The organism is Bradyrhizobium glycinis (genome assembly GCF_016031655.1).
GTDB classification, from domain to species: Bacteria; Pseudomonadota; Alphaproteobacteria; order Rhizobiales; family Xanthobacteraceae; genus Bradyrhizobium; species Bradyrhizobium glycinis.
The window spans coordinates 1-54,823 of the sequence record NZ_JACCHQ010000022.1; the positions used below are offsets into that span (position 1 = coordinate 1).

Here is a 54,823-nt window from a genome sequence, read left to right on the forward strand (position 1 = left end):
CGCCGCTGGCCGCGCCGCAAGCAGGGGATTTCGAGACGGAGTAAGTTTCTCCTCCGTCATTGCGAGGAGCTCGCGACAAAATTGCGTAGCAATTTTGCGCTGATGCGACGAAGCAATCCAGACTGTCACCACGGATGCAGTCTGGATTGCTTCGCGGAGCCTGTCATCGGGTCGCGCGCCGCGCGGACCCGTTGGCTCGCAATGACGGAGTTTGCGGCGATCACCCCTTCAACGCCCCCATCAGCTTCGCCGCGTGTTTTTGCAGCACCTTGTCGTCTTCCTTGCGGCTCGCCGGCGGCAGCATAGCGACACCGTCGTGGCGCGGCATCACGTGCATGTGCAGGTGAAACACCACCTGTCCGCCGGCGGGCTCGTTGAATTGCTGCACGGTGATGCCGTCCGCGTCGAACGCCTTCATTGCGGCGGCCGCGATCTTGTGCGCGCCGCGGGCGACATGGGCGTAGTCGTCGGGCTTGATGTCCAGAATGTTGCGGGCAGGGGCCTTCGGGATCACCAGCGTGTGACCGGGCACGCGCGGCATAATGTCGAGGAAGGCGAAGACGTGCTCGTCCTCGTACACTTTGTAGCAGGGCAGTTCGCCGCGCAGGATTTTTGCGAAGATGTTGTTGCTGTCGTAGGCGGTCATGGCGGCGGCTCCTCGAACGATTTCCGCTTACTGTCACCAGCGGTGGCGAGGCGTCAAGGCGCCTCGTCGGCCCCTTTGCGGAACGGGCCGAGCTCGGCAAGCTCTCGTCCCGCTTCCGCAACATAGGCGCGCTCGCGCTTGAGGTAATCGTCGATGGCGCGGCGCAGGCCGGGATCGGCAATGAAGTGCGCGGAATGCGTGGTGCGCGGCAGGTAGCCGCGCGCGATCTTGTGCTCGCCCTGCGCGCCGGCTTCGACGTGCTTCAGGCCGTGCTTGATCGCGAAATCGATCGCCTGGTAGTAGCAGACCTCGAAATGCAGGAACGGGTGATGCTCGACCGCGCCCCAGTTGCGGCCGAACAGCGTGTCCGAACCGATGAAGTTGATCGCGCCCGCAATCCAGCGATTGTTGCGGCGGGCCAATACCAGCAGCACGTCCTCGCTCATGGTCTCGCCGATCAGTGAGAAGAACTCGCGCGTCAGATACGGCCGTCCCCATTTGCGCGAGCCGGTCTCCATGTAGAATGCGAAGAAGGCGTCCCAGGCATCCTCCGTGATGTCCTTGCCGGTGAGCCAGTGGATTGTGATGCCGGCCGCGAGCGCATCGCGCCGCTCGCGTTTGATCGATTTGCGATGGCGCGAGTTCAGCGTCGCCAGGAAATCGTCGAAGCTCGCAAAGCCCTCATTGTGCCAGTGGAACTGCTGGTCGGTGCGCTGGAGGAAGCCGTGCTCGGCGAGCAGCTTCCATTCGTCCTCTCGCGCGAACGTGACGTGGACGGAAGAGGCCTTGCTGACGCCGCACAGCGCAATGAGGCCACTCGCCAGCGCCTCCCTGATCCGTGCGCGGTCGACGCCGTCGCGCACCAGCAGCCGCGGTCCTGTCGCCGGCGTGAAGGGAACCGAAACCTGGAGCTTCGGGTAGTAGTGCCCGCCGGCGCGCTCATAGGCATCGGCCCAACCGCGGTCGAAGACGTATTCGCCTTGGCTGTGCGATTTCAGGTAGCAGGGCGCGACTCCGGCGACGAGGCCATCGAGCTTGGCCACGAGGTGCCGCGGCGCCCAGCCAGTCCGGATCGTGGCCGAACCCGATTTCTCGGTGGCCGACAGAAATGCGTGCGAGACGAACGGGTTGTAGGCAGGTTTTAAGATGCCGAGGGAATTTTTTGGAAGAGCGGATGAGGTTCCGTTGCCAACCTCGTTGCACCGTCCACCGGGATTGGCACAGGCGTCCCAATCCTCCGGTGACACGGCGTCAATCGAAGGTACGGCCTCGAGCGTGATTTCGGATGATACCATCGTGCCCAAGATCGTGCATTGCAGCAGCGACTTCAAGGGGCGGGAAGGCAGGGTGGGAGGAGGTCTGGCGGCCTCCACCGCCGTCATTGCGAGGAGCCCTTGCGACGAAGCAATCCAGAGTCTCTCCGTGGAGGGATCCTGGATTGCTTCGCTGCGCTCGCAATGACGCGGAGGGTGGGGTCCCTACGGCACGAACCCCTCGAAGATCATCTGGTCCGCATAGCGCCCGACCCGGCTGCGCTGCTCCGGCGTGCGGACGGTCCAGCCGAGCAGGGCGCAGCCGAAGACATTGCGGGCGATCCAGGGGGCGGGGGCCGGGAGGTGGTCGACCTTGAAGGCGACGAAATGCGGTCGGGTCTGCAAGCCGTGGCGCAGGTACAGCATGCTGTCGCGCTGCTCTTGGGTGAGCTTGGCCCAGTACTCGTCCTCGTAGCTCCGCTGCGCGACGATGCCGCGGGGGCGGTTGGGCAACAGCTCACGCAGCCCCAGCACCTGGTCGGGATCGAACGACATGCCGACGGCGGGGCCGTCATACGACGCCAGCACCTCGGCCATCCGCTTCACCAGCTTGCGATCGCCACCGAAATGGCTCTTCACCTCGATCACCAGGGGCACACGTCCGGCGACCAGGGCGCAGAGGTCGGCGAGCGACATCATCCGCTCGTCGGTGTCCTTGAACCTGACGGCCTTCAGCTCGGCCGCGGTCTTTGCGATCACCTCGCCGGTGGCCTCGGTGAGCCGGCCCAGGGCATGGTCATGATGGACCATCGCCTCGCCGTCGGCCGAGAGCTGGATATCCACCTCGATCGCGAAATTGCCCGCAATCGCAGCCTGCACCGCGCCCGGCATGTTCTCGACGATGCCGCGCGAAATGTCATGCAGGCCGCGATGGGCGACCGGCCGGGCTGTCAGCCAATCCGGAGCGCGCATTTGGCGTCAGGCGACCTCGAACACGCCTTCGACCTCGACCGCCGCGTCCGCAGGCAGCGAGGCGACACCGACGGTGGTGCGGGCGTGGCGGCCCTTGTCACCGAAGGCGGCGACCATCAGGTCGGAAGCGCCGTTGAGCACCTTCGGCCCGTCCAGGAAATCCGGGGCCGAGTTGATGAAGCCGCCGAGGCGCACCACGCGTACGACCTTGTCGAGATCGCCGAGCGCCGCCTTGACCTGGGCCAGCAGGTTGACCGCGCAGCCGCGCGCGGCTGCGGCGCCGTCCTCGATCGAGACGCCGGCGCCCAGCTTGCCCTTGGCAATCAGCTTGCCGGCGGGGTCGAAGCAGACCTGGCCGGAGACGAACAGGAGGTTGCCGGTGCGCACGAAGGGCACGTAGTTGGCGACGGGGGTCGGGGCCTCGTGCAGCTTGATGCCTTGCTCCGCCAGTTTCTGCTCGACCGTACCCGCCATGTCCACCTCATTGTCCAAAATCCTTCGCTCCGGCGCGTCGCCTGGATGGCCGGGCGGGCCCTGTTTCGCCCATCGTGCCGCCACATGCAAGCAACCGGAGAGGCTGCATCTTGTTGAGGCAGGCCAGCAGGTTCACATGGAGGGGCAATTTACGTTTACGGCCTCAGTTGCGGCGCAATGGAACGGTCATTAAAATGTCGAATCTGCGCTTTCCTCAGGGAACAGACATGGTGCACCTTTTCCGGACTTCGCTCGGTGTGATGGCGCTCGCCGCGGCCAGTGTCGGCCTTGGCGGCGTAGCCCAGGCTGCCAACGGTCCGTTTCTCGCGCACCAGGCGCTCTATGATCTCCGCCTCGTCAAATCACGCACCAATTCGGTTAATAGCGCCCGCGGCCGGATCCTCTACAATTTCACCGGGAACGCTTGCGAGGGCTATACCTCGGAATTCCGCCAGGTCTCCGAGCTCGACAGCGGCGAGGGCAAGGTCACGCTCAGCGACCTCCGCTCCAATTCCTGGGAGGATGCCGCGGGCAAGAGCTACCGTTTCAAGATCGAGACCCGCATGAACGAGGCGGATGCCGGCCGCGTCGACGGCTCGGCCGAGCGCGACGGCGACCACATCAACGTCAAGCTGAAGCTGCCGGCGCCGAAGACGTTCACGCTCGACGGCAAGATCGTGTTCCCGACCGAGCAGATCCAGCGCATCATTGCCGCCGCGAAGGAAGGCAAATCGCTGCTCGAGCTCTCCGTCTATGACGGCTCCGATGACGGCCAGAAGGTCTACAACACGCTGACCGTGATCGGCCAGCCGATCCCCGCCGACCGTGCCACCTCGTCCGATCCGTCGACCGCGGACGAGCACATGAAGTCGCTCAAGCGCTGGCCCGTCACCGTCAGCTATTTCGACCGCGACGCCCAGCAGAAAGAGGGCGAGCAGACGCCGGTCTATGCGATGGCGTTCGAGCTCTATGAGAACGGCGTCTCGCGCCAGCTCGTGCTCGACTACAACGATTTCGTCATCTCCGGCGCCATGGGCAAGTTCGACGTCAAGGACAGCAAGCCCTGTAATTGAGGCTATGCTCTCTCCTCGCGAGCAGCGCCGTAGGGTGGGCAAAGCGGAGCGTGTCCACGCATTCTCTCGATAATCATTGATAGACGGTGGGCACGGCGCAAGTGCGCCTTTGCCCACCCTACGAGATCTCTCTTCGCAGCGTTGCTCCTCGCCATGACGGACTAGCTCTCGTCACACTCTCCAGCTACGCTCCCTCCCAACCACAAACTCGGGGAGCCAGCCCATGCCGAAGCTCGACCATCTCCGCCCCAGCGGCCTGCATCACAATCCCGCCTATTCCCACGTCGTCACCGCGGCGGGTGCGCGCACGATTTACATTTCTGGCCAGGTCTCGACTGACGAGGAGGGGCGGATCGTCGGGGAGGGCGATATCGCCGCGCAGACGACGCAGGTGATGCAGAATCTCGGCCTCGCGCTCAAGGCGGCCGGTGCGAGCTATTCCAACATCGTCAAGATCACGACCTTCGTGGTGAACTACAAGCCGGAGCTGCGGCCCATCATCGGCAAGGCCCGCTCCGCCTTTTTCGAGGGCATGGAGCCGCCGGCCTCGACGCTCGTCGGCGTCTCCGCGCTCGCCGCGCCGGAATGGCTGATCGAGATCGAGGCGGTGGCGGTTGCGGATTGAACGGGCTACGAGTGCTTCGCTCCGGACATTTCCCGTAGGACAGCCATCGCTTCATCGGCCCGGTCGACAGGCACGAAGAGGTGGTCGTGATGAAAGGCGGACACCGCATTCACACTGATGCCGGCCTCGGCGAGGCGCGCCGTGATCGCTGCCAGAAAGCCCACTGCATCCAGCGCGGAGTGAACCGTGAGCGTGATCAGGCGCGCCGGAAAATCGTGGCGTAGTCCGGCACGCTCGGCCTCCTCGTGTCTTATGATTAGGGTTGTTCCTTCGCGTTCGCGGAAGGTCAGCATCGGGCTGATCGTGGCTGGAATGCTCACGCCTGGCGCAAGCGTGCAGAACACGAAGGTGCCGTTCACCAGCTCCGGCTTCATGTCTTTCAAGAGCGCGTTGAGATCGCGTTCGCCGGTCACGGTGCGAGCCTCCGGCCGAGGAGGGCTGTCTGCGCCGTTGCGAGGCTATCGACGCCAGCGGCCATGTCCAACATACCTTTGTATATCTCCTCTAATCCTTCTCATGCGCTGGGCTTACGCTGGTACAATTGAGCGACGGCGGGAGATTCTTACAATTTGAGTCCACTCGGGTCACTGTCACTGCGAGGAAGCTCAAATGAACGTTGTCATTCGAAAGCTCAACGGCTTGTGGCACCTCATCATCGGGTCCTGTCAGATCCGAACTCCGTTCCTGGAGACTCAGGATCGGGAGTTGGTCGTTCAGTATGCCAGACGCGTCTATCCGGGTGCACGGATCTTTGAACGCGACTGAGGAGAGCAGGACTAGATCACTCCTGCGCCTTCTCCGGGCCCTCATAGGCGATGCCGCGGATCACCGCGGCGCTGCCGAACTTCTTGCGCAGGCTATCGACCGCGCGCTCGGCGTGGGCGGCGCGGCGGTCGAGCATGTCGGTGTCGTCGATCGCGGAGCCCTCGCGCAGCGCGCTGACGCCAGCGCCCATCAGGCGGAAGGCGGTGCCGTCGATCTCCTTGGCCAGCATCTCGCGACAGATCGAGAAGATCTTTGCGGCGAGCTGCGTCGGGGCGGCGATCGATTGCGAGCGCGTGCGCTGGCGGAAATCGGCGGTCTTCAGCTTCAACGTCACGGTGGACCCGGCGAGCTCGCTGCTCTTCAGCCGCGACGACGTCTTCTCGCAGAGCCGCCAGAGGATCTTCTCCAGCGTCGCGAAGTCGCGGATGTCGGTCTCGAACGTGGTCTCGCTTGAAATGGTCTTGGCGCCACGGTCAGGCTCGACGCGGCGGTCGTCGATGCCGCGGGCGAGCCGCCACAGCCTACGGCCGTCGCTCGGAAACTGCCGTATCGTCTCGATCTCGTCGGCCTTCTGCAGGTCGGCGATGATGCGAAAGCCGCGCTGCACCAGGCGCTCCTGTGTAGCGGGGCCGACGCCGAAGATGAAGCCGACCGGCTTCTCCGCCAGCATCGCGCGCGCTTCCTCCTGGTCGAGCGCGGCGAAGCCTCTGGGCTTGTCGAGGTCGGAGGCGATCTTGGCCAGGAACTTGTTGCAGGACAGGCCGACCGAGACGGTGATGCCGATGTCGCGCTCGACATCGCGGGCAAAGCGCGCCAGCACCTTGGCGGGGATCATGCCGTGCACCCGCTCGGTGCCGGAGAGATCGAGGAAGGCCTCGTCGATCGAGAGCGGCTCGACCAGCGGCGTCAGCGCCTGCATGGCCTGACGGACCTCGCGGCCGACCCGGACGTACTTTGCCATGTCCGGGCGGATCACGGTCGCATGCGGACAGGCTTCCAAAGCCTTGAACATCGGCATCGCCGAGCGCACGCCATAGGTGCGCGCGATGTAACAGGCGGCCGATACCACGCCGCGCTTGCCGCCGCCGATGATGACGGGCTTGTCGGCGATGTCAGGATTGTCGCGCTTCTCGACCGTCGCGTAGAAGGCATCGCAGTCGATATGGGCGATGGTGAGGCCCGCGAGCGAGCGGTGGCGGACGAGGCGGGGGGAACCGCAGGCCGAGCAGCGCCGCACGCTCATGTCGAGGTCGGCCAGACAATCCCGGCAGAAGCAGCGGGGCCCGGCCGGCTCTGGAACGCTCACGGCACGTCGCGCTCCCAAGAGGGGTCGCCGAGCGCATCGCCGAGCACCTGCCGAGCCGCGGCAACGTTGGTCGGATGCAGTTCCGCGGCCTTGGCAAAGGCCTTCACCGTGGCATCGTCCCGCATCACGAAATCGAGCACGCTGAGGAGGAAATTCGGGTCCGCGGCGGCGTTGCGCAGGGTCTCCGGACCGACCCCCGTCTCGGCCAAGAACAGGCCCAGCCGCTCAGGCTCGCCCGCGACGAAGGACAGGGCCTGAATCGCAACGATTTCAGCGACTTCGCGGGGGTTGTGAACAGGCTTTTTCACGGGGACGGTTTGCCTTTCCGTTAACTTTCGGTCTCTAATTTGGAATCATCATGCCCGAGTCTCGTGCTCGAGTCTTCCGGCCCCGACAAGCAACTGGAAACCACATCGCAGAAAGTGGGCCGTCGGGTTTAACGAAACTCAAGCGAATCTGAGGCTAGTTTGAATCCAGTTTTCGAAACGCCGGGAAGCGGCGTCTGAGGCGTCACATGTACCGGTCCTTCGGACCAACAGGAGGGCGGGATGGCTAAGACCGTCCTGATCGTGGAAGACAACGAGCTCAACATGAAGCTCTTCCGCGACCTGTTGGAGGCACACGGGTACCAGACCTCCGGCACCAGCAACGGCTACGAGGCGCTCGACCTCGTGCGCAAGATGCGGCCCGACCTCGTGCTGATGGACATCCAGCTGCCGCAGGTCTCCGGCCTCGAGGTGACGCGCTGGATCAAGGACGATCCGGAGCTGCGTGCCATTCCCGTCGTCGCGGTCACGGCGTTCGCGATGAAGGGCGACGAAGAGCGCATCCGCGAGGGCGGCTGCGAAGCCTATTTGTCCAAGCCGATCTCGGTCGGCAAATTCATTGAGACGGTCCGGCGTTTTATCGGATAGGAAGTGAGTTCACAGTGTCCGCGCGTATCCTGGTCGTCGACGACGTCCCCGCCAACGTCAAGCTGTTAGAGGCCCGCCTCTCCGCCGAATATTTCGACGTGATGACCGCCGCGAACGGCGCCGAGGCGCTCACGATCTCGAGGCGTGCCGAATGCGACATCATCCTGCTCGACGTGATGATGCCCGACATGGACGGCTTCGAGGTCTGCCGCCGCCTCAAGACCGATCCGGCCACGCATCACATTCCCGTCGTGATGGTCACGGCGCTCGATAGCCCCGCCGACCGCAACCGCGGGCTCGAGGCCGGTGCCGACGACTTCCTGACCAAGCCCGTCTCCGACGTCGTGCTGATCGCGCGCGTGCGCTCGCTGACGCGGCTGAAGATGATGACGGATGAGCTGCGCATGCGCGCCATCACCTCGCTCGAGATCGGCATGCAGGCGCCCGAGCGCAGTGCGATCGCCGACACCGGCAAGGGCGGCCGCATCCTCCTGGTCGACGACCGCCAGTCCTCCTTTGAGCGGCTGGCGACCATCCTCGCCGCCGAGCACACCATCGATGTCGAGCCGAACCCCACGGAGGCGCTGTTCCACGCCGCCGAGGGCGATTACGACCTCCTGATCGTCTCGCTCGACCTCAACAATTTCGACGGCCTGCGCCTGTGCAGCCAGGCGCGCTCGCTGGAGCGCACGCGGCACGTGCCGATCCTGGCCATCGCCGACCCCGAGAACTCGACGCGGCTGCTCCGCGGCCTTGAGATCGGCGTCAACGACTACCTGCTGCGCCCGATCGACAAGACCGAGCTGCTGGCGCGCGCCCGCACCCAGATCCGCCGCCGCCGCTACACCGATCATTTGCGCGACAACGTGCAGAACTCGATCGAGATGGCGATCACCGACGCGCTCACCGGCCTGCACAACCGCCGCTACATGGAGAGCCATCTGGCGACGCTGGCCGAGCAGGCCTCAACCCGCGGCAAGCCGCTGGCGCTGATGATCCTGGACATCGACTATTTCAAGTCGATCAACGACAATTACGGCCACGATGCGGGCGACGACGTGCTGCGCGAGTTCGCGGTGCGCGTGCGCAAATCGATCCGCGGCATCGATCTCGCCTGCCGCTATGGCGGCGAGGAATTCGTCATCGTGATGCCGGAGACCGATCTCCACGTCGCCGGCATGGTCGCCGAGCGCCTGCGCCGCTCGATCGCGGGCGAGCCCTTCGCGATTCACAAAGGGGCCAAGCGCATCGAGGTCACGATCTCGATTGGCCTCACCACGCTCGAGCGCAAGGGCGAGTCGGTTGCCGACGTCCTCAAGCGCGCCGACACCGCGCTCTACCGCGCCAAGCACGACGGCCGCAACCGCGTGGTGTCGCAGGCGGCGTGAGGCCGCTCGCACAAAAATGCGAAAACAACCCCATGCACAGTAGCCGGCGCGTGCCGGATCAATGGGTTAGGCGGGTAGATCGTTAGCTTGCGTGGGCGACGGCGTCATTTGACCCGTCGGGCAAAACAGGAGCATATTGGTAGGGTCGCGAAATGGTCCTGACGAGTAGTCAGGCGTCCGCGCATCCTCCACAAATGACCCTGTCACTCCCGCGAAAGCGGGGAATCCAGTACGCCGCAGCTTCTCAGTTCTAGCCTCACTGTCTCTGGATATTGAATCACCCGCTTTCGCGGGTGATGACAGCGAGCGATACGACGACACCGTTAATCTGGCGGGCGCTTGCGGTGCTTCTCCGCGAGCTTCGCATCGCCACCCACATCCACCCCCGCATTCCTTAGCAGCACCTTCGCCGCTTCCTTCGCGGCCCTTGCCATCGCGGGATCGTCACGCACCAAGTCCTGCGCGATGGAGCCGTCGACCAGGAGCACGAGCTGGGTTGCGAGAGCCTCCGCATTCGCAACGCCGAGCTCGTTCAGGCGGTCGCGAAACCAGAGGCGGCGGCTTTCCTTGAAGGCGATTGCGATCTTCTTCACTGCGCGGTCGGCGGGGCCAAGCTCGGCGACCGCGTTGACGAACGGGCAGCCGCGAAAGTCCTTGGCTGCAAAGCGTCGCTCCAGCGAATCGAAGGTGGCGAGGATCTGCTCGGCGGGCGGCTTGTCGGAGGGGCGTGCGCTGACGAAGCGGCGCTCGAGATAGGCCGCGATCAGCGCATCCTTGGACGGGAAGTGGTTGTAGAGCGTGCGCTTACTGATGCCGACCTCGGCCGCGATGGTGTCGACGCCGATGGCGCGAATGCCCTGCAGATAGAACAGCTTGTCGGCGGTCTGCAGGATCCGCTCTTTCATCGTCTGTGGGGCAGGCGGGGGAGCCATGCAGCGGAATGCGTCCTGTTTGCTTGACAGCCGCTTCCATCTATAGCCTAAGTACACAGGTCTGTGTACCTAAAAACATCGGCAAAAGCAGACGACGGCACGCGTGCCGCGCCCAAAAGGGAGAAGAAGAATGCCCCTGCTGCAGGTCCTGCGTCCGACCTTGCCGATCCTGATCGGCGCCTCGATCATGTTGACGCTGAGCATGGGGCTGCGGCAGTCGCTCGGCATCTTCATGCAGCCGTTGACGCACGACATCCACATTTCGATCTCGGATTTCACGCTGGCGTTGGCGGTGCAAAACCTCGCCTGGGGCTTCCTGCAGCCGCCCGCCGGTGCACTCACCGTGCGCTACGGCTTCCGACCGATCATGATCGCCGGCGCGCTGATGTACATTGCGGGCCTCGCGCTGATGGCAACGGCGAATGGACTTGTCAGCATCATGATCGGCGCCGGCGTGCTGATCGGGACCTCGCTCGCCTGCACCGCGGCGGCGATCGCGATGTCGGTGGCGGCGCGTGCGGTGCCGGAGACGGTGCGCTCGACCGTGCTCGGCATCGTCTCCGGCGCGGGCTCGCTCGGCGCGCTGCTGTCGGCGCCGATCGGGCAGATGCTCAACGAGGGTTTTGGCTGGCGCATCGGGCTCGCCGGCTTCGTCATCATGTCGGCGCTGATGATTCCCGCGGCGTGGTATGCCGGCCGCGTCGACAAGATCCCGCTGCCGAAGCCGGCCGCCGATGACATCGGTGACGCCTCGGCGGCAATTGCGGCGAGAACCGCGTTCGGCAATGCGTCCTTCGTGGTGATGACCTGCGCCTATCTCGTCTGCGGCATGCAGCTCGTGTTTCTCACCACGCACCTGCCATCGTATCTCGCGATCTGCGGCCTCGATCCGATGCTGAGCGCGCAGACGCTCGGCATGATCGGCGGCTTCAACGTGCTGGGCTCGCTGTTCTTCGGCTGGGCCGGCCAGCGCTGGAACAAGCTGGCCCTCTTGGGCGCAATCTACATCCTGCGCTCGCTGGCGCTCGCCTGGTACTTCATGCTGCCGGCGAGCCCGTTCTCGACGCTGCTGTTCGGCGCGATCATGGGCTTTTTGTGGATGGGCGTCGGCCCGCTGGTCGCGGGCGCGGTCGCCGAGATGTTCGGCCTGCGCTGGCAGGCGATGATCCAGGGCCTCGCCTTCATGAGCCACCAGATCGGCAGCTTCCTCGGCGCCTACGGAGGCGGGCTGCTCTACGACGCGCTAGGCTCCTACACCATGGCCTGGCGCATCGGCGTCGCGCTCGGCCTTGCCGGCGGCATCGTGCAGGTCGCGTTCGCGCTGATCAAGCCGTCGCAGCCGCCGGCGCCGGTGCTGAAGGCGGCCTAGCCCCTGACGATCGCTGCCTGACGTTCCCCTTCCGCAACCGCGTCTATCGGAGACGCGGGCTGCGGCCTGGAGGGGACGGCCGTTGCACATAAGGGTTTTCCAGGCACATCGCCGACAGACCCGCAGCGCTCGCTCTACACTCGTCCAAAGAACGATACTGGCACGAAATGTAGGTGCCGCCGCCCCATTCCCATTTCTGAAGGCAAACCGGAGAGTTGCCGCCGAACCGCTGCGCTGTAGCGGGATTCGGCGCGGACGTGGCGATCAGGACGGAGAACAGGCAGCCAAGCGCGCGCATCGTGATCAGCGCGGCCGCTGCGGATACGGAGCCGGCTGCTTGAACCTCACGCGCGGATTCACATCGCAATAGGTATTCCATCGCCCGGATGACGAGGCCAGGCACTGTTCTCGAGTCGAATACATGCAGTCTCCGGAAGCCCCGAGCCCTCCGCCAAAGACGCACCACGGATAGTCACGCTCGGCCTTCGCTGCGGAAGAAAATCCGAGGGCCATGACGACGATGAGCAGGGTGATGCGCATGCGATTCTCCCATCATCTCAGCTGAGTGGCAACGCAAGAGGTTCGCTCTTGAAAGATAGCCGCTTGATGATCGTGGCTCAACAATTATGGCTCAAGCGGGTTCCTGTCTCGCGCCCGAGTGTCGCAGGAAGGCGCTCGCGGAGACGGTGCGGATTTGCCTCGCTGCGCTAAGCAGCGCAGCGTCTGGTAGCTTGCCCAGGGCATGTGAACAGGCCATGTGAGCAGGGACACGCGAGCCGAAACGACAACGGGGCCCGCAAGGGCCCCGCGAAAATCCTTAGCGCTACGCCGCGATCTTACTTGATCTTGGCTTCGCGGAATTCGACGTGCTTGCGCGCGACCGGGTCGTACTTCTTCTTGACCAGCTTGTCGGTCATGGTGCGCGAATTCTTCTTGGCGACGTAGTAGAAGCCGGTGTCGGCCGAGGACACGAGCTTGACCTTGATGGTGACCGCTTTGGCCATGTTCTGAACCTCAGAATATCAGGAGAATATCAGGGGAATCTGGAGCCGGCCAAACGGCCCGCGTTGGCCGGCAACCTAGCCAGAAACGGCGGGAAGTCAAGGTTTCAGAGGGCGGAAACCGCTCAAATCGGGCCCATTAGGCCGCGAAGAACCGGTTTTTCGGCCGCGGCAGGCCCAGATTCTCCCTCAAGGTGGGCCCTTCATACTCTTTGCGGAAAATCCCGCGCTTCTGCAGCTCCGGGACCACCTTGTCCACGAAATCGTCGAGGCCGGCGGGTAGGAACGGGAACATGATGTTGAAGCCGTCGGAGCCGCGCCCGACCAGCCACTCCTCCATCTGGTCGGCGATGGTCTTGGCCGTGCCGACGAAGGACAGGCCGCCATAGCCGCCGACGCGCTGGGCGAGCTGGCGCACGGTGAGCTTCTCGCGGGCGGCGAGATCGACCAGGCGCTGTCGGCCGCTCTTGCTGGCATTGGTGTCGGGGATTTCGGGAAGCGGCCCATCGGGATCGAAGCCGGAGGCATCGGTGCCGAGGATGACGGAGAGCGAGGCAATGGCGCTGTCGTAGTGCACGCGGCTGTCGAGCGAAGCGCGCTTCTCCTTGGCCTCCTCGATGCTGTCGCCCACGACGACGAAGGCACCGGGGAGGATCTTCAGGTGCTCAGGGTCGCGGCCGATCTTCTCCATGCGGCCCTTGATGTCGGCGTAGAGCTTCTGTCCGTCGGCGAGGCTGCCGCCGCCGGTGAACACGGCTTCCGCGGTTTCGGCCGCGAGCTGCTTGCCGTCTTCGGAGGCGCCGGCCTGCACGATCAGGGGCCAGCCCTGCACGGGGCGGGCAATGTTGAGTGGGCCGCGCACCTTGAAGTATTTGCCCTTGTGGTCGAGCACATGCATCTTGGCGGGATCGAAGAACAGGCCGCTCTCGACGTCGCGCACGAAGGCATCGTCGGCGAAGGAATCCCACAGGCCGGTGACGACGTCGTAGAACTCGCGGGCGCGCTTGTAGCGCTCGGCGTGTTCCATGTGGTCGTCGAGTCCGAAATTCAGCGCCGCGTCTGGATTGGAGGTGGTGACGATGTTCCAGCCGGCGCGGCCGCCGCTGAGATGGTCGAGCGAGGCGAAGCGGCGCGCGACGTGATAGGGCTCGTCGAACGTAGTCGAGCCCGTCGCGATCAGGCCGATGCGCTCGGTCACGGCCGACAAAGCCGACAGCAGGGTGAACGGCTCGAAGGATGTCACCGTGTGGCTGCGCTTGAGTGCGTTGATCGGCATGTTCAGCACGGCGAGGTGATCGGCCATGAAGAAAGCGTCGAACTTGCCGGCCTCGAGCTTTCGGATCAGCGTCTTGATATGGCTGAAATTGAAATTTGCGTCAGGCCAGGCCCCGGGATAGCGCCAGGCGCCGGTGTGGATGCTGATCGGGCGCATGAACGCGCCAAGCTTGAGTTGCCGTTGTGCCATCGCCCGGTGTCCTTCTTCATTGTCGTTCGGGAAGACATAGGTGCGGGCGGGAACTCCGCCATTGGGGGAGGCGGGAAGAATTTTTTGTTTTTTGCAGCTCTCTCAGCACGTCATTCCGGGCGCGCCACTTGGCGCGAGCTACGATGCGCAATTGCGCACCTCAGAATCCATTGGGCCGCAGAGACTGCCGAGGGATGGATTCCGGGCTCGCGCTACGCGCGCCCCGGAATGACGGAGGAGAGAGGTTTGGGCGCCCACGACAACGGCGAATAGCGACCTAGCTCAAAACATCCTTCTGCATCTTGCCGCCGTAGAAGTGGAAGAACGGCACCGGCGCGTCGTGGCGGAGCGGGCCGGTGGCAAGGCGGGTGTCGAGCTCGTTGAGCACGTTGCGCGTCATCGGATGCAGGTCGGCGAGCGGCTTCGAGCCGAGCTCGACCCAGACCAGCTCGACCAGCTCGGCATCGGCATGGATCACGCCCTCGACGCGGTGGGTGATCGCGGAGGCATCGGCGGTGAAGAAACGCGTGTCGAAGCGCTTGACGCGGCCGGGCGGGGTGATAGCGCGGGCGATCAGAAACAGGCTGGAGGGGTCGGGCAGCAGGCCTGCATCCGCGAACGGCTTCCAGGGGCCTTCCAGCTTCGGCACCTTGCCTTCGGCCTTGCGGCCGAGGCAGAGGCCGGTCTCCTCGCAGGCCTCGCGGATGGCGGCAATAGCGAGCGATTTCGCGCGCGAGGCCGGCGTCTTCGGGCTGCCCTTGGCGAGATTGGCTTCGAGCTCGGCGGTGATTGGCGCTGCAACGGGCACGCGATAATCGGCCTTGTCGACGCGCCCGCCCGGGAAGACGAATTTTCCCGGCATGAACACCACCTTGTCGTGGCGCTTGCCGACCAGCACTTTCGGAACGGTGCCGCTGCGGTCGACCAGGATCAGCGTCGCCGCATCCTTCGGGCGGAAGTAAGGATGATGGTCGGCTTCCTTCTCCTCGTGAACTTTTGTCTTCTCCTCGGCCTGCGAAATATCGGTCATGTCCTCACCCGAACTGTTCTCTTATTTGCTTACACAGGCGGAATACCATCGGGAGGGTTGTCGTCAAACCCGTGCATGCGCAGAGCCCATTGCAAGCCGACCACAGCTCCCTTCACAGGCTGCAACAGCGCGAGCGAGGCGACGAAGGTGAAGGGCAGATAGGCCGCGAAGCTGAGCCAGACCGGGGTCGAATAATTGGTCTCGATCCAGAGGATGGCCGGCACCACGATGTGGCCGACGATGACGATGACGAGATAGGCGGGCAGATCGTCGGCGCGGTGCGGGGTGAAGTCGAGGCCGCATTTGCCGCAATGATCGGCGGTCTTCAGGAAGGCGCGGAACAGCTTGCCTTCGCCGCAGCGCGGGCAGCGGCCGCGGAAGCCGCGCTTCATGGCCGTCATGACATCGCGCTTCTCGACGAGGCCGCTCTCGCGCGTCCAGATCTTCGGGGCCATCCGCATCGTCACCACGCCTTGCCCTTCTTGCCCTTGTTCTTTCCTTTCGCCTTCTTCCCCTTGCCGGGCTTTTGCTTCTCCGGCTTGCGTTTTCTCTCCGGACTGCGCCCCGGATGCGCCTTGGACGATTTGCGCTGCGGACGGAGCGGCCTGCGCTCGCGCGGGCCGCTGTCGCTCTCCGACGCCAGCAGCTCGAAGCGCAGGGCGCCCGCAATCGGAGCGGCCTCGATCAGGCGGACGTCGACGACATTGCCCAGCTGGTACATGGTGCCGCTGCGTGTGCCGACGAGGGCATGGCGGCCCTCGTCATAGTTGAAATATTCCGTGCCGAGGGACCGGATCGGGATCAGCCCGTCAGCGCCGGTCTCGGAGAGCTTCACGAACAGGCCGGCGCGGGTGACGCCGGAGACACGGCCCTGGAAGCTGGCACCGATGCGGTCGGCGAGGTGATGGGCGATCAGGCGATCGACCGTCTCGCGCTCCGCCTTCATCGCGCGCCGCTCGGTCAGCGAGATATGCGCGGCCACTTCGCTTAAGCTTTCCGGCGTCTCGCTATCGGGCAGGGCGCCTTCGCCGAGGCCGAGCGCACGCACCAGCGCGCGGTGCACGACGAGGTCGGCATAGCGGCGGATCGGCGAGGTGAAATGCGCATAGCGGCGCAGGTTCAGGCCAAAGTGACCGTAATTCTCTGAGGAATATTCGGCCTGCGCCTGCGCGCGCAGCACCACCTCGCTGACCAGCGGGTAATAGTCGTGGCCTTCGAGCTGAGCCAGCACGCGGTTGAACGTGGTGGGGCGCAGCGCGCCCGACTTGGCGAAGGGAACGTCCAGCGTTTCCAGGAATTCTGCGAGCGCGTGAACCTTCTCCAAGGTCGGCTCGTCATGCACGCGGTAGATCAGCGGCAGAGATTTTTTCTCCAATGTCTCCGCCGCGGCGACGTTGGCGAGGATCATGAACTCCTCGATGAGCTTGTGCGCATCGAGACGCTCGGGCACCACGACGCGGTCCACGGTGCCGTCGCTCTTCAAGAGGATCTTGCGCTCGGGCAGGTCGAGATTGAGCGGATCGCGCTCGTCGCGCGCGCGCTTGGCGCAGCCATAGGCGGCATAGAGCGGCCTCAGGATTGGCTCGAGCAGGGGGCCGGTGGTGTCATCGGGCCGTCCGTCGATCGCGGCCTGCGCCTGCGCATAAGCGAGCTTGGCCGCCGAGCGCATCAGGATCCGATGAAAACTGTGCGAGCGCTTGCGGCCGTCGGGGCCGAGCACCATGCGCACTGCCAGCGCGCCGCGCGGCTCGCCCGGGACCAGCGAGCAGAGATTGTTGGAGATGCGCTCGGGCAGCATCGGCACGACGCGGTCGGGGAAATAGACCGAGTTGCCGCGGTCGAGCGCGTCGCGGTCGAGCGCCGTGCCCGGCCGCACGTAGAAGCTGACATCGGCGATCGCGACGTTGACGATGAAGCCGCCCTTGTTGTTGGGATCCGGATCGGGTTCGGCATGCACGGCGTCGTCGTGATCCTTGGCGTCGGGCGGATCGATGGTGACGAGCGGGACGTCGCGCCAGTCCTCGCGGCCCTTCAGATTGGCCGGCTCCGCCGCTTCCGCCTCGCGCTCGGCGGCGGAGGAGAACTGCAACGGAATGTCGTGAGCGTAGATCGCGATCAGGCTGATCGCCTTCTCGGTCTTGACCGAGCCGAGCTTCTCCTTGACCCGGCCGGAGGCGAGGCCAAAGCCGCGGGTGCGGACGATGTCGACGCTGACGAGGTCGCCGTCCTGTGCGCCCTGCGTGTCGGTCTTCGCGATGTTGAGCTCGCGGTCGGCGAACTTCTTGTCGACCGGGACGAGCCGTCCGCCGCCCTCGGGAAGCGCGCGGAACACGCCGAGGATGCGGCTCTTGGCCTTGTCGATGACCTTGATGATGCGGCCGCGATAGGCGGGACCTTCGTCGTCATCGCTGCGCTCGACGCGCAGCAGCGCGCGGTCGCCGATGCCGGCGGCGGTGCCGGGCTTGGGCCGGCGCGGCATCTCGATGAGAATTTTCGGCGGCTCGCCGTTCTCGACCTCGTCCCATTCGGCGGGGGAGGCGATCAGCTCGCCATCGTTGTCGCGGCCGGTGATGTCGGCCAGCAGCGTCGGCGGCAGCGCGTCCGGCTCGGAGACCTTGTGGCGTTTCTTCTTGATGATGCCGTCGTCGGCGAGCTCGCGCAGCATGCGCCTGAGCTCGGCGCGATCGGCGTTCTTCAGGCCGAACTCGCGTGCAATATCGCGAGTCCCGACCTTTCCCGGATTTGCCTTGATGAAGGCGACGATGGCTTGCCTGTCGGGAAAGCCACGGTCTTTCTTTGGTTTCACTTAACCTCTAATTCTTGATCTCAGGTCTTGCCGGCACTCTTCTTGGCCGGAGCCTTGGTGGCGGTTGCCTTGGTCGGCGACGTCTTTGCGGTCGACGGCACGGCGGCGCGCGCCTTGCTGGTGGATTCGGATTTGGATTTGGCCGCGGCTTTCTTCGCAGCCGGCTTCTTCGGCTTCGGTGCGGCGTCCTCGCCGTCCGCTGCCTTCTTGGTCTTGGCCGGCTTTGCCGCCTTCTTGGCCTTGCCGCCGCCCTTTGCGCCGCCTTTGGCCGCGCGCTCGTCGATCAGCGCGATCGCCTGTGGCAGCGTGATGGTGTCCTTCTCGAACTCGGCGGGGATGGTCGCGTTGACGCCGCCCGCGGTGACATAGGCGCCGTAACGGCCGCTCTTCACGGTGACGGTGCCGAGGCTCGGATGATCGCCCAGCGCCTTGCCGGGATCGGCGCCGAAGCGGCGGCTCGGGCCCTTGGCGACCTTTTCCGCGATCAGCGTCACCGCGCGATTGAGGCCGATGTCGAACACCTCGTCGCCGGCCTCTAAGCTCGCATAGGTCTTCTCGTGCTTGACGAACGGCCCAAAGCGGCCGAGGCCGGCGGTGATCGGTTGGCCGGTCTCCGGATGCTTGCCGATCTCACGCGGCAGCGACAGCAGTTTCAGCGCGAGCTCGAGATCGACATCGGCGGGCGAGGTGCCCTTCGGAATACCGGCGCGCTTGGGCTTTTCGCCTTCCTCGTAATCCTTCTGCTCGCCGAGCTGGATATAGGGGCCGAAGCGGCCGGCCTTGACCCAGACATCGCGACCTGTGTCGGGATCCTGGCCGAGCGAACGGTCGGCAGTCGTCTCGCCGTCGGCGGCGAGCTGACGGGTGTAGCGGCATTCCGGATAGTTCGAGCAGCCGACGAAGGCGCCGAACTTGCCGGCCTTGAGATTGAGGCGCCCGGTGCCGCAGTTCGGGCACTGGCGGACGTCGCCGCCATCGGCGCGCGGCGGATAGATGTGCGGCCCCAGCATCTCGTCGAGCACGTCGAGCACCTGCGCGACGCGCAGATCCTTGATGTCGTCGACGGCGCCGATGAAGTCGCGCCAGAAATCCTTCAGCACCTGCTGCCAGGAGATCTCGTTGTTGGAGATGCGGTCGAGCTGCTCCTCCAGCGCGGCGGTGAAGTCGTATTCGACATAGCGGCTGAAGAAGCTTTCCAGGAACGCGATCACGACGCGGCCCTTGTCCTCGCCGTGCAGGCGCTTCTTCTCCAGCTTGACGTAGCCGCGGTCCTTCAGGACCTGCAGGATCGAAGCATAGGTCGAGGGCCGGCCGATGCCGAGCTCTTCCATGCGCTTGACCAGCGAAGCCTCGGAGAAGCGCGGCGGCGGCTCGGTGAAATGTTGGGTGACGGACAGGCTCTGCCGCTTCACGGCCTCGCCCTGGCTCATCGCGGGCAGGCGGCGGGAATCCTCGTCCTCCTCGTCGTCGCGGCCTTCCTGGTAGAGCGCGAGGAAGCCGTCGAACTTGACGACCTGGCCGGTGGCGCGCAGCTCCAGCGTGCGGGAGCCGGCCTTCGCCGTGATGTCGACGGTGGTGCGCTCGAGCTCGGCGGATTCCATCTGGCTCGCGATGGTGCGCTTCCAGATCAATTCATACAGCTTCGCCTGATCGGCATCGAGCTTGCGGCTCATGCTGTCGGGGCGGCGGGAGAGGTCGGTCGGGCGGATCGCTTCGTGCGCTTCCTGGGCGTTCTTGGCCTTGGCCTGGTACTGGCGCGGCGCGTCCGGCACGTAGGCGTTGCCGTAATCCTCGCCGATCACCTTGCGCGCCTGGGTGATCGCCTCGGGGGCGATCTGCACGCCGTCGGTCCGCATATAGGTAATGAGTCCGGTGGTCTCGCCGCCGATGTCGATGCCTTCATAGAGGCGCTGGGCGATGCGCATCGTGTGCGCCGGCGCAAATCCGTATTTGCGGCTGGCTTCCTGCTGCAGCGTCGAGGTGGTGAAGGGCGCCTGCGGATTGCGCCGGGCCGGCTTGGCATCGACCGCGGTGACCGCGTAAGTCGCCAGTTCCAGCGCCTTCTTGAAGTCTTCGGCTTCCGCGCCCGTGCCGATATCGAGGCGCTGGATCTTCTTGCCGTCGGCGCCGACGAGGCGTGCCTCGAAGGCATCGCCCCGCGGGGTGAGCAGGGTCGCGATCAGCGACCAATATTCGCGCGGCACGAACTTCTCGATCTCGAGCTCGCGGTCGCAGACGAGGCGCAGCGCCACCGACTGCACGCGGCCGGCCGAGCGGGCGCCCGGGAGCTTGCGCCACAGCACGGGGGAGAGGGTGAAGCCGACGAGGTAGTCGAGGGCGCGGCGCGCCATATAGGCGTCGACCAGTGCGCCGTCGATCTCGCGCGGGTTCTTCATCGCCTCCGAGACGGCCTGCTTGGTGATGGCGTTGAACACCACGCGCTCGATCTTCTGATCCTTCAGCGCGCGCTTCTCCTTCATCACCTCCAGCACGTGCCAGGAGATGGCTTCGCCCTCGCGATCGGGGTCGGTCGCGAGAATTAGGCGCTCGGCGCCCTTCAGCGACTTCGCGATCTCGTTGAGCCGGCCGGCCGCCTTGGGGTCGACCTCCCAGATCATCTTGAAATTGGCGTCGGGATCGACGGAACCGTTCTTCGCCGGGAGATCGCGGACATGACCGAACGAGGCCAGAACCTCATAGGACGAGCCCAAATACTTGTTGATCGTCTTGGCTTTCGCCGGCGACTCCACGATGACGATATTCATGTAGTTCCAGTAACTTACGGGAAAATCTTGGGCCGAAAGCGAAAGGATTCGGGTCGGCCGTTTCGACCCGAACATGGGTGGTGAGCGGGCCCCTGTCAAATCGTGGGGTGTTGAAAGCAGCTACAATGGGAAAAGTTTCATATCGAAAAAGTTGCAAATTACCACCTTTGAGTTGCGGTTGATGTGGGCGTAATGTCCTGTCGGGGCATGGATTCGGGTGGGGTTCTGGTGACCAAGCCAGGAAAGAAACGGGCGCGCGCCGGATCCGGCGTGCGGGTGGGCTCGCGTCAGGAGGAAGCGGGGGAGGGCGGCGCGGACGAAGCCGTGGCCTTCATCGCCGAGCAGACCGGCGCCTTACGCAAGCTGGCCGAGCGCCACAAGCTCGACGTGCTGCATTATCTCTTAGGCATGACGCAGCTCGAGGCGGACGAGCATCTGCGGCTGCGGACCAAGCGCAAGCTGTCGTGAGAGAGTGGGGCAGTTGGATCCGCTGCTCTAACCCCGTCATTGCGAGCGCAGCGAAGCAATCCAGAGTCTTGCCGCAGAGGCAGTCTGGATTGCTTCGCTGCGCTCGCAATGACGGCGGAGTACCACTTGGGACGATCACGCCGACTTGCGTCGCGGCATCGGCCGCGGCTTTAGCGTGGTGTCGGCCGGGCTGAGCAGCCGCCCGTCCTCGGCGCGCATTTCGAGCTTCTTCACCGGACGGCCCTTCGCGCGGTCGACCAGGATGGTCGCAATCTCCTCAGGGCGGTCGTCGAATTCCTCGCTCCATTGCCGCAGCGCGACCAGGATCGGGAAAGTGCCGCGGCCCTTCGGCGTCAGCACATATTCCTGATAGGCGCTGCCGTCGGAGGCGGGGGCGGTTTCGAGAATGCCGTGGTCGACCAGCGATCGCAGCCGCGCCGCCAGGATGTTCTTGGCCATGCCTAGCTTGTGCTGAAACTCGCCGAAGCGGCGGACGCCGAACAGCGCCTCGCGGATGATCAAGAGCGACCACCAGTCGCCGAGCGCCTCCAGCGATCGCGCGATCGGGCACGCATCGCCGGCAAAGCTCGTTCGTTTCACCATCGTCGTCCAACCTGTCGCGGTCTGCCGATCACGCGCTTGTGTGGTTGCATCATAAAACCAAAGGGCCTAGATGGCAACTTGGTTTTATCATGCAACTACTGGAGGCGAGCGTGAGACTGAAGGACAAGACGGCCCTGATCACCGGCGGCAATAGCGGCATCGGCCTCGCAACGGCCAAACTGTTCGTAGCCGAGGGCGCCAAGATGGTGATCACCGGGCGCAACAAGGAGACGCTGGCGGCGGCTGCGAAGGAGCTCGGGCCGAACGCGCTCGCCCTGCCAGCGGACGCGACGGATATCGCGGCGACGGAAGCTGCGATCAAGCGGGGCGCGGAAAAGTTCGGCAAGTTCGACATCGTGTTCGCCAACGCCGGCATCGCCGGCGGCACGCCGCTGGGATCGGCGACACCAGAGGTGTTCGAAAAGGTGATCAGCACCAACCTGACCGGCGTGTTCTTCACCGTTCAATCCGCATTGCCCCATCTCAACGACAATGCCTCGATCATCCTCAACGGCTCGGTGATCTCGGTGCTCGGCATTCCCGGCTACTCGGCGTATGGCGCGGCGAAGGCCGGCGTGCGGGCGATGGCGCGGATCATGGCTTCAGAACTGTCGCCGCGCGGAATCCGCGTCAACGTGGTGGCGCCGGGTGCGATCCGCACCCCGATCTGGGGGCCGGCAACGGCGACGCCGGAAGCCGAGAAGGCGTTCGAAAAGCGGATCGGGCTGATGACGCCGCTCGGCCGGCTCGGTGAAACGGATCACGTTGCGAAGACGGTGCTGTTCCTCGCCTCCGATGATTCCGCGCATGTGCAGGGCCAGGAAATTTTCGTCGACGGCGGCGCGGTGGCCTCGCCGAGTGGCGCGCCGATCTATCGCGGCTAACACATCAAGCGAACCTGCTCGGGCGCAACATTCGCGTTGCGCCCGACGCGTTGGCCGTGGCCAGGGCTAAAGCGCGATGCGATTGGGATGAATCGTCATCGCGCTTTAGGTTATTGTTTGAGCATGATCTTTTCGGAAAACCGCTCCGCACTTTTCCGGATCATGCTCTAGGCCGCGCGCAGGCTGGTTGCCGACTGGAGCGCGCCAGCGATCGCCTTCTCGCGGTGCTCCGGCCCGACCTGGATGCCGTCGGCGGGGATGAATTCGAGGTTGGTGATCCCGATAAAGCCGAACACCCAACGCAGATAGGTTTCGAGATGCTCGCCGGCTGCGTAGGGCGTCTCGGCGCCATAATAGCCGCCGCGCGAGACCGCCACGATCACGCGCTTGCCGCCGGCGAGCCCCTCCGGACCGGACGCGCCGTACTTGAAAGTCTTCCCCGGCACCAGGATGCGGTCGATCCAGGCCTTGAGCTGGCTCGGAATGGTGAAGTTGTACATGGGCGCACCAATCACGACGATTTCGGCGGCCAGGAACTCCTCCAGCGCTGCGGAGCTTGCGGCAAGGTCTGGTCCAAGCTCCGCCGGCGCGGCGGCACCTTGCGCGGCGGCAAGGTGCGATCCGGAGAGGTGGGCAAGCGGCGTCTCGGTCAGGTCGCGATAGACCACTTGAAGCGAGGGCGTCGCCCGCCGGAGCCGGTCGACGATGGCAGCGGAAACCTGCCGGCTGACGGAGTGAGGGCCGAGCACGCTGGAATCGATGTGGAGGAGTTTCATATGGGGTCACCCTGGTATAAGTTTGTAACCAGCGCTACATGAGTGACTATCGAAATCCCCGCAAGAACGCACTTTTTTGAGCCATGGGCACATCATTGAAACCTGCGAACATCGAAATGCCTGCTCCGCCGCGGCCAAATCCGAGGCCGGATACCAGGCCCATGCCGGATCCCAACCATGCGGACTGCCGTGGGGTCGCCTCCGTGCTGTCCCGCGTCGGCGACAAATGGAGCGTGTTCGTCATCATGATGCTGAGCGACGGGCCAAAGCGCTTCAACGAGCTCAAGCGCATGATCAACGGCATCTCGCAGCGGATGTTGACCCTGACGCTGCGCGGCCTCGAGCGCGACGGCCTCGTTACGCGCACGATCTTTCCGACCATCCCGCCGCGGGTGGACTATGAGCTGACCGAGCTTGGCCACGGGCTGTCGCGGCCCGTCGAGGCGCTCGGCAAATGGGCGAAGGAGCATCTCGATCAGATCGAGGCCGCACGCACCCAGTTCGACCAGCGCAACGACGGTTAGGGCAGATCAAGCTCGGTTGACCGATGTGACCGGCCGTCACTGGAGCAGGTGCGCTTCACCCTCTCCTGGAGGGGGAGGGTCGGCTCACGTCGAGCGCAGCGAAATGTGAGCCGGGGTGGGGTGACAGTCTCTCCGCCGATGCAGTGCCCGAGTGGAGAGATCACCCCGCCCCGCTCGCGCTGCGCGCGATCGACCCTCCCCCTCCAGGGAAGGGTAACAGCACGAACCAGCTCTAAAGCAGCGACACCAATCCGCCGCCGTGACGTTCCAGCTTGCCGGCGAGCTCGAGCTCCAGCAGCACGGTGCGCACGATCGCAGGCGGGGCGCCGGACATCCGCACGAGGTCGTCAATTGAAATCGGGGCCGGGCCGAGCAGGCCGGTGATCTGGTCGCGATCATGGCCTTGCGGATCGCTTTCGAACGGCTCGCTGTCGGGCTCGCCTGCAGGATGCATCAGCGGCCGCTCCATGATCGGCTGAACCGCGTTGACGATGTCGGCGGCTTCGGTGACGAGCGTTGCGCCCTGCTTGATCAGGTCGTTAGTGCCGGCGGCGCGCGGATCGAGCGGCGAGCCCGGGACGGCGAACACCTCGCGGCCCTGTTCGGCCGCCATGCGCGCTGTGATCAGCGAGCCCGAGCGGTGCGCCGCCTCCACCACGACGACGCCGAGCGAAGCGCCCGAGATCAATCGGTTGCGACGGGGAAAGTCGCGGGCGCGCGGCTCGTGGCCGAGCGGCATCTCGGAGATCGCAGCGCCCGAATGGTCGAGGATCGCGGCAAGCAGGTCGCCATGCTCGGGCGGATAGATGCAGTCATGGCCGCCGGCGAGCACGGCGATCGTGCCGCTCTCGAGGCTGGTGCGATGCGCGGCCTGGTCGACGCCGCGGGCGAGCCCAGAGATGACGACGAAGCCGGCTTCGCCGAGCTCGCGCGCGAGCTGGCCCGCGAATTTCAGGCCGGCGCCGGAAGCGTTGCGCGAGCCGACGATCGCGATCATCGGCCGCATCAGGGTCTTGGTGTCGCCGCGCACCGCGAGCAGCGGCGGCGCATCGTCGATCATGGCCAGCCGCGCCGGATAGCCATCCTCGCCGGGCGCGCGCCAGGCGATGCCGAACTTGCGGCTCGCGGCGAGCTCGGCCTTGGCTTCGTCCGCACTGCAGATGTGGCCCGATCGCGCCGCGCCTCCGCGGCGGGCGAGATCAGGCAGCCGCTCCAGCGCGGCGCGCGGGCCGCCGAAATGATCAACCAGCGAGCGGAAGGTGCGCGGCCCGACATTGTCGGAACGGATCAGCCGCAGGCGGTCGATCCGCTCGGCCTCGGTCAGCTCCACGCTTCTGTTGATGGCGTCCACGGCGTCTCCTTGCAGGGACAGCATGGAACAACCAGAGGGCGTTGCGCAACAGGGACGTGCGCTTGCACGACCTCGCTGCGATGCTAAAAGCGATCACATAAGAAGGATGTTGCCATGATCTCACTCGCCGACCTCCAGCGCCGTATTGAATCCGGCGAGTTATCGCCCGAGGCTGCGATCGCGCGGTCGCATGCGGCGATCGAGGCCAGGGAGAAGGACGTCCAGGCCTTCGTCCGGCACGACAAATCCGCGAGGGCGCAAGGCTCGGGCCCGCTGCGCGGCATTGCCGTCGGCATCAAGGACATCATCGACACCGCCAACATGCCGACCGAGATGGGCTCGGAAATCTATCGCGGCTGGCAGCCGCGCGCTGATGCGCCGGTCGTGATGATGCTGAAGCGGGCCGGGGCCACCATCATCGGGAAGACCACCACGACCGCATTCGCCTCGCGCGATCCGACGGCGACGCGCAATCCGCACAATACGGCTCATTCGCCCGGCGGCTCGTCCTCGGGCTCGGCGGCGGCCGTCGGCGCCGGCATGATCCCGCTGGCGCTGGGCACCCAGACCGGCGGCTCGGTGATCCGGCCCGCCGCCTATTGCGGGACGGCCGCGATCAAGCCGTCATTCCGGATGCTGCCGACGGTCGGCGTGAAGTGCTATTCATGGGCGCTCGACACGGTCGGCCTGTTCGGTGCCAGGGCGGAGGATCTTGCGCGCGGTCTTTTGGCGATGACCGGGCGCGCGGAATTCTCCGGCGTCAGCCCGGCCAAGTCGCCGCGCATCGGCGTGGTCAGGCAGGAGTTCGCAGGCGCTGTGGAGTCGGCGGCCGAAGAGGGGCTGCAAGCTGCGATCAAGGCGGCGGTGCGCGCCGGTGCCAGCGTGCAGACCATCGATCTGCCCAAGGCGGTGCAGGAGGCCTGGCGCATCCACCCGATCATCCAGGATTATGAAGCGCATCGCGCGCTCGCTTGGGAATTTACCGAGCGTCACGACGAGATCGCGCCGATGCTGCGCGCCAGTCTTGATGCGACGGCCCATCTGACGCCGAAGGACTATGACGAGGCCCGCCGCATCAGCCGTCGCGGCCGCCGCGAGCTCGGCGAGCTCTTCGAAGGCCTCGACGTGCTCTTGACCTATTCCGCGCCCGGCACCGCCCCGGCCAAGGAGCTCGCGACCACCGGCGATCCCCGCTACAACCGGCTGTGGACGCTGATGGGCAATCCTTGCGTCAACGTGCCGGTGCTGAAGGTGGGCGGCCTGCCTGTTGGCGTGCAGGTGATCGCACGCTTCGGCAACGATCCGCTCGCGCTCGCGGCGGCCTGGTTCCTGGAGGAGGCGCTGGCGAAATCAGGCTAGTGCAGGTTCGGAAGGAGCGAGGGCCTGAGCGGGCGCTGAGGGCGCTGCGCCGGCTCCCGCGCCTTGCCCGAGCCAGCGCTCGGCGGCTGCGCGGCCGCTCCGGTGCAGCAAGCGAATGAAGCCGCGGCCGAGATCGGTGGATGAGCGTTGCGCCAGGCCGTCAACATTGTCTTCAGCCGCGATCCTAGTGAGCCGCAGAGACGGCGCGGTATGGGCCTGCGCCCATTCGACCGCGGCGATCTCGGCATTGAGCGCGGCGTTGGCCGCGATCTGGTCGAGCCGGCGGTCGATCGCGGCGAGCGTGATCGGCACGTAGCTGTCGCGCGTCGGCGTGACCTGGACCAATAGCAGATCCGTTGCCGCTGTGTCCTGCACCAAACGCAGCAGCGGCGGGTTGCCGCCAAAGCCGCCGTCCCAATAGGCTTCGCCGTCGATCTCGACCGCACAATGGACCAGGGGCGGGCAGGTCGAGGCCAGCGCGACGTCGGCGGTGATGGCCTCGTTGCCAAAAATCTGCTGCTGCCCGTCGTGGATCCGCGTCGCCGCGATCAGCAGCCTCGGGCAGCGCGCATCGCGCAGGACGGAAAAGTTGATGTCGCGGGAGACCGCCTGCCGCAGCGGATCGAGATCGAACGGATCGAACTGGCCGGAGCGCAGGGTCGGGCCGAATGCGACCGAGCTTCCCGCCGGCGAAAAGCCGCCGATCAGCATCAGCGAGCGGAACGAGGCCTCGTGCATCAGCCGGACCCAGAACCGGTTCAGCCGCGCCCGGGCGCCTTCGCGGCCGCCTTCGGCAAGGCCGCAACCGAGCAGCAGCGCATTGATGGCGCCGGCGCTGGCGCCGCTGACGGTGTCAATCTCGATGGAGGTCTCTTCGAGCAGCCGCTCCAGCACGCCCCAGGTGAAGGCGGCAAAGGTGCCGCCGCCCTGCAGCGCCAGCGAAAGTCTTCGCGGCGGCCATTGCTCGGAACGCGCCCGCACGGGCGCGACCGGTGCAGCCTTGGTGACCACGATGTCGAGCGGAGCGTCGGGCTTAACGACGGGCTCCGGCTGCGGCGCTGGCCGTGCAGCAGGGGCAGGCGGGGGCAGCGGCGCGTCAGACCAGATGTTGGTCGCCGAGAGCAGCCGGCTTGCTGCGGTGCCGGAGGCACCAAGCGAGCCGATCCCGTCATTCACGCCGACAATCTTCTCGCTCATTCTGAGCTACCGCCTAACGCCGTTTCCCGTGTCAGGATGACAGGCATGGAACCCGTTCGCTACACCTGCCGTGACTCGCAGGACAATTGCGAACAGGATTTGGCATATAATGCGGAAGGGGTGCGGCGGTATCCGTACTTCTTCCGATTCCAGATTCTTGTTCGACGCGTCTTCTTACGAGAACCGGCACCCACTTCGTCCGAAAACCCTCTATGCCTTCTCGCCGATGCGGCTTTCCTTGCCGGCTTGCAGGCGCTTGATGTTCTCGCGATGCGCGTAGAACAACAGCAGGGTCAGCACGGCAGCGAGTGCCGACAATGCGAGATGACCGAACCACCACAGGAATATCGGTGTGATGAACGCCGCCACCAGCGCCGAGAGCGAGGAATAGCGGGTGGTGAAGGCGGTCGCCAGCCAGAGCAGGCAGAACACGGCGGCGCCCGGCCAGAATAGCCCGAGTAGGATACCGATGTAGACCGCCACGCCCTTGCCACCCTTGAACTTGAGCCAGACCGGGAAGAGGTGGCCGAGGAAAGCCCCGAGACCAGCCGCCATTGCGGCATTGGGGCCTGCGATGTAGCCGGCGATCACCACGGCCACGGTGCCCTTGAGCGCGTCGAACAACAGGGTGCCCGCGGCGAGGCTCTTGCGTCCAGTGCGCAGCACGTTGGTGGCGCCGATGCTGCCGGAGCCGATCGAACGGATATCCTGGGTGCCCGCGAGCCTGGTCAAGATCAGCCCGAACGGAATCGAGCCGAGGAGATAGCCGATGACCAAAGCTACCGGCAGAAACGGTTCAAGCGCCATGGCGGCATCTCCCAAGGCCCATTCTCCGCGTCGAACGAAGCCGCAGCTCAGACATGCTCATACACCGTTCGTCCGCCGACAATGGTGCGCACCACGCGGCCTGTAAAGCGGGCCTCGTCGAACGGGGTGTTCTTGCAGGGCGACTTGAGGTCGGCCGGATCGACAACCCAGGGCACGTCGGGATCGATCACGATGACGTCCGCGGGGCTGCCGGCGCGCAGGGTTCCGCCCGACAGGCCGAGCAGCTCGGCGGGGCGGGTCGACATCGCGCGGATCAGCGTCTTCAGCTCGATCTCGCCATTATGCACCAGCCGCAGGCCTGCCGGCAGCATGGTCTCGAGCCCGACGGCGCCGGGCGCGGCTTCCGCGAACGGCAGGCGCTTGCCCTCGACGTCCTGCGGATTGTGGTCGGACATGATGACATCGAGCAGGCCGGAGCCGATCGCCGCCACGAGGGCGCGGCGGTCGTCCTCGGTGCGCAGCGGCGGCGACAGCTTCAGGAACGAACGGTAAGGACCGATGTCGTTCTCGTTCAGCGCTAGATGATTGATCGAGACCGAGGCGCTGACGGCGAGCCCGGCATCGCGCGCGCGCTGGAGGACGTCGAGGGAATCGATGCAGGTCAGCGACGCCGCGTGGTAGCGGCCGCCGGTGAGGGCGACGAGGCGCAGATCGCGCTCCAGCATCACGGCTTCGGCGGCATTCGGGATGCCCATCAGGCCGAGCCGCGAGGCGAACTCGCCCTCGTTCATCACGCCTTCGCCGACGAGATCGGGGTCTTCGGTGTGATGCACGATCAGCGCGTCGAAATCGCGCGCATAGGTCAGCGCGCGGCGCATCACCTGCGCATTGGTCACGCTTCTGGCGCCATCGCTGAAGGCGACGGCGCCTGCGGCCTTGAGCAGGCCGAACTCGGTCATCTCCTGGCCGTGCATGCCCTTGGTGAGCGCGGCCATCGGCTGGATGTTGACGATCGCGGTGTCGCGAGCACGGCGCATCACGAAATCGACCGTCGCCGAATTGTCGATCACCGGCGAGGTGTCGGGCTGGCAAATGATCGTGGTGATGCCGCCGGTCGCGGCCGCTTGGCTTGCGGTGGCAAAGGTCTCGCGGTGGCTGAAGCCGGGCTCGCCGACGAAGGCGCGCATGTCGATCAGGCCGGGTGCGACGATCTTGCCGGAGCAATTGACGATGTCGGTGCCCTCGGGGACGCCGGCAGCGCCGATGCCGCGGCGGGTCTCGCGGATGGTGCCGTCGGCGATCAGGACGTCGCCGACGCCGTCGAAATCCCTGGAGGGATCGACGACGCGGGCATTGGCGAGCAGGATGGGGCGGCGATCGGTCAACATCGGCATCACGCGTTCGGCAGGTTACGGGCGAGCGCTTCCAGCACCGCCATCCGCACCGCCACGCCCATCTCCACCTGTTCGCGGATCAGGGATTGCGCACCGTCGGCGACCGCGGTGTCGATTTCGACGCCGCGGTTCATGGGGCCGGGATGCATCACGAGCGCGTCCGGCTTGGCGTAGGCGAGCTTCTTCTGGTCGAGCCCGAAATAGTGGAAGTATTCGCTCGACGACGGCACGAAGGAGCCGTTCATGCGCTCGCGCTGCAGCCGTAGCATCATGACGATGTCGGCACCGTTGAGGCCCTCGCGCATGTCGCGCGCGACCTCGACGCCCATCCGCTCAATGCCCGGCGGCAGCAGCGTGGAGGGACCGACGACGCGGACGCGCGCGCCCATGGTGTTGAGCAGGATGATGTTGGAGCGGGCGACGCGCGAATGCAGCACGTCACCGCAGATCGCGACCACGAGCCCCTCGATGCGGCCCTTGTTACGGCGGATGGTGAGTGCGTCGAGCAGCGCCTGGGTCGGATGCTCGTGCGCGCCGTCGCCGGCATTGATCACGGAACCGTCGACCTTGCGGGCCAGCAGTTCCACCGCGCCGGAGGCGTGATGGCGCATCACCAGGATGTCCGGGTGCATCGCATTGAGCGTCATGGCGGTGTCGATCAGTGTCTCGCCCTTCTTGATGGACGAGGAGGCCACCGACATGTTCATGACGTCGGCGCCCAGCCGCTTTCCCGCCAGCTCGAACGAGGACTGGGTCCGGGTGGAGGCCTCAAAGAACAGGTTCACCTGCGTCCGTCCGCGCAGGACGGTGCGCTTCTTGTCAACCTGGCGGTTGAGCTCGACATATTCTTCAGACAGGTCGAGCAGGCCGCTGATGTCGGCCGCGGAAAGGCCCTCGATGCCCAGCAAATGCCGGTGGCCGAGGACGAAGGTCGATTTCGATGTCATTAAAAGCAGAGCTATAGGGGCGGACGGCGGGGGGAGCAAGGGGCAAACGGCGGGCGGCGAGTTATCCCCTGATCCTGTCGGTCTCGAGGCTGCGGCCTGGCCCCACCGTCATGCCCGGGCTTGTCCCGGGCATCAACGATCTTCTATCGCATTTGACGCAAAAGGACGTGGATGGCCGGGACAAGCCCGGCCATGACGATCGTAGGGCATTCCGTGAAAAGAATTCTGACAGCGTTCGTGGCTGCAGTGACAGTCAGCACAGTCCACGCCCAATCGCTCCCCGGCGACTTCGTCTATCTGCGCGACATCGATCCCAGCATCATTCAGGACATCCGTTACGCCACGTCGAACAATTTCGTGGGCCGTCCGCTCGCCGGCTACAATGCCGGCGAATGCGTGGTGAAGCGCGAGGTCGGGCTGCGGCTGAAAGCGGTGCAGCAGGAGCTGGCCGCGCAAAATCTCTCGCTGAAGATGTTCGACTGCTACCGGCCGGCGCGCGCCTCGCTCGACATGGTGAAATGGTCGCAGAACGGCCACGAGACTGCTGCGGAGCGGCGCTACAATCCGAAGATCCCAAAGACCGAGCTGTTCCGCCTCGGCTACATTGCGAGCCGCTCGCAGCATTCGACCGGTGCGGCGCTCGATCTCACGCTGGTCGATCTCAGGGCGGACAATTCCGCCAAATATGATCCAATCAAGACCTATGCCGATTGTACGGCGCCGGTCGAAGCGCGGGCGCCGGAGGGCAGCGTCGACATGGGCACAGGCTATGACTGTACCGACGCGAAGGGGCATACCGCCGCAACCTCGATCAATGCGGAGCAGCGAGCCTGGCGCAAGCGGCTGGTGGCTGCGATGGCCAGGCAAGGCTTTGTGAACTATTCGAAGGAGTGGTGGCATTTTTCGCTGCCGGGGGCGGGCGGGGCGGCCTATGATTTCCCGATCCAGCCGCGGCGGAACTGATTCCGCGCCGAGGACGCAAGATGACCCAGCCCACATTTGCGACCCACGAGGTCTTCAACCAATCGCCGCCGTTCGAGGACGTCGATCTTTTCGCCGTGGACCGGCCGCTGGTCGAGGCGGTCAGGGCCAATGGCGGCGCGGCGGCAGAGCGCGAGCTCTCCGAGTTCGGCAGGCATTGGGGCTCGGCGGCGATGGCCGATCGCGGGCGGCTTGCGAACGAGAACACGCCGAAGCTGCGCAGCTTCGATGCCAAAGGCAATCGCCGCGACCAGGTCGAGTTTCATCCCGCCTATCACGAGCTGATGGCGCACGGCGCCCATGCCGGCGTGCACAATTCCACCTGGACCGCAGATGGCAAGCCGGCGGGCGATGGCGCCGAGGTCATTCGCGCCGCAAAGTTCTACATGGCAGCCCAGATCGAGACCGGCCACCTCTGTCCGATCACGATGACGCGCGCCTCCGTCGGCGCGCTGGCGATGCAGCCCGACTTGCTCGCGCGGGTGATGCCTGTGCTGTCGACCAAGAGCTACGATCCGAGCTTTGCGCCGTGGTGGGGCAAGCGCGGCATGACGCTCGGCATGGGCATGACCGAGAAGCAGGGCGGCACCGACGTGCGCGCCAACATGACGCGTGCGGTGCGCGACGGGGACGGCTATCGCATCACCGGCCACAAATGGTTCATGTCGGCGCCGATGTGCGATGCGTTCCTGGTGCTGGCCCAGGCCGAAGGCGGGCTGACCTGTTTCTTCATGCCGCGCTTCGCGCCGGATGGTTCGGTCAACACCATCCAGTTCCAGCGGCTGAAGGACAAGCTCGGCAACCGCTCCAATGCCTCGTCCGAGGTCGAGTTCGTCGGCGCCTATGCTGAAAGGGTCGGCGAGGAGGGCAAGGGCATCCGAACCATCATCCAGATGGTGCAGCTGACGCGACAGGATTGTGCGATCGCCTCGGTCGGCCTGATGCGCTCGGGGCTTGCGCATGCGCTGCACCACGCCCGGCACCGCAGCGTGTTCCAGAAGCATCTGGCCGATCAGCCCTTGATGCAGGCCGTGCTGTCGGACATGGCGCTGCATGTGGAGGCGAGCACGGCGCTGGTGATGCGGCTCTGCTGCGCCTTCGACCGCACGCCGCATGATGCGGCGGAAGCGGCCTATATGCGGCTGCTCACGCCCGCGATCAAATACTGGATCTGCAAGAGCGCGCCGCCGTTCCTGTTTGAGGCAATGGAGTGCCTCGGCGGGAACGGCTATGTCGAGGACGGCATTTTGGCGCGGCATTATCGCGAGTCGCCGGTCAACGCGATCTGGGAAGGCTCGGGCAACGTGATGTGCCTCGACGTGCTCCGCGCGCTCTCGCGTGAAGGCGAGGCGGCGATGGCGGTGCTGCAAGCGCTGGCGGCCGAGAGCAAGGGGCTGCCGGGGGCGGGCGAGGCGGTCAGCTTCATCGGCAAGACGTTTTTGCGCGCCGACGGCGAGCGCGTCGCGCGACTTGCGGTCGAGAAGCTGGCACTGCTTGCTGCGGCTGCGGCGCTCAATGGCGTGTCGCCGCGCCAGGCTGAGCTGTTTGCCGCGACGCGCCTCGCGACCAACCACGCCGGCATGTACGGCGCGGTCGAGCTCGACAGCGCCGATGTGCGCGCGCTGCTGGAGCGGGCGTTGCCGTGAGTCTCCAAAACGAAAGCCTCCTGATGGACTCCCTCAATCCCGATCATCCGCCGCTGACCGAGACGCCCGCGGCGCCGCGCGTCTGGAAGTTCTGGGGCACGGCGCTGTGGGGCCTCTTCATCTTCGTTGCGATGTTCGTCGGGCAGATCGGTGCCGTGATTGTGCTGGCGGCGCTTCGTGGTCTTCCCATCGACCTCGCCTCGCTTCAGCTCGTCGGCCGCGAACCCCAGACGCTCGCGCTCTCGGTCATCATGGGGCTGCCGGCGACGTTGCTTGCGGTCTGGCTCGCCATTCGCATCAAGAAGGCCTCCTTCGTCGACTATCTCGCGCTGCATTGGCCATCATGGAAGCAGCTGCTGTTCGGCGCCGTCGGCCTCATCCTGATCGTGCTGCTCTGGGAGACGATGTCGCGCGCGCTTGGCCGCGAGGCGACGCCGGGCTTCATGACCGATCTGTTGAAATCGGGCCGCGACAAGGGCGCCGCGCTGCTGCTGCTGGCCGCATTCGCGGTGGCGGCGCCGATGTCGGAAGAGGTGCTGGCGCGAGGCTTCCTCTACCGCGGCTGGTCGGCGAGCTTCTTGCGCGCACCCGGCGCGATCCTGCTGTCGTCGCTGGTCTGGACCGTGGTCCACCTGCAATATGACATGTATTTCCTCGCCGAGGTCTTCTGCATCGGCCTGTGGTTCGGCTTTATGCGCTACCGCGCCGGCTCGCTGTGGCTCACTATCGCGCTGCACGCGCTGAACAATCTCACAGCGGTGGTGCTGACGATGTGGCTGGGGAGCTAGCCCGGCGGCTGCCTCACACTCCGTCATTGCGAGCGCAGCGAAGCAATCCAGAATCTTTCCCCGCCGGCATTCTGGATTGCTTCGTCGCAAGGGCTCCTCGCAATGACGAGCCGAGAGAGATGTGCTCCCAATGTCGAGCTAGCTAAGCCACCAGCGCGATCGCGATCGGCATCGTGATCGCGGCCAGGACCGTCTGCAGCGTGATGATCTGCGCGAGCAGCGGCGCGTCGCCGCCCATCTGGCGGGCCAGCACATAGGCGCTGGGCGAGGTCGGCACCGCCGCGCAGATCGCGACGATCGCAAGGCTGCTGCCCGACAGCCCGAACCAGGCGGCCAACACCAGCGCGAGCACGGGCATCAGGACCAGCTTGAACGCCACGCCGAGGCCAGCGCCCAGGCTCGGATGCAGCAGGCCCTTAAGCTGCAAGCCCGCGCCGGTCACGAGCAGGCCGATGGCGAGCGAGGAGCGGCCGAGCGCGTCCGCCACCTCGTGCCAGATTCTTGGCAGCGGCAGATGGACGGCATTTATGACGAGGCCGATGGCGCAGGCCCAGATCAGCGGATTGCGGATTACCGTCATGACGATGGCGCGCACCGACTGCTTTTCGGGCGAAGCATAGTGCGCGAGCACCGCGACGCTGAACACGTTGACCAGCGGAATGATCGCGACCATCGCCACCGAAGCCAGCGCCAGCCCGACATCGCCGAACATGTTGGCGGCGACGGAGAGGGCGACATAGGTCTGCCAGCGCGTCGCACCCTGGAAGATCGACGTGAAGGCGGGGCCGTCAATGTCGAGCCGGGACAGAGCCGGGCGCAATGCGAGGCAAAGCAGCGACATCGCCAGCGCCGACAGCAGCAGCGCGCCGCCAACGCCTGCGACCGGAACTTTCGTAAGGTCCGCCTTCACCAGCGTCTGGATCAGTAGCATTGGAAACAGCACGAAATAGGTCAGCCGCTCCAGCCCGTGCCACTGCGTATCCAGCCGCATCAGGCTATGCCTGAGCACCACACCGAGCACGATGAGGATGAAGACAGGCAGCAGCGCCGTGATGACGACGGCCATGGGATCAGCCGGGTCCGGTGCGCAGGTTCGCCAGGCGATCGAGCGCGCCTTGCAGGATGAAGATCGCGGCGTGCTCGTCGATCACCTCGGCGCGCTTGGCACGGCTGACGTCCATGCCGATCAGCTCGCGCTCGACCGCCGCGGTCGAAAGGCGCTCGTCCCAGAGACCGATGGGCAGCGTAGTCAATCCGGCCAGATTTCGCGCGAAGGCGCGGGTCGATTGCGCGCGCGGGCCTTCGCTGCCGTCCATGTTGATCGGCAGGCCGAGCACGAAGCCGACCACCTTGCGCTCGGTTGCGATGGCCAGCAGCCTGGCGGCGTCCTGCTTGAACTGCTTGCGCTGGATCGTCTCGACGCCGGTCGCCAGCCGCCGGTCCGGGTCGGACACGGCGACACCGATGGTCTTGGTGCCGAGATCGAGCCCGATGAGCGCGCCGCGCGCGGGCCAGTGGGTTGCAGCATCGATGAGAGGCAGGATAGGAGCCGGCATGGCTTTAGCGCATATCACGCGTCGCGCCGCGGGGTGAACTGGTAACCATGGATGCACTGACACTATTCGGCCTGTTTGCCGTGACGGCGATGCTGGTCTGCTATGCCCTGGAGGATCGCAGCCACTGGTTCGTGCTGCTGTTCGCCACGTCCTGCGCGCTCGGTTCGGCCTATGGCTTCCTGCAAGGCGCCTGGCCGTTCGGCCTCGTCGAGGCGATCTGGGCCGTCGTGGCATTGCGGCGCTGGCAACTGAGGCCGCGGTGACGGAGGGGTGGGCGAGGGGCCTGCCGCGCGGCAAGCGGCTCCTCGCCCGGTCTCAGTCAGCGGATCGCAATCGGGTTGATCATCGCCTGCACGCCGCCGGTCCAGCGCGGCTGGCCCAGCACGAACAGGAATTCGTAGCCCTTGTCCCGGGCGAGCGCCGCGGTGTCCATGTTCTCGAGGATATAGGTCCCGTTCATCGCGAGCAGGATCTGGTGGACCTCGAACACGGTCTTGCCTTCGAACGGAAGGACCTCGAGCCCCCAGGTGTCGGCGCCGACCGCGACGACGCCCTTGCCGGTGAGGTACTTCGCGCCTTCGACGCCGAGGCCGGGCTCGCCGGCCGAGTAGCGTTTGTCGTCTTTGCCGATCAGGCTGAGCCAGCCGGTGTGGAAGATGACGACATCGCCCTGGCGGATCTCGACGTTCTGCTGCTTGGCGGCTTCCTCGATCTCCTTGACGTTGAAGGCGGTGCCTTCCTTCACCACGTCGGTCTTGAAATAGGCGGCCATGTCGAGCAGCACACCGCGGGTCACCATCGGCGGCACCTTCTCGATGCCGAGCTTCTTCAAGCCATTGGGATCGGCGAAATCGGCCAGCTTGTTGCCGTTGTAATAGACGTGCTCGATGCCGAGATGGCCGAGCCCGTCGAGCTGGCTGCCGATGCCGACCCAGGTGTCGAGGATGTCGTCGTTGTAGGTCGCCTTGTTGGGGCCGAGACCCGGGCTGCCGGCCTGTCCCGGCTGCACGATGGTGATCTTGTAGGTGCGCGGCGGGTAGGCGGGCGTCTGCGGTGTCACGGGGATGCCGAGGGCGTAGGTCTTGCCGGTCTTTACAAGCGATGCCGCCTTCACCACGAGCTCGGGCGTCATGTAGTTGGCGGCGCCGATCTCGTCGTTCGGCCCCCATTTCGATTTGGTCCAGTCCTGTGCGCTTGCAGTCCCTGAAATCGCCGACAACGCAGCGACGCAGCACAACACGAGCGTATTGCGCATCAATAGTCCTCCCGATGTTTTCTGCCGATGTTTTGGCTTCGTTGATGGTTTCGCGCTGGCCAGTCACTCATCCTAACGTAGAAGAAGCGCGGGCATCAAAGCTTTTCGAAGTGCTGCGCTGCGATGGCAGAACGCAGCGCGGATCGATTCAAACGCGATGGATTTGTGGCGAATTTCGTGGCGTGGAACGTTGGCGCTCCGTCAGGCTGCGATGACGTCCTCATCCTTTCTCAGGCAGTCGGCAAAACCGCTCAGCGCGCTATATTGATGTCCGGCGCGGCGCTGGATGAAGAGTGTCTCGACACGTGCATGCGACGGGCTCAGCGTGTGGACGGCGACGGCGCCGTTCATCGCACTGCGTTCCACGACGGCGCGCGGCAGCAGCGTCACGCCCATATCGGCGGCGACGCAGCCGATCATGCCGTCGAGCGTGCCGAGCTCGAAGCGCGCCGCCGACGGCCAGCCGAATTCGACGAAGATCTGTTCGAGCCGCTGGCGATAGGTGCAGCCGGTGCGGAACACCAGCGCGGTCGGACCCGATTCCGGCGTGCCGGCGCGCAGCTCGGCGAGCGAAGCCCAGCGGCGCGCGCTGACCAGCACCAGCTCTTCGCGGAACGCGCTCGTCGCGATGAGGTCGTCATGCGCGATGGGCCCTGCGACGAAGGCGCCGTCGAGCGTGCCGTCGAGCACAAAGGCGACGAGGTCGGCGGTCGGCGCGGTGCGCAAGGAAAGGCGCACGGCCGGGAAGCGGCGGTGGAAATCGGCAAGCAGCGGCGGCAGCCGCACCGCGGCCGTGGTCTCCATCGATCCGATCGCGAGCGGTCCTTTCGGCTCGCCATCGTCGCGCGCGGCGAGCAAGGCTTCGCGCGACAGCGCCGCCATCCTTTGCGCATAGGGGAGCAGGCGCTTGCCGGCACCGGTCAGCGTCATGCCGCGCGAGTGCCGCTCGAACAGCGGCGTGCCGATCTCCGCCTCCAGCGCCTTCACCCGCTGGGTGACGTTCGACTGCACCGTGTTGAGCTCTTCGGCGGCGCGGGTGATGCCGCCGGTGCGGGCGACCGCGGCGAAGGTCTTGAAATCGCTGAGTTCCATGGCGTCGTTTCGCTTTTGAGATGGCAGCGTTCGCAATAATTCAATTTTCGAGAATGCTAGTCCTGGCTAGTCTCGTTGTCCAGATTGGGGAGACAAAACAATGTCGATCAGCACGCCTCTATCAGCGCTCCTGGGCATCGAGCATCCGATTCTGCTGGCGCCGATGGACCTCGTCGCCGGAGCGCGCCTCACGATGGCGGTCAGCGCAGCAGGCGGCTTCGGCATTCTCGGCGGGGGCTATGGCGATCGGGCCTGGCTCGAAGCCGAGACCGCGAAGCTGAAGCAGTTCGCTGGTCCGTTCGGCATCGGCTTCATTACCTGGTGCCTAGCGGAGCAGCCTGAGCTCCTCGATATCGCGCTCGCTGCGCGGCCCCGCGCCATCATGCTGTCCTTCGGCGATCCAAAGCTGTTCGCATCGCGCATCAAGGCGACCGGCGCTCGGTTGATCTGCCAGGTGCAGGACGAAGCCTCGGCGCAACAGGCGCTTGACGCCGGCGCGGACATTCTCGTCGCGCAGGGTACCGAGGCTGGTGGTCACGGCACCGACCGCGCCCTCATCGACGTCGTGCCGGCGGTTATCGATCTGGCCGCTGGCCGCGTGCCCGTCGTTGCCGCGGGCGGTCTTGCCGATGGCCGCGGGCTGGCGGCGATGATGATGCTCGGCGCGTCGGGTGTCCTGCTGGGCACGCGTTTCTACGCCAGCCTCGAAGCCGACGGAGCGGACGAGGCAAAGAAGCGACTCTGCGCGGCAGGCAGCGGAAGCACCGTCCGCAGCATCATTTTTGACCTGTCGAAGGATCATGTCTGGCCGGCGCCGTTCACCGGGCGATGTCTCATCAACGACCACACGCGGCGCTGGCTCGGCCACGAGGTCGAGATGATGCAGAATCTGAAGACGGTTGCTGCCGAATATGCGGCTGCCAGGGCCGCCCGCAATTATGACATCGCGGCTATCAGCGCCGGCCAAGGCGTTGGGCTGATCCATGATATTCCACCCGCGGCCGAGATCGTCGACCGGATCGTCACGGAAGCCGAGCAGCTTCTGCTCGGACGCCGCAATTTCGTCAGCGCGGTATAGACGACGGTACGATGCGCAATCTCCGGGCGGGGCAGGCAATTGCGCTCGGCCGTGGGCTGCCGGCCGCCGAGCTGGCCCGGAATCTTGCCAGATCGGCGCTGGCACGCATGAAAGCGCTCTCCAGCTAGACCCCCAGCGCCGGTTGCGGCGCAAAACCGGCCTCTGCTATACGGCACATAGGTTTTGCCGTAAGAGGCCTTATATAATGTCCGTCGACGCCGCTACCGTCCGCCGCATCGCGCATCTGGCGCGCATCGCGGTCTCCGAGGACGAGGTTCCGCACCTGCAGGGCGAGCTCAACGCCATGCTCGCTTTCGTCGAGCAGCTCTCCGAGGTCAATGTCGAGGGCGTGGAGCCGATGACCTCGGTCACCCCGATGCAGATGAAGAAGCGGCAGGACGTGGTCGATGACGGCGAGATCGCCGACGATATCGTTGCCAACGCGCCGGCGACCGAAGGTCACTTCTTCCTGGTGCCGAAGGTCGTTGAATAAACAGGTTAGGTCCGATGTGCCTGCTTTGCGACGATGAGAAGGCCTATCAGGCCTACATGAATTACCTCGACAAGATGGAGCGGCAGGGCAAGGCTGCCGACCCCGACGTCGCCGTCAATGCCGTGCTCGACGAGATCGAGGCGGCTGCGAAAGCCGCCGCCAAAAAAGACGACCCAGCCGACGACAAGACCCTGTCTCCGTTCTTCTGCAGCCCGATCAATAAATGACCGATTTGACATCGCTGACGCTCGCCGAGGCCCGCAAGGGTCTCGCGGCAAAAACTTTCACGTCGCTCGAGCTGACCGACGCGCATCTTTCCGCGATCGAAGCTGCGCGCGTGCTCAACGCCTTCGTGATGGAGACGCCGGACCAGGCGCGCGACATGGCCAAGGCCGTGGACGAGAAGATCGCCAGGGGTGAGGGCGGCCCGCTCGCCGGCATCCCGCTCGGCATCAAGGACCTGTTCGCGACCAAGGGCGTGCGCACCACGGCTTGCTCGAAGATCCTCGGCAATTTCGTGCCGACCTATGAGTCCACCGTCACCTCGCAGCTCTGGCGCGACGGCGCGGTGATGCTCGGCAAGCTCAACAATGACGAGTTCGCGATGGGCTCGGCCAACGAGACCTCGTGCTTCGGACCCGTCGGCAATCCCTGGCGGCGCGAGGGGAGCAACACGACGCTGGTGCCGGGCGGCTCGTCCGGCGGCTCGGCCTCGGCCGTGGCGGCGCTGCTCTGCATGGGCGCGACCGCGACCGATACCGGCGGCTCGATCCGCCAGCCGGCCGCGTTTACCGCGACCGTCGGCATCAAGCCGACCTATGGCCGCTGCTCGCGCTGGGGCATCGTCGCCTTTGCCTCCTCGCTCGACCAGGCAGGTCCGATCGCGCGCAGCGTACGCGATGCCGCGATGCTGCTGCGCTCGATGGCCGGGCACGATCCCAAGGACACGACGTCGGTCGATATCCCTGTGCCGGATTACGAGGCGGCGATCGGCAAGTCCGTGAAGGGCATGAAGATCGGCATTCCCCGGGAGTATCGTCTCGACGGCATGCCGGCCGAGATCGAGAAGCTCTGGAGCGAGGGCGCGGCGTGGCTGAAAGCGGCCGGTGCCGAGCTGGTCGAGGTGTCGCTGCCGCACACCAAATACGCGCTGCCGGCCTATTACATCGTGGCGCCGGCGGAGGCTTCGTCGAATCTCGCGCGCTACGATGGCGTACGCTACGGCCTGCGCGAGCAGGGTAAGAACATCATCGAGCTCTACGAGAACACCCGCGCCGAAGGCTTTGGGGCAGAGGTGCGCCGCCGCGTCATGATCGGCACCTACGTGCTCTCGGCCGGCTATTACGACGCCTATTACCTGCGCGCCCAGAAGGTGCGGACGCTGATCAAGAAGGACTTCGAGGACTGCTTCGCCAAGGGCGTCGACGCGATCCTCACCCCGGCGACGCCGTCGGCGGCCTTCGGCATCGGCGAGAAGGGCGGCGCCGACCCAGTCGAGATGTATCTCAACGACATCTTCACGGTGACCGTGAACATGGCGGGCCTGCCGGGCATCGCGGTGCCCGCCGGCAAGGATGCGCAGGGCCTGCCGCTCGGGCTGCAACTGATCGGCCGTCCGTTCGATGAGGAGACGCTGTTCTCGCTCGGCGAGGTGATCGAGCAGGCCGCCGGCCGCTTCACGCCCGCGAGGTGGTGGTGAATGTCGTCGATTTCATCGCGAGCCTCGGCGGCGCGGCGCCGGCGCCGGACTTGAGCGCGCCGCTCGCCGGCCTCTGGTGGGCGGCGAAGGGCGATTGGGACCGCGCGCACACGATCGTTCAGGATGAGAGCAGCCGCGAGGCCGCCTGGGTGCATGCCTATTTGCACCGTGTCGAAGGCGATCTCGGCAATGCCGGCTACTGGTATCGCCAGGCCGGCCAGCCCGCAGCAAAGGATTCATTGGAAGCGGAGTGGGAGCGGATCGCTGCCACGCTGCTCGGGAGCAGGACATGAGCACGGCCACGCACAAGCTTCTCAAGGGCGCCACCGGCGATTGGGAGATGGTCATCGGCATGGAGATCCATGCCCAGGTGACCTCGAACTCAAAGCTGTTCTCGGGCGCGTCCACCGCGTTCGGCGGGGAGCCGAACAGCCACGTATCGCTCGTCGACGCCGCGATGCCCGGCATGCTGCCCGTCATCAACGAGGAATGCGTCAGACAGGCTGTCCGGACCGGGCTTGGCCTCAACGCGAAGATCAATCTGCGCTCGGTGTTCGACCGCAAGAACTATTTCTATCCAGACTCGCCGCAGGGCTACCAGATCAGCCAGTACAAATCGCCGGTGGTGGGCGAGGGCGAGGTGCTGGTCGAGCTCGACGGCGGCCGCAGCGTCACCGTCGGCATCGAGCGCCTGCATCTCGAGCAGGATGCCGGCAAGCTGCTGCACGACAGGTCGCCGACCATGTCCAATGTCGACCTCAACCGCTGCGGCGTGGCGCTGATGGAGATCGTCTCCAAGCCCGACATCCGCGATGCCGAGCAAGCCAAAGCCTACGTGACCAAGCTGCGCTCGATCCTGCGCTATCTCGGCACCTGCGACGGCGACATGGAGAAGGGAAGCTTGCGCGCCGACGTCAACGTCTCGGTGCGCAGGCCCGGCGGACCGCTCGGCACCCGCTGCGAGATCAAGAACATGAACTCGATCAACTTCATCGGCCAGGCGATCGAGTACGAGGCGCGGCGGCAGATCGAAATTCTCGAGGATGGCGGCGAGATCGACCAGGAGACGCGGCTCTACGACCCTAACAAGGGCGAGACGCGCTCGATGCGGTCCAAGGAAGAGGCGCATGACTACCGCTACTTCCCCGATCCCGACCTGCTGCCGCTGGAGTTCAGCCAGGCGTTCGTCGACGATCTGAAGGCGAAGCTGCCCGAGCTGCCGGACCAGAAGAAGACGCGCTTCGTCGCCGACTTCGGCCTGTCGGCCTATGACGCGAGCGTGCTGGTCGCCGAGCGCGAGAGCGCGCTATTCTACGAGACGGTGCTCGACAAGCTGGCGAGCCGCGCCCGCGACGGCAAGATGGCGGCGAACTGGGTGATCAACGAGCTGTTTGGCCGTCTCAACAAGGAAGGCCGGGATATTACGTCCTCGCCCGTCAATGCCGGGCAGCTGGCTGCGATCATCGACCTGATCGGCGAGGGCACGATCTCAGGCAAGATCGCCAAGGATCTGTTCGAGATCGTCTGGCAGGAGGGCGGCGATCCCCGCGCGCTGGTGGAAAGTCGCGGCATGAAGCAGGTCACCGATCTCTCGGCGATCGAAAAGGTTGTCGACGACATCATCGCGGCCAATCCCGACAAGGCGGCGCAGGTGAAGGACAAGCCGCAGTCGCTCGGCTGGTTCGTCGGCCAGGTGATGAAGGCGTCCGGCGGCAAGGCCAACCCGCAGAGCGTCAACGAGCTGCTCAAGTCCAAGCTCGGCGTCTAAGCCTCACGCATTCGAACGAGGTGACGGACACGTTCGTCACCTCGCTTTCGGCTCCCGGTGCGACGCTCGCGCGCATCCGCGAACGGCAAACTTCATCCCGATCGACGGCGATGCGGCGGCGAATCGCCGCCGCGCGATTCGCCCGAAACGGCGGCTTGAACGCGCTCCGGCGAGTGCCCGCGCCGTTAAGCATGAAAATATTTTCGTTGCCAAAAATCGCGACTCAGAGTCCGCGAAGCGCTTGCGCGAGGCGATCGCGCGTTGGTCGATGCGCATCGCCGCGTCGATCGCGCGCGATGCGCGCTTGCGAAAAAATACTTGCTGCATAGTGTTTTCGTGCAATCGCATCGTTCGCGAACGTCGACGATGCGAGCGCTCTGCATGATCGCAAGTGCATGTCATACGAAGCGCCTGCGTGGCGCCCGCCAAGCGCACGCGCCTTGCTGCGTCAACACTTCTTTAAGCGAGAAGCTGTTTTTTTCTTCGTGTTGGTGTATTCGGGATGAAGTGCATTCGATCCCCGAGTGCACGCAGCGATTAAAGCCATCTCACACATCGGAGGGCAACATGGCCAAGAAAGCGAAGAAGGCGAAGAAAGCGAAGAGCGCAGTGAAGAAGACTGCGAAGAAGACCCGCAAGGTCGCGAAGAAGAAGAAGTAACTTCGCTTCTGAAGTTGCCGGCTCCAGATAGCCGGCACGTCATCAGCGCCTCCTAAAGGTTCTGGTCGACGATAGAGGGTGTCGGCGAGACATCAGGTCAACGGTCGGATCGTTCTCTTTCGCGGTCCGGCAGAAGAAACGAGTTTTCTTCGTTCGGTGCGGTTCTCCTCAAACGGGCTCCGCAATTTCACGACAGGCCTTCGGGCCAAAGTGGAATCTGGTCCTGACGTGTTCGCCGACGCCCTCGTTCCCTTGACGCCGGGGCATTGCCGGCATTCCTTTTCCCCCGACATTGCTAATCTGATCGACGTCGCCGCGCTGACGTCTTTGCTCCGTCTGCCAGCAGGCGAGGGGCTGCGCCTTCATTGCACTGTTCGCAAACCGCACCTCCATTTGCGGGGTGCATCGCCCGGCTCCTACGTAGATCCAGAACGCCGCGGCTTCTCGGGGGGAACGACTGCGGCCGCTGGAATACTGGGTCACCCGCCTGCCACCTTCGCCGAAGCTTCCGCAGCCCGACACCGCATGCCCGGCGAAGCCAAGGCGTAGTGGAGGTCGCGGGTGACGACAGTTGAAGGGGAGGCAACCGCATGACCCGCGCCACCGCGCGCGATGGTTATCGATGTCCTGAAATCCCAGGGTAAACCGAATCTGACCAATGACAGAAGTGCCTGCGAATCAGGGACTTCTTGAATTCTCGGCACAGCACTCGCGCGCCCGCGTTTACGTCTGCTTCATCGCGATGCTTAAACTGCCATTCAAATTTGCCCGCCATCATCGCCTCCAACAAGCCGGCAAACGGCGATGGGGAAGAGTTGAACAGTGCACGATCCCGGGAAGGGTCATGCACATCAGAGTTGGACGGGAGCCGCGCTCGGGGGACGAGGCGGCATAAGAACAAAGGGGATGCGTGATGTTTCAGGGTACTTTCGATCTCGAGACGGCAACGCCGGTCGATGCGAGCGCGCTGTCGGACGTGCTGTTCGAGCGCGGGATCTATTGGGCGAGCGGCCGCTCCGGCATCGTCGATCTCGTCGCTGCGCACAAATGGTTCAATCTCGCCGCGCTGAAGGGCCGCAAGGACGCCGTGGCGCTGCGCCAGGAAATCGCCGGGCAGATGTCGGACGCCGAGATCTCCGTCGCGCAGCGTGAGGCGAGAGCCTGGGTCTGTGCGCACTGAGGTGAGATTCGCCTCTGACCCGTATTCGCATGGGCAGGCCCGGTTGCGCTGAAGCAAGTCTCTCCGTCATGCCGCCGCCTAAAATCCGACGGCATGAGCAACCAGGCTACGAATGGACGATGGCTGCCGATTCAGATCGCTCCCGACGAGTGCGACCTGGAGCTCGGGCGCCTGCACAAAACAGGAATTGTGCCCTGGCCCTTTCCATGCCGGCGCAAGGGCGGCATCTGGTTCAATGTCTGGGCCGATGAGGCCGTGCTGATATCGCCCTCGCATTGGCGGGTCTGGCGATCCGGCATTTAGGTGGGCGCCCGGCCATACAAGGAGCCGCGAATCACGCGGGGCTCGCCGCGCTCATCCTTGCGCAGAACCTGCGTATCGGGTTCGCGCCGTCGCTTTCCGCTGAATGCGCGCAGAGACCCTGATCGTGCGTCCGTGATTCTGCTGCCGGGTGGCGGAGAGGGAGGGATTCGAACCCTCGATACAGCTTGAGACCGTATGACGCTTTAGCAAAGCGTTGCCTTCAGCCACTCGGCCACCTCTCCGGTGCGAGCCTTATGCATCTATTTGCTCGGGCTGGTCAATTTGGAAGCGCGTGTTTTCGCTCGAATATTCCCAGTGATTTGCGAAACGAGACGGGCTTGCGCTCCGACGAGGGCATGGCGCTGAATTTGCGAGGAAATTCAGAGATGCAGAGAAGGACTAGCACCCCTGCATCCTGGCTCGCCGAGCTGTTTCGGCCGATCATCCCGCGGCCGTAACCTCCTTATAGAGAGTGATGGAGAGCGTGACCCGGCGCCCGGGGCATTGCAACGGGCCCGCTTGCGTCGGATTGCGGGGCGGGGGAGGCGGTCGATGCTTGCCCATGAGTCTCCTTCTGATTCCACGATTCGAGCGCCTCAAAGCTGGTTTAAGGCGAGGTCTCGCGCGCCGCGCCTCATGTGGGGAACTTTGATGGCGTTTGGAACCGCCTAGAAAAACACCAACGTCAACAAAGGGTTACGAGAGCGGTTTGATCACATCTACGTGTTATTTGTGCAACACCCATCGGAAAACACGCTTTACCGGCCCGTTTCGGAGCGTTCTCTTGTTGTGTGTGCAAGGACGTTCGGTAATTGTGACTGAGCGACGGAGGGGGGCATCCCGAGGTCGTCCCGTTTAGGTCGTTCGCTTAAGTCCCTCGCGTTCATGCGGGTGTGTCCGAAGGCGCGAAGGGGCCCAAAGCGGTGATTTAGAGGGGGTTGGGGAATTGGCCGTCCGGTCAGTGACCTTCCCTGAAGAGCAACTTGGAGGTTTAACATGAAGTTGGTTAAGAGCCTTTTGCTCGGCTCAGCGGCGGGTCTGATCGCCGTGGGCGGAGCACAGGCAGCCGATCTCCCCGTGAAGGCCAAGGCGGTCGAGTACGTGAAGATCTGCTCCCTGTACGGTGCCGGATTCTACTATATCCCGGGCACTGACACCTGCATCAAGTTCGGCGGCTATGTGCGTGCCGACTTGCTGTTTAACACGAACAGCGACTACGGCATTGGCCAGGGCGCTCCCGCCGGTGGCAACAACCGTCTGGACAACTACTACCAGACCCGCGCTCGTTTGGACTTCACCATCGATACGCGCACGGCGACCGAATATGGCGTGGTGCGCACTTACGCCGATACGGTCTTCAGCTGGGATACGCAAAGCGTCACCGGCAGCAACCCGTCGACGATTTCGGGCACGCCTAACACTTCGGCCACGCTCGGTCTGTACCATGCGTTCATCCAGTTCGCCGGCTTCACCTTCGGCCGCACGGTCTCGATCTTCGACGCGCCGTGGCAGAGCTATCCGGCTGGCGGTCCCGACTTCCTTCCGGGCGGCAGCAACAACGTCACCGGTGTGAACCAGGTCGCTTACACGGCTGACTTCGGCCAGGGCATCACCGCTTCGGTCGCGTTGCAGGATCTGACGACCGCCGCTGGCGGCCAGTCGAACCTCTGGAACGTGTCGTCGGGCACGGCCGCTCAGTTCATCACTGGCGTCTACGGTGCCAACGATTGGGGTGGCACGCGTTCGCCCGACATCGTCGGTCAGGTTCGCGTCGACCAGGCTTGGGGTCTGGCCCAGTTCTCGGTCGCGGCGCACAACATGCACACCGCCTACTATGGTACGACCGAGCTGACCGGACACCCCGACGACAAGTGGGGCTGGGCCGTGCAGGGCGCCTTGTCGATCAAGAACATCCCGACCGGCGCGGGTGACTCGATCAACTTGCAGGCCGTCTACACTGACGGTGCTTCGCGGTACAACTTCCAGAGCTTGTTCCCGCAGGCCATCTTCATCTACGGCGGCAGCAGCATCGCCTATCAGAGCATCGGCTTCGCCGGTATCGCTGATGGCGTGTTCGGTACCGCCACCGGCATCGACACGGTCAAGACCTGGGGCTTCCGCGGTGGTTATACCCACAACTGGTCTCCGAACTGGTCGTCGGGCATCTACGGTGCTTATGCATCGCTCCGCTACGGCAACACGGGCAAGGCTCTGATCTGCGCCAACTTCGCTGCTGGTCTGGCGCCTTCGGCTGGTGCGACCTGTAACCCCGACTTCAACCTCGCGGTTATCGGCGGCAACGTGGTCTGGACTCCGGTCAAGGGCCTCGCCTTCACGGCTGACGTGAGCTACGTCTGGCTCGACCAGAAGTACTCGGGCACGATCGCGGCTCCGGCGAACCTCACCGTTGCCAAGCCCGCGACCACGTACGAGCTGAAGGATCAGGGCAACCTCCAGATGCTCCTGCGCGCTCAGCGCAACTTCTAAGTTCAGTCCTGAACTGACTTCAAGGACCCCCAGCGATTTCGCTGGGGGTCTATTTTTTGCTTGTTACGTGCCATCCTCGCCCCGCGAAGGATCGCGAGCCAAGCGAGTTGGCGTCGCGCGCGAATCGGCAGACGCAGGTCATTTCGTGCCTTGCAGCGAGACGGTGCAGCCGTTGTTCTCGCCAGCAAAGGCGCCTAGAGTTTTTTCACCAGCTCACGAAAAGACCGACCCTCGTCGGGGTGCAGAACCCAATCATATGTCGCAGCAAAGCCGCAACAAGGGAGCCTCGGCTCCCTCTTCATCCCATCTGTCGGTTATTCTGGACCAGGCGATTGCGGCGCACCGTTCGGGCAATCTGGCGGAGGCAGAGCGGGCCTACACAACCATCCTGAAGGGAAGCAAAACGCAACCTGTCGCGCTGCATATGCTGGGGCTATTGCACGCGCAGAAGGGTGATTTCGCGCACGCCGAGCCATTGCTCAAGAAGGCTGCCCGCATCAATCCCGGCGATCCCCACGTTCTCTTCAACTATGCCAACGTGCTGCGCGCATTGAACAAGACAGACGATGCGCTCGCTTGGTTTGCGAAAGCGATTGCCCTGTCGCCGAACTTGGCCGATGCGCATCTCAATCGCGGAGCCATCCTGCTCGCACGGCACGAGCTTCGGGAAGCCATCGCGGAATTCGACCGCGCCATTGCGATCGCGCCGTCGAGCGCAGCGTTCGCAAATCGAGGCAGCGCGTTTCGCGAGCTCGGTCAGCTCGATGAAGCGCTTGCCAGCTACCAACGTGCCGTCGAGCTTGCACCGTCGAATCCACAGATGCATTTCGCCTTGTCTGAGGTCCTCACCCAAATGGGCCGACACGACGAAGCGATCGGAGCGCTCGAAAGAACTGTCGCGCTGAACAAGGCTTTCCCCTTCGCGTTGAGCAAGCTCGTTGATTTCAGGCGGAAGCGCGCCGACTGGCGCAGTTTCGAACGTGAACAGGCCGGCCTGGACGAGGCCGTCGAATCCGGCGTGGCGGTCGATCCCTTCACGTTCCTTCATGCTTCGTCGTCTCCCGCACTCGAATTGGCCTGTGCGAAGGTATTTGTCGCCATCGTCGCTCCGGAGCGAGATCCCGCGAGACCCAGAACGCCGTCACCGGCTGCCCGGCTGCGGATCGCATACCTGTCTGCCGATTTTCGCAATCACGCCACCGCGAATCTGATGGCCGGAGTTTTCGAGGAGCACGACCGCGCGCGTTTCGACATCACCGCCATCTCCTACGGACCGGATGACGGCAGCAAGATGCGCGACCGCCTGAAGGCGGCATTCGAACGCTTCGAAGACGGCAGCCATCTCACCGACGAGGACGTGGTGGAGCTGATACGCCAGCTCGACATTGAGGTTCTCGTCGATCTCGGAGGCTTCACTGCAGGCGCGAGGCCGAAAATTCTTGCGCGCCGGGCGGCTCCCATCCAGGTCAACTATCTCGGCTTTCCCGGCACGATGGGCGCTTCCTATATCGACTACATCATGGCGGACCGGATCGTCATTCCCGAAGGCGAGCAGAAGCACTACGCCGAGAAGGTGATCTATCTCCCCCATACCTATCAGGCGACCGACGCGCGGCGGCCGCTCCCGGCAAATGGACCGCCCCGTAGTGAGGTCGGACTGCCGGACGATGCATTCGTCTACTGCGGGTTCAACAGAACGTCCAAGATCACGCCCCCACTGTTCGACGTCTGGATGAGGTTGCTTGCCAAAACCGCCGGCAGCGTTCTCTGGCTGCTTGATGGGGACCCGATCGCCAGGGAGAACCTGAGGCGTGAAGCCGTTGCGCGCGGCATCGCCGCCGAGAGAATCGTGTTCGCCCCACAGGTCCCAGCCGACCAACACTTGGCGCGCCACCGGCTCGCGGACCTATTCCTGGACACATTGCCATACAATGCTCATACCGCGACCAGCGACGCCCTTTGGGCTGGCTTGCCAGTCCTGACTTGCCTCGGCACCGCCTTTCCGGGACGTGTTGCCGCCAGTCTCCTGAACGCGGTCGGCCTTCCCGAGCTGGTGACGCGATCGCTGGATGAATATGAGGGCTTGGCGCTTCGGATCGCGCATGATTCCGAACTTCGAACCGCACTCGCGAGCAAGCTGGCGACACATCGGTCCACCTGGCCTTTGTTCGATACTGTCGGCATGACCCGACACTTGGAAAAGGCCTTCGTTGAGACGTGGCGCCGGCATTGCGCCGGCGAAGCGCCGGCCTCGTTTGCCGTTTAGACATTTCGTTATGAGGCCGCCTTGGCGCGACACCTCATGTCATTCCATCCATGGTCTTCACTGCATATGACTGACAACGAACCCGACCTTCTGAACAATCTCCTCCGGCCGGAAAGGCTGACCTCGGTGGTCGATGTCGGGGCCAATCCGATCGATGGCGAGCCGCCTTACAAGGCGATGCTGCAACGACGACTTTGCACGGTCGTCGGCTTTGAACCGCAGGAGGAGGCGCTCGTAGAGCTCAACGCCCGCAAGAGCGACCTCGAGAGCTATTATCACTATGTCATCGGAAATGGGCACAAGGCAAAGCTGCGTCTTTGCAGGCTGCCAGGGATGACAAGCTTGCTGCTCCCGGATCAGAATGCGCTGTCGCATTTCGTGAAATTTTCCGAATGGGGCAGTGTGGTCAGCGAACATCCGGTCCAGACCCGCCGGCTCGACGATATTGCCGAAATTCGGCATCTGGATTTTCTAAAAATCGACGTTCAGGGCTCGGAACTCGCAGTGTTCGGAGGCGCGCGGCAAAAGCTGAAGCAGGCGGTCGTCATCGAAACGGAGGTTTCGTTTCTTTGCCTCTACAAGGACCAGCCGACGTTCGGAGACATCGATGCCGAATTGCGCAAGCAGGGGTTCGTTCCCCACGCCTTTACGGCAGTCAAACAGCGCATGATCGCTCCATTGAGCGACCCGTCCAATCCTCATGCGGCTATGAACCAGCTACTCGAGGCCGATATCGTCTATGTACGAAACTTCATGCGGCCGGCCGACATGACGGTCGAGCAGCTCAAGCATCTGGCAATGATCTCTCATCATTGCTACCGCTCATTCGACCTTGCTGCGAACTGCATTCACCACCTGATTGCGCGGAAGTCGATCCCTGATCAGTCGATCCACGACTACATGGCGTCCATCCCGCTTCCGCAACGCTGACCTGAGCTGGTCGTGCCGGGGGTCAGAGGCATTCGGACGGGATCGCTGCTCCGGCCGTCGCTGCCGCTGCCAAGCCGGCTGCGGTGCATGGGCCAGAGGGGGCTCTATTCCACGCTGCCGGCGCCGCGGCGCAGATCGGCTTCGATCTGCAAGCGGGTGCCGCCGCCGAAGCGGGCGCGATAGACCTGAAGGTTCTCCATGATCCGCTGTACATAGTTGCGTGTCTCGGAGAACGGAATCAGCTCGACCCAGTCGACGGCGTCGACCTTAGGGTCGCGTGGATCGCCGTAACGCTCGACCCACTTCTTCACGCTGCCGCGGCCGGCATTGTAGGCGGCGAAGGTCATGATGTAGGAGCCGCGGTAATCCTCGAGCAGTCCGCCGAGCTCGGCCGAGCCGAGCGTGGCGTTGTAGACGGAGTCGTTCTTCAGCCGCCCCAGGTCGTAGGTTGCGCCGTGGCGCTTGCAGACGTAGCGGGCGGCATCCGGCGTCACCTGCATCAGCCCGTAGGCCTGCGCCGGCGACACCACCGACGGGTTGAATGCGCTCTCCTGCCGCGCAATCGCATAGACGATGCTGCGCTCGACCTCGGGGCCGATCGGCGTGAACTGAGGAATGCCGTTGACGGGGTAGGCGTAGAAGTCGAACGGCAGGCCGCGGTTGAGCGCGGCCTTGCCGACCAGCAGCATGCCGCGCGCATCGCTGTAGCGCTGCGCCAGCTCGCCGAGGCCGGCAAGCGCTTCGGGATCGCCGTTCTCCCCCATGTCCGCGAGCATGGGCACCGCGAGCTCGCGCTCATCGAGCTCGTAGAGCAGTTGCGCGGCGCGCACGATCTCGAGCCGCTCGGCGCCGCGGCCGCGCGGCTGGCTGTTGAGCTCGATCTGCGGCAGGCCGAGCTTTGCGCGTGCAAGCTGGCCGTAATAGCTGGTCGATTGCTCGGCCGCCCGCGCATAGGCGTTGCGCGCCTCCTGCTGCCGGCCCATCGCCTCGGCAGCGCGGCCCTGCCAATAGCCGGCACGCGCCAGCGTGGTCGGATTGACGCTGCCGACGCCGATGCGGGCAAAGTGCTGGGCGGCGGTCGCGGGATCGTTGAGGAAACGCAGCGCGATCCACCCGGCGGTGAACTCCTGCTCGGTCTTGTAGATGTCGCGCGAGGGCAGGGCGGCGTCGCGCGCGATCAGATAGGCGCTGCGGAATTCCTCGGTGTCGATCATCTTGCGCGCCAGCAGGCGCCGCTCGATCCACCATTCATCGAGATTGTGGAGGCGACCCGGATCCTTCGGCGCGGACAGCATCAGCTGGGCGGCTTCAGTGAACTTCTCCTCGCGACGCAGGAGCTGGATCTTGCTGAAGATGAAGCCGGGATCGCCGTGCAGCTCGCGCGGCACGGCATCGAGCAGCGCCCGCGCGTTCGGCGCCTTCTTGACCGCGGCGATACGGGCCTTGGCGAGCGCGACATAGCCGGCGCCGAGACGCTTGGCGGCGCGCAGCGCCGCCTCGTTCTCGCTGCCGTAGAGCAGGTTGTCCATCCGCGCTTTCTGGTCGCCCGGCGTGAGCAGGGCGCCGAACTGGTCGAGCGCGCTGTTCTCGGTGTCCTCCGACATCGGATCGCTGCGCCAGGCCTCGCGCACCAGCCGCTCGGCATTGGCGCGGTCGCCACGCGCCAGCATCGCCCTGGCGAGCGTGAAGCGGCCCTTGGCGGAGATCGGAGACTCGTTCTCGAACCACGACCACGCGACCGACTCGTCGCGCCTGTCGTCCCACATCGCGGCCTCAAGGCGCCGGCGCAGGAAGGTCTGCGACGGCCAGCTCGGATTGGCTGAGAGGAAGGCGCGATAGCGTTCCACAGTCGCGCCGTTGTCCTCGCTGCGCAGGATGATCCATTCGGCGAGCTTTCGCGCGACGGGATCGGAGATGCCGGCCGCGGCATTGGTGGCGTCGCCGGCCTTGCGCTTGCGCACGAGCTCGATGACGCTCTCCAGCGTGTCCTTATCGGCCTGCGAGGTCGAGGACGTCGCAGCGACGGCGGCCGGGATGACCGGCTTGCGCGGCGCTGCATGCTGCCGGGTTGCAGGCGCCAGCATGGGAGCTGCGGCCGGTCTGGCTGGGGCTGGCGCAGTCGGTTTGATGGTGGCGGTCACGGCCGGGGCGGGGGCTGCCCTGGATGGCGCGCCGCTCGCAGGCGATGCTGTCTTAGGTGCAGCTGCAGGGGCCGTGGCCGCAGGTTTGGGCTTGTCCTTCGCCGGTTCCTTGCTGGCGTTCTTGCCGGCGTCCGGCTTCTTCGCAGCGTCCTTGGCGGGGGTGCCAGGCGCACCCTTGCTCGCAGCCTTCGCAGCGTCCTTGCCGGTTCCCTTGGCTGCGTCCTTCGCTGTTTCCTTGGTCGATCCCTTGGTCGCGCCCTTCGGCGCGTCCTTGGCGCCTGGCTTGGCGGGATCCTTGGTCTCCGCGGCCGTCTCGTTGGACTTCTCGGTGGACTTGGCGAGGGCGGCGCAGCCCATCGACAGCCCGGCCATCAGGCACACGGCCAGGCTCAGGGATCGCCATGCGGCGCGAGCAGAGGAGGTCACGGCGTTTCGTCGCCCCGAATCAGTGAAGTGGCTTAAGACCTAGCTGAATTTGCTTGAATATGCGGAGAAAATACCAACAGCCGCTTACCTCGGGCCGATTTGCACCAGCACCGCGGCAAAATCGCGGCCTAATCCCGGCCTCGCACCGAACCGGGCCTTTTACCGGCCGGTTAGACCCGATATGAAGGGGGCTTGCTCAAGAGATCGCCGCGTACGGAGGAAGTCCATGGCAGCCAAGACGAAATTCCGAGGCTCGTTCACCGCCTTGGTCACGCCGTTCAAGAACGGCTCGGTGGACGAGGCGGCGTTCCGCTCCCTGGTCAACTGGCAGATTTCCGAGGGCACCAATGGCCTCGTTCCGGTCGGCACCACCGGCGAAAGCCCGACGCTCAGCCATGACGAGCACAAGAAGGTCGTGGAATGGTGCATCGCTGAAGCCAAGGGCCGCGTGCCCGTCATCGCCGGCGCCGGCTCCAACTCGACCAAGGAAGCGATCGAGCTCTCCCAGCACGCCGAAAAGGCGGGCGCCGACGCCGTGCTGATCGTCACGCCCTATTACAACAAGCCGACGCAAGAGGGCATGTACCAGCACTTCAAGGCGATCAACGATGCGATCGGCATTCCGATCATCATCTACAACATCCCGCCGCGCTCGGTGATCGACATGTCGGTCGACACCATGAAGCGGCTGTGGGAGCTGAAGAACATCGCCGGGGTCAAGGACGCCACCGCCAGCATGGTCCGCGTGTCGCAGCAGCGCGCGGCGATGGGCGAGGATTTCAACCAGCTCTCGGGCGAGGACGCCACCATCATCGGCTACATGGCCCATGGCGGCCATGGCTGCATCTCGGTGACCTCGAACGTCGCGCCGCGCCTGTGCTCGGAGTTCCACGCGGCTTGGCAGAAGGGCGACACCAAGACGGCGCTCGCGATCCACGACAAGCTGATGCCGCTGCACAACAACCTCTTCATCGAGAGCAATCCGGCGCCGATCAAGTATGCGATGTCGCTGCTCGGCA

Annotated in this window: 53 protein-coding genes and 1 tRNA gene (1 of these 54 cut by a window edge); 24 read left to right on the plus strand and 30 right to left on the minus strand. The window is 64.9% G+C overall.

Features of this window, described 5'->3' with window-relative positions:
* Window positions 1-220: 220 nt before the first annotated feature.
* The 4 genes from HZZ16_RS26555 to HZZ16_RS26570 form a co-directional block, all read right to left on the minus strand.
* Window positions 221-646 carry an HIT family protein gene (locus HZZ16_RS26555; RefSeq protein WP_197952794.1) on the minus strand — a complete coding sequence of 142 codons (426 nt, stop codon included), beginning with the start codon at window positions 644-646 and terminating at the stop codon, window positions 221-223.
* Window positions 647-699: 53 nt separating this feature from the next.
* On the minus strand, window positions 700-1,941 hold the full coding sequence (locus HZZ16_RS26560) for a GNAT family N-acetyltransferase (protein WP_197952795.1): 1,242 nt from the start codon (window positions 1,939-1,941) through the stop codon (window positions 700-702).
* A 183-nt stretch (window positions 1,942-2,124) separates the two neighbouring features.
* Complete coding sequence (locus HZZ16_RS26565) at window positions 2,125-2,871, minus strand: glycerophosphodiester phosphodiesterase (protein WP_197952796.1); 747 nt, start codon at window positions 2,869-2,871, stop codon at window positions 2,125-2,127.
* Window positions 2,872-2,877: 6 nt separating this feature from the next.
* Complete coding sequence (locus tag HZZ16_RS26570) at window positions 2,878-3,345, minus strand: RidA family protein (protein WP_014494672.1); 468 nt, start codon at window positions 3,343-3,345, stop codon at window positions 2,878-2,880.
* Between the two features lie 227 nt (window positions 3,346-3,572).
* Here HZZ16_RS26570 and HZZ16_RS26575 point away from each other — a divergent pair, with 227 nt between their 5' ends.
* Both HZZ16_RS26575 and HZZ16_RS26580 read left to right on the plus strand, forming a co-directional pair.
* The gene (locus HZZ16_RS26575) at window positions 3,573-4,418 is read left to right on the plus strand and encodes a cell envelope integrity EipB family protein (protein ID WP_197952797.1); all 846 of its coding nucleotides are present in this window, start codon (window positions 3,573-3,575) and stop codon (window positions 4,416-4,418) included.
* A gap of 223 nt (window positions 4,419-4,641) precedes the next feature.
* Window positions 4,642-5,043 carry a RidA family protein gene (locus tag HZZ16_RS26580; protein WP_197952798.1) on the plus strand — a complete coding sequence of 134 codons (402 nt, stop codon included), beginning with the start codon at window positions 4,642-4,644 and terminating at the stop codon, window positions 5,041-5,043.
* A gap of 5 nt (window positions 5,044-5,048) precedes the next feature.
* On the opposite strand, the gene HZZ16_RS26585 is transcribed toward HZZ16_RS26580, so the two are convergent.
* The 3 genes from HZZ16_RS26585 to HZZ16_RS26595 all read right to left on the minus strand — a co-directional run bounded on the left by HZZ16_RS26585 (window position 5,049) and on the right by HZZ16_RS26595 (window position 7,422).
* Complete coding sequence (locus HZZ16_RS26585) at window positions 5,049-5,456, minus strand: ACT domain-containing protein (RefSeq protein WP_197952799.1); 408 nt, start codon at window positions 5,454-5,456, stop codon at window positions 5,049-5,051.
* Between the two features lie 368 nt (window positions 5,457-5,824).
* Window positions 5,825-7,114, minus strand: coding sequence for a DNA polymerase IV (locus HZZ16_RS26590; RefSeq protein WP_197952800.1), 1,290 nt, complete (start codon window positions 7,112-7,114; stop codon window positions 5,825-5,827).
* Window positions 7,111-7,422: a DUF3572 domain-containing protein gene (locus HZZ16_RS26595; RefSeq protein WP_036039319.1), complete on the minus strand. Its 312-nt coding sequence runs from the start codon at window positions 7,420-7,422 to the stop codon at window positions 7,111-7,113. Before HZZ16_RS26595 ends, HZZ16_RS26590 begins: the two co-directional genes overlap by 4 nt.
* Before the next feature lie 240 nt (window positions 7,423-7,662).
* On the opposite strand from HZZ16_RS26595, the gene HZZ16_RS26600 reads away from it, so the two are divergent.
* Complete coding sequence (locus HZZ16_RS26600) at window positions 7,663-8,028, plus strand: response regulator (RefSeq protein WP_008566616.1); 366 nt, start codon at window positions 7,663-7,665, stop codon at window positions 8,026-8,028.
* Between the two features lie 14 nt (window positions 8,029-8,042).
* Entirely contained in the window at window positions 8,043-9,416 is a 1,374-nt protein-coding gene (locus HZZ16_RS26605; RefSeq protein WP_197952801.1) for a PleD family two-component system response regulator, read from the plus strand.
* Between the two features lie 323 nt (window positions 9,417-9,739).
* Here the strand turns inward: HZZ16_RS26605 and HZZ16_RS26610 are convergent, their stop codons facing one another.
* Entirely contained in the window at window positions 9,740-10,348 is a 609-nt protein-coding gene (locus HZZ16_RS26610; protein ID WP_197952802.1) for a TetR/AcrR family transcriptional regulator, read from the minus strand.
* Window positions 10,349-10,478: 130 nt separating this feature from the next.
* On the opposite strand from HZZ16_RS26610, the gene HZZ16_RS26615 reads away from it, so the two are divergent.
* Window positions 10,479-11,717 (plus strand): MFS transporter, encoded by a 1,239-nt coding sequence (locus HZZ16_RS26615; protein ID WP_197952803.1) that lies wholly within the window; start codon window positions 10,479-10,481, stop codon window positions 11,715-11,717.
* Window positions 11,718-11,760: 43 nt separating this feature from the next.
* Here HZZ16_RS26615 and HZZ16_RS26620 read toward each other — a convergent pair whose 3' ends face one another.
* The 8 genes from HZZ16_RS26620 to topA all read right to left on the minus strand — a co-directional run bounded on the left by HZZ16_RS26620 (window position 11,761) and on the right by topA (window position 20,784).
* Window positions 11,761-12,096 (minus strand): DUF3551 domain-containing protein, encoded by a 336-nt coding sequence (locus HZZ16_RS26620; RefSeq protein ID WP_311974243.1) that lies wholly within the window; start codon window positions 12,094-12,096, stop codon window positions 11,761-11,763.
* Window positions 12,021-12,257 carry a DUF3551 domain-containing protein gene (locus tag HZZ16_RS26625; protein WP_197952805.1) on the minus strand — a complete coding sequence of 79 codons (237 nt, stop codon included), beginning with the start codon at window positions 12,255-12,257 and terminating at the stop codon, window positions 12,021-12,023. The genes HZZ16_RS26620 and HZZ16_RS26625 overlap by 76 nt, the downstream gene beginning before the upstream one ends.
* 296 nt (window positions 12,258-12,553) lie before the next feature.
* Complete coding sequence (gene rpmG, locus HZZ16_RS26630) at window positions 12,554-12,721, minus strand: 50S ribosomal protein L33 (protein ID WP_007603295.1); 168 nt, start codon at window positions 12,719-12,721, stop codon at window positions 12,554-12,556.
* A 136-nt stretch (window positions 12,722-12,857) separates the two neighbouring features.
* Window positions 12,858-14,183 carry an LLM class flavin-dependent oxidoreductase gene (locus HZZ16_RS26635; protein ID WP_197952806.1) on the minus strand — a complete coding sequence of 442 codons (1,326 nt, stop codon included), beginning with the start codon at window positions 14,181-14,183 and terminating at the stop codon, window positions 12,858-12,860.
* Window positions 14,184-14,460: 277 nt separating this feature from the next.
* The gene (locus HZZ16_RS26640; protein ID WP_197952807.1) at window positions 14,461-15,213 is read right to left on the minus strand and encodes an NUDIX hydrolase; all 753 of its coding nucleotides are present in this window, start codon (window positions 15,211-15,213) and stop codon (window positions 14,461-14,463) included.
* 29 nt (window positions 15,214-15,242) lie between these two features.
* A complete protein-coding gene (locus HZZ16_RS26645; protein WP_197952808.1) occupies window positions 15,243-15,674 on the minus strand; it encodes a DUF983 domain-containing protein in 432 nt (143 codons plus the stop codon).
* Window positions 15,675-15,676: 2 nt separating this feature from the next.
* Complete coding sequence (gene rnr / locus HZZ16_RS26650) at window positions 15,677-18,019, minus strand: ribonuclease R (RefSeq protein ID WP_197952809.1); 2,343 nt, start codon at window positions 18,017-18,019, stop codon at window positions 15,677-15,679.
* A gap of 20 nt (window positions 18,020-18,039) precedes the next feature.
* A complete protein-coding gene (gene topA, locus HZZ16_RS26655; RefSeq protein WP_197952810.1) occupies window positions 18,040-20,784 on the minus strand; it encodes a type I DNA topoisomerase in 2,745 nt (914 codons plus the stop codon).
* A gap of 228 nt (window positions 20,785-21,012) precedes the next feature.
* Here topA and HZZ16_RS26660 point away from each other — a divergent pair, with 228 nt between their 5' ends.
* Window positions 21,013-21,252 carry a hypothetical protein gene (locus tag HZZ16_RS26660; RefSeq protein ID WP_197952811.1) on the plus strand — a complete coding sequence of 80 codons (240 nt, stop codon included), beginning with the start codon at window positions 21,013-21,015 and terminating at the stop codon, window positions 21,250-21,252.
* 135 nt (window positions 21,253-21,387) lie between these two features.
* Here the strand turns inward: HZZ16_RS26660 and HZZ16_RS26665 are convergent, their stop codons facing one another.
* A complete protein-coding gene (locus tag HZZ16_RS26665; RefSeq protein WP_197952812.1) occupies window positions 21,388-21,855 on the minus strand; it encodes a winged helix-turn-helix transcriptional regulator in 468 nt (155 codons plus the stop codon).
* Between the two features lie 110 nt (window positions 21,856-21,965).
* Here HZZ16_RS26665 and HZZ16_RS26670 point away from each other — a divergent pair, with 110 nt between their 5' ends.
* Window positions 21,966-22,739: an SDR family oxidoreductase gene (locus HZZ16_RS26670; RefSeq protein WP_197952813.1), complete on the plus strand. Its 774-nt coding sequence runs from the start codon at window positions 21,966-21,968 to the stop codon at window positions 22,737-22,739.
* Between the two features lie 167 nt (window positions 22,740-22,906).
* Here HZZ16_RS26670 and HZZ16_RS26675 read toward each other — a convergent pair whose 3' ends face one another.
* Window positions 22,907-23,515 carry an FMN-dependent NADH-azoreductase gene (locus tag HZZ16_RS26675; protein ID WP_197952814.1) on the minus strand — a complete coding sequence of 203 codons (609 nt, stop codon included), beginning with the start codon at window positions 23,513-23,515 and terminating at the stop codon, window positions 22,907-22,909.
* Window positions 23,516-23,598: 83 nt separating this feature from the next.
* Between HZZ16_RS26675 and HZZ16_RS26680 the strand changes: the two genes are divergently transcribed.
* Complete coding sequence (locus HZZ16_RS26680) at window positions 23,599-24,039, plus strand: winged helix-turn-helix transcriptional regulator (RefSeq protein ID WP_197952815.1); 441 nt, start codon at window positions 23,599-23,601, stop codon at window positions 24,037-24,039.
* A gap of 232 nt (window positions 24,040-24,271) precedes the next feature.
* On the opposite strand, the gene dprA is transcribed toward HZZ16_RS26680, so the two are convergent.
* Window positions 24,272-25,414: a DNA-processing protein DprA gene (gene dprA, locus HZZ16_RS26685; protein WP_197952816.1), complete on the minus strand. Its 1,143-nt coding sequence runs from the start codon at window positions 25,412-25,414 to the stop codon at window positions 24,272-24,274.
* A gap of 90 nt (window positions 25,415-25,504) precedes the next feature.
* Between dprA and HZZ16_RS26690 the strand changes: the two genes are divergently transcribed.
* A complete protein-coding gene (locus HZZ16_RS26690; protein ID WP_197952817.1) occupies window positions 25,505-26,749 on the plus strand; it encodes an amidase in 1,245 nt (414 codons plus the stop codon).
* On the opposite strand, the gene HZZ16_RS26695 is transcribed toward HZZ16_RS26690, so the two are convergent.
* The 4 genes from HZZ16_RS26695 to HZZ16_RS26710 form a co-directional block, all read right to left on the minus strand.
* Window positions 26,741-27,946: a patatin-like phospholipase family protein gene (locus HZZ16_RS26695; protein ID WP_197952818.1), complete on the minus strand. Its 1,206-nt coding sequence runs from the start codon at window positions 27,944-27,946 to the stop codon at window positions 26,741-26,743. The two genes, HZZ16_RS26690 and HZZ16_RS26695, sit on opposite strands and share 9 nt — an antisense overlap.
* A 210-nt stretch (window positions 27,947-28,156) precedes the next feature.
* Window positions 28,157-28,753, minus strand: coding sequence for a glycerol-3-phosphate 1-O-acyltransferase PlsY (plsY, locus tag HZZ16_RS26700; RefSeq protein WP_197952819.1), 597 nt, complete (start codon window positions 28,751-28,753; stop codon window positions 28,157-28,159).
* A 47-nt stretch (window positions 28,754-28,800) separates the two neighbouring features.
* Entirely contained in the window at window positions 28,801-30,102 is a 1,302-nt protein-coding gene (locus HZZ16_RS26705; RefSeq protein ID WP_197952820.1) for a dihydroorotase, read from the minus strand.
* A 5-nt stretch (window positions 30,103-30,107) separates the two neighbouring features.
* A complete protein-coding gene (locus tag HZZ16_RS26710) occupies window positions 30,108-31,055 on the minus strand; it encodes an aspartate carbamoyltransferase catalytic subunit (RefSeq protein ID WP_197952821.1) in 948 nt (315 codons plus the stop codon).
* A gap of 192 nt (window positions 31,056-31,247) precedes the next feature.
* Between HZZ16_RS26710 and HZZ16_RS26715 the strand changes: the two genes are divergently transcribed.
* Genes HZZ16_RS26715 through HZZ16_RS26725 form a run of 3 tightly spaced genes read left to right on the plus strand, consistent with a single transcriptional unit; the run spans window position 31,248 to window position 34,470 of the window.
* A complete protein-coding gene (locus HZZ16_RS26715) occupies window positions 31,248-32,018 on the plus strand; it encodes a M15 family metallopeptidase (protein WP_246510460.1) in 771 nt (256 codons plus the stop codon).
* A 20-nt stretch (window positions 32,019-32,038) separates the two neighbouring features.
* The gene (locus tag HZZ16_RS26720; protein ID WP_197952822.1) at window positions 32,039-33,682 is read left to right on the plus strand and encodes an acyl-CoA dehydrogenase family protein; all 1,644 of its coding nucleotides are present in this window, start codon (window positions 32,039-32,041) and stop codon (window positions 33,680-33,682) included.
* A 23-nt stretch (window positions 33,683-33,705) separates the two neighbouring features.
* On the plus strand, window positions 33,706-34,470 hold the full coding sequence (locus HZZ16_RS26725) for a CPBP family intramembrane glutamic endopeptidase (protein WP_197952911.1): 765 nt from the start codon (window positions 33,706-33,708) through the stop codon (window positions 34,468-34,470).
* 142 nt (window positions 34,471-34,612) lie between these two features.
* Here HZZ16_RS26725 and HZZ16_RS26730 read toward each other — a convergent pair whose 3' ends face one another.
* Window positions 34,613-35,536 carry an AEC family transporter gene (locus HZZ16_RS26730; protein ID WP_197952823.1) on the minus strand — a complete coding sequence of 308 codons (924 nt, stop codon included), beginning with the start codon at window positions 35,534-35,536 and terminating at the stop codon, window positions 34,613-34,615.
* Between the two features lie 4 nt (window positions 35,537-35,540).
* Entirely contained in the window at window positions 35,541-36,026 is a 486-nt protein-coding gene (gene ruvX, locus HZZ16_RS26735) for a Holliday junction resolvase RuvX (RefSeq protein WP_197952824.1), read from the minus strand.
* Window positions 36,027-36,073: 47 nt separating this feature from the next.
* On the opposite strand from ruvX, the gene HZZ16_RS26740 reads away from it, so the two are divergent.
* Window positions 36,074-36,289 carry a hypothetical protein gene (locus HZZ16_RS26740; protein ID WP_197952825.1) on the plus strand — a complete coding sequence of 72 codons (216 nt, stop codon included), beginning with the start codon at window positions 36,074-36,076 and terminating at the stop codon, window positions 36,287-36,289.
* Between the two features lie 56 nt (window positions 36,290-36,345).
* On the opposite strand, the gene HZZ16_RS26745 is transcribed toward HZZ16_RS26740, so the two are convergent.
* Window positions 36,346-37,281: a cyclase family protein gene (locus HZZ16_RS26745; RefSeq protein WP_197952826.1), complete on the minus strand. Its 936-nt coding sequence runs from the start codon at window positions 37,279-37,281 to the stop codon at window positions 36,346-36,348.
* A gap of 201 nt (window positions 37,282-37,482) precedes the next feature.
* Window positions 37,483-38,373 carry a LysR family transcriptional regulator gene (locus HZZ16_RS26750; protein ID WP_197952827.1) on the minus strand — a complete coding sequence of 297 codons (891 nt, stop codon included), beginning with the start codon at window positions 38,371-38,373 and terminating at the stop codon, window positions 37,483-37,485.
* A gap of 100 nt (window positions 38,374-38,473) precedes the next feature.
* On the opposite strand from HZZ16_RS26750, the gene HZZ16_RS26755 reads away from it, so the two are divergent.
* The 6 genes from HZZ16_RS26755 to gatB all read left to right on the plus strand — a co-directional run bounded on the left by HZZ16_RS26755 (window position 38,474) and on the right by gatB (window position 43,411).
* The gene (locus HZZ16_RS26755; RefSeq protein WP_197952828.1) at window positions 38,474-39,451 is read left to right on the plus strand and encodes an NAD(P)H-dependent flavin oxidoreductase; all 978 of its coding nucleotides are present in this window, start codon (window positions 38,474-38,476) and stop codon (window positions 39,449-39,451) included.
* A 205-nt stretch (window positions 39,452-39,656) separates the two neighbouring features.
* Complete coding sequence (gene gatC, locus HZZ16_RS26760; protein WP_128265297.1) at window positions 39,657-39,944, plus strand: Asp-tRNA(Asn)/Glu-tRNA(Gln) amidotransferase subunit GatC; 288 nt, start codon at window positions 39,657-39,659, stop codon at window positions 39,942-39,944.
* Window positions 39,945-39,958: 14 nt separating this feature from the next.
* Window positions 39,959-40,171, plus strand: coding sequence for a hypothetical protein (locus HZZ16_RS26765; protein ID WP_197952829.1), 213 nt, complete (start codon window positions 39,959-39,961; stop codon window positions 40,169-40,171).
* Window positions 40,168-41,643, plus strand: a complete 1,476-nt coding sequence (gene gatA / locus HZZ16_RS26770; protein WP_197952830.1) for an Asp-tRNA(Asn)/Glu-tRNA(Gln) amidotransferase subunit GatA — start codon at window positions 40,168-40,170, stop codon at window positions 41,641-41,643. Before HZZ16_RS26765 ends, gatA begins: the two co-directional genes overlap by 4 nt.
* A complete protein-coding gene (locus tag HZZ16_RS26775) occupies window positions 41,640-41,936 on the plus strand; it encodes a hypothetical protein (protein WP_376707600.1) in 297 nt (98 codons plus the stop codon). The genes gatA and HZZ16_RS26775 overlap by 4 nt, the downstream gene beginning before the upstream one ends.
* On the plus strand, window positions 41,933-43,411 hold the full coding sequence (gene gatB / locus HZZ16_RS26780) for an Asp-tRNA(Asn)/Glu-tRNA(Gln) amidotransferase subunit GatB (protein ID WP_197952832.1): 1,479 nt from the start codon (window positions 41,933-41,935) through the stop codon (window positions 43,409-43,411). The genes HZZ16_RS26775 and gatB overlap by 4 nt, the downstream gene beginning before the upstream one ends.
* 36 nt (window positions 43,412-43,447) lie before the next feature.
* On the opposite strand, the gene HZZ16_RS26785 is transcribed toward gatB, so the two are convergent.
* Window positions 43,448-43,738: a hypothetical protein gene (locus tag HZZ16_RS26785; RefSeq protein ID WP_197952833.1), complete on the minus strand. Its 291-nt coding sequence runs from the start codon at window positions 43,736-43,738 to the stop codon at window positions 43,448-43,450.
* Between the two features lie 1,246 nt (window positions 43,739-44,984).
* Between HZZ16_RS26785 and HZZ16_RS26790 the strand changes: the two genes are divergently transcribed.
* Window positions 44,985-45,251: a hypothetical protein gene (locus HZZ16_RS26790; RefSeq protein ID WP_197952834.1), complete on the plus strand. Its 267-nt coding sequence runs from the start codon at window positions 44,985-44,987 to the stop codon at window positions 45,249-45,251.
* 452 nt (window positions 45,252-45,703) lie between these two features.
* Here HZZ16_RS26790 and HZZ16_RS26795 read toward each other — a convergent pair.
* Window positions 45,704-45,796: transfer RNA gene (locus HZZ16_RS26795), tRNA-Ser, on the minus strand.
* A 754-nt stretch (window positions 45,797-46,550) separates the two neighbouring features.
* Here HZZ16_RS26795 and HZZ16_RS26800 point away from each other — a divergent pair.
* From HZZ16_RS26800 to HZZ16_RS26810, 3 genes are all read left to right on the plus strand, one after another.
* Window positions 46,551-48,041, plus strand: a complete 1,491-nt coding sequence (locus HZZ16_RS26800; protein WP_197952835.1) for a porin — start codon at window positions 46,551-46,553, stop codon at window positions 48,039-48,041.
* A 256-nt stretch (window positions 48,042-48,297) separates the two neighbouring features.
* Window positions 48,298-50,307 carry an O-linked N-acetylglucosamine transferase, SPINDLY family protein gene (locus HZZ16_RS26805; protein WP_197952836.1) on the plus strand — a complete coding sequence of 670 codons (2,010 nt, stop codon included), beginning with the start codon at window positions 48,298-48,300 and terminating at the stop codon, window positions 50,305-50,307.
* 66 nt (window positions 50,308-50,373) lie between these two features.
* Window positions 50,374-51,237, plus strand: coding sequence for an FkbM family methyltransferase (locus HZZ16_RS26810; RefSeq protein ID WP_197952837.1), 864 nt, complete (start codon window positions 50,374-50,376; stop codon window positions 51,235-51,237).
* Between the two features lie 104 nt (window positions 51,238-51,341).
* On the opposite strand, the gene HZZ16_RS26815 is transcribed toward HZZ16_RS26810, so the two are convergent.
* Window positions 51,342-53,750 (minus strand): transglycosylase SLT domain-containing protein, encoded by a 2,409-nt coding sequence (locus tag HZZ16_RS26815; RefSeq protein WP_197952912.1) that lies wholly within the window; start codon window positions 53,748-53,750, stop codon window positions 51,342-51,344.
* Between the two features lie 280 nt (window positions 53,751-54,030).
* Between HZZ16_RS26815 and dapA the strand changes: the two genes are divergently transcribed.
* On the plus strand, window positions 54,031-54,823 hold the 5' portion of the coding sequence (dapA, locus tag HZZ16_RS26820; protein WP_197952838.1) for a 4-hydroxy-tetrahydrodipicolinate synthase. It continues 98 nt past the right edge of the window; 793 of the gene's 891 nt are visible here — the first part of the coding sequence; its start codon is at window positions 54,031-54,033; its stop codon lies off the right edge, out of view.

What these genes read in the sequence shown, in the direction of transcription:
- HZZ16_RS26555 (WP_197952794.1), bottom strand. Translation starts at nt 646, where the DNA reads ATGACCGCCTACGACAGCAACAACATCTTCGCAAAAATCCTGCGCGGC.
- HZZ16_RS26560 (WP_197952795.1), bottom strand. Translation starts at nt 1,941, where the DNA reads ATGGTATCATCCGAAATCACGCTCGAGGCCGTACCTTCGATTGACGCC.
- HZZ16_RS26565 (WP_197952796.1), bottom strand. Translation starts at nt 2,871, where the DNA reads ATGCGCGCTCCGGATTGGCTGACAGCCCGGCCGGTCGCCCATCGCGGC.
- HZZ16_RS26570 (WP_014494672.1), bottom strand. Translation starts at nt 3,345, where the DNA reads ATGGCGGGTACGGTCGAGCAGAAACTGGCGGAGCAAGGCATCAAGCTG.
- HZZ16_RS26575 (WP_197952797.1), top strand. Translation starts at nt 3,573, where the DNA reads ATGGTGCACCTTTTCCGGACTTCGCTCGGTGTGATGGCGCTCGCCGCG.
- HZZ16_RS26580 (WP_197952798.1), top strand. Translation starts at nt 4,642, where the DNA reads ATGCCGAAGCTCGACCATCTCCGCCCCAGCGGCCTGCATCACAATCCC.
- HZZ16_RS26600 (WP_008566616.1), top strand. Translation starts at nt 7,663, where the DNA reads ATGGCTAAGACCGTCCTGATCGTGGAAGACAACGAGCTCAACATGAAG.
- HZZ16_RS26610 (WP_197952802.1), bottom strand. Translation starts at nt 10,348, where the DNA reads ATGGCTCCCCCGCCTGCCCCACAGACGATGAAAGAGCGGATCCTGCAG.
- HZZ16_RS26615 (WP_197952803.1), top strand. Translation starts at nt 10,479, where the DNA reads ATGCCCCTGCTGCAGGTCCTGCGTCCGACCTTGCCGATCCTGATCGGC.
- HZZ16_RS26620 (WP_311974243.1), bottom strand. Translation starts at nt 12,096, where the DNA reads ATGGAATACCTATTGCGATGTGAATCCGCGCGTGAGGTTCAAGCAGCC.
- HZZ16_RS26625 (WP_197952805.1), bottom strand. Translation starts at nt 12,257, where the DNA reads ATGCGCATCACCCTGCTCATCGTCGTCATGGCCCTCGGATTTTCTTCC.
- rpmG (WP_007603295.1), bottom strand. Translation starts at nt 12,721, where the DNA reads ATGGCCAAAGCGGTCACCATCAAGGTCAAGCTCGTGTCCTCGGCCGAC.
- HZZ16_RS26635 (WP_197952806.1), bottom strand. Translation starts at nt 14,183, where the DNA reads ATGGCACAACGGCAACTCAAGCTTGGCGCGTTCATGCGCCCGATCAGC.
- HZZ16_RS26640 (WP_197952807.1), bottom strand. Translation starts at nt 15,213, where the DNA reads ATGACCGATATTTCGCAGGCCGAGGAGAAGACAAAAGTTCACGAGGAG.
- HZZ16_RS26645 (WP_197952808.1), bottom strand. Translation starts at nt 15,674, where the DNA reads ATGCGGATGGCCCCGAAGATCTGGACGCGCGAGAGCGGCCTCGTCGAG.
- topA (WP_197952810.1), bottom strand. Translation starts at nt 20,784, where the DNA reads ATGAATATCGTCATCGTGGAGTCGCCGGCGAAAGCCAAGACGATCAAC.
- HZZ16_RS26665 (WP_197952812.1), bottom strand. Translation starts at nt 21,855, where the DNA reads ATGGTGAAACGAACGAGCTTTGCCGGCGATGCGTGCCCGATCGCGCGA.
- HZZ16_RS26675 (WP_197952814.1), bottom strand. Translation starts at nt 23,515, where the DNA reads ATGAAACTCCTCCACATCGATTCCAGCGTGCTCGGCCCTCACTCCGTC.
- HZZ16_RS26680 (WP_197952815.1), top strand. Translation starts at nt 23,599, where the DNA reads ATGGGCACATCATTGAAACCTGCGAACATCGAAATGCCTGCTCCGCCG.
- dprA (WP_197952816.1), bottom strand. Translation starts at nt 25,414, where the DNA reads ATGCTGTCCCTGCAAGGAGACGCCGTGGACGCCATCAACAGAAGCGTG.
- HZZ16_RS26690 (WP_197952817.1), top strand. Translation starts at nt 25,505, where the DNA reads ATGATCTCACTCGCCGACCTCCAGCGCCGTATTGAATCCGGCGAGTTA.
- HZZ16_RS26695 (WP_197952818.1), bottom strand. Translation starts at nt 27,946, where the DNA reads ATGAGCGAGAAGATTGTCGGCGTGAATGACGGGATCGGCTCGCTTGGT.
- plsY (WP_197952819.1), bottom strand. Translation starts at nt 28,753, where the DNA reads ATGGCGCTTGAACCGTTTCTGCCGGTAGCTTTGGTCATCGGCTATCTC.
- HZZ16_RS26705 (WP_197952820.1), bottom strand. Translation starts at nt 30,102, where the DNA reads ATGTTGACCGATCGCCGCCCCATCCTGCTCGCCAATGCCCGCGTCGTC.
- HZZ16_RS26710 (WP_197952821.1), bottom strand. Translation starts at nt 31,055, where the DNA reads ATGACATCGAAATCGACCTTCGTCCTCGGCCACCGGCATTTGCTGGGC.
- HZZ16_RS26715 (WP_246510460.1), top strand. Translation starts at nt 31,248, where the DNA reads ATGACGATCGTAGGGCATTCCGTGAAAAGAATTCTGACAGCGTTCGTG.
- HZZ16_RS26720 (WP_197952822.1), top strand. Translation starts at nt 32,039, where the DNA reads ATGACCCAGCCCACATTTGCGACCCACGAGGTCTTCAACCAATCGCCG.
- HZZ16_RS26725 (WP_197952911.1), top strand. Translation starts at nt 33,706, where the DNA reads ATGGACTCCCTCAATCCCGATCATCCGCCGCTGACCGAGACGCCCGCG.
- HZZ16_RS26730 (WP_197952823.1), bottom strand. Translation starts at nt 35,536, where the DNA reads ATGGCCGTCGTCATCACGGCGCTGCTGCCTGTCTTCATCCTCATCGTG.
- ruvX (WP_197952824.1), bottom strand. Translation starts at nt 36,026, where the DNA reads ATGCCGGCTCCTATCCTGCCTCTCATCGATGCTGCAACCCACTGGCCC.
- HZZ16_RS26740 (WP_197952825.1), top strand. Translation starts at nt 36,074, where the DNA reads ATGGATGCACTGACACTATTCGGCCTGTTTGCCGTGACGGCGATGCTG.
- HZZ16_RS26745 (WP_197952826.1), bottom strand. Translation starts at nt 37,281, where the DNA reads ATGCGCAATACGCTCGTGTTGTGCTGCGTCGCTGCGTTGTCGGCGATT.
- HZZ16_RS26750 (WP_197952827.1), bottom strand. Translation starts at nt 38,373, where the DNA reads ATGGAACTCAGCGATTTCAAGACCTTCGCCGCGGTCGCCCGCACCGGC.
- HZZ16_RS26755 (WP_197952828.1), top strand. Translation starts at nt 38,474, where the DNA reads ATGTCGATCAGCACGCCTCTATCAGCGCTCCTGGGCATCGAGCATCCG.
- gatC (WP_128265297.1), top strand. Translation starts at nt 39,657, where the DNA reads ATGTCCGTCGACGCCGCTACCGTCCGCCGCATCGCGCATCTGGCGCGC.
- HZZ16_RS26765 (WP_197952829.1), top strand. Translation starts at nt 39,959, where the DNA reads ATGTGCCTGCTTTGCGACGATGAGAAGGCCTATCAGGCCTACATGAAT.
- gatA (WP_197952830.1), top strand. Translation starts at nt 40,168, where the DNA reads ATGACCGATTTGACATCGCTGACGCTCGCCGAGGCCCGCAAGGGTCTC.
- gatB (WP_197952832.1), top strand. Translation starts at nt 41,933, where the DNA reads ATGAGCACGGCCACGCACAAGCTTCTCAAGGGCGCCACCGGCGATTGG.
- HZZ16_RS26785 (WP_197952833.1), bottom strand. Translation starts at nt 43,738, where the DNA reads ATGCAGCAAGTATTTTTTCGCAAGCGCGCATCGCGCGCGATCGACGCG.
- HZZ16_RS26790 (WP_197952834.1), top strand. Translation starts at nt 44,985, where the DNA reads ATGTTTCAGGGTACTTTCGATCTCGAGACGGCAACGCCGGTCGATGCG.
- HZZ16_RS26800 (WP_197952835.1), top strand. Translation starts at nt 46,551, where the DNA reads ATGAAGTTGGTTAAGAGCCTTTTGCTCGGCTCAGCGGCGGGTCTGATC.
- HZZ16_RS26805 (WP_197952836.1), top strand. Translation starts at nt 48,298, where the DNA reads ATGTCGCAGCAAAGCCGCAACAAGGGAGCCTCGGCTCCCTCTTCATCC.
- HZZ16_RS26810 (WP_197952837.1), top strand. Translation starts at nt 50,374, where the DNA reads ATGACTGACAACGAACCCGACCTTCTGAACAATCTCCTCCGGCCGGAA.
- HZZ16_RS26815 (WP_197952912.1), bottom strand. Translation starts at nt 53,750, where the DNA reads ATGGCCGGGCTGTCGATGGGCTGCGCCGCCCTCGCCAAGTCCACCGAG.